This window comes from Lacibacter sp. (assembly GCF_057361365.1).
Genome location: NZ_JBMQSG010000013.1, coordinates 1 through 53,178 on the forward strand (window position 1 = coordinate 1; position 53,178 = coordinate 53,178).

Consider the following 53,178-nt stretch of genomic DNA (forward strand, 5'->3'; position numbering starts at 1 on the left):
AAAACATTCACTGATTATATTGATGATGTAAGTTCAAAGTATGTTGACCAGGCAACCTTATTAGCTGCAAGAGGACAAACAGCAGTTGATATGGCCTACCGTGGCAATGGTACTTATCCAGCCGGCGGTAGTTTACGTGGCAGCGAAAAAAATAAAGATGCTTACTATTTTGTTCAGCTAACTGTTACATGGCGTCCTTTTGTTGATTGGTATAAACGTACATCAGGTATTGCATCATTCAAAAAAGATAAAAAAGTCGGTTGCCCGGGAACAAGAGAGAGAGGCTATTGATCGCTGATGAAGTGATATGAAAGGTTGATATTGATGAATACATTAAAATAAAAATGCGAAGCTTACGCTTCGCATTTTTTTGTTCGGCTGACTACTGATTATTCTTTCCCTTCTTTTGGAAGTTGAATTAAAAATCCGCTGTTTCCACCAGCGACAGTTGTGGGAACCTGTCCGCTCCATTTTTGCACTTTAATATAGTCGATATACAAAGCTGTTAAAGAAAGCTGTTCTCTCTTGATCGCTTCTGCACGACCAGCAGCCTGGATAACCGCTTGTGCAGAGTCACCTCTCGCTTCTGCTATCTTACGCTCAGCTTCAGCAACGGCTACCTGTCTCCTGTTCTCAGCCACCTGCACTTCCTGGATGGCTCTTGTTTTTGCAACAATCGATTCAGAAATTTCAGCAGGCGGAACGATGTTCGTACGCAGCTGTGATACATTAAACCACTTTGCCACACGCTTGTTACATTCTTTTACAATATCTGCTTCAAACTCTTCACGATGATTAAAAATTGAATCCACGGTGTAACGGTTTGCAACGTCGTTCACCGAACCCACAATGGCATTCTTTAACCAACCCTGTTCCATTTCGTTTACACCTACACGCAGGTTCTGGAACATATCAGCTACGTTGCCAGCGTTAATGGAATAGTTGAACGATGGTTTTATGGTTGCACGGAAACCACCCTTCGTTACAATATCGTTTGCTTCGTAATCGATGTGTTGCTGGTGGATAGGGAATTCGTAGATACGTGATATCCACGAATTGTAAAATACCCAACCTGTAACGTACTCTGTGCGACCAACACCACGGTTATCGCCCACGTTACTTACTTTAATTCCAACATGGCCGGCATCTATACGTTCAACATCAATGGGATTGATGGCAACAACTATAAACGCAATAAAAACAACAGCCACTACACGAACAAGTGAAACAGGCCGGAAGCGCCCGTCTTCATTTACATAAGTGGATCTTTTGAGGATACCGAAAAACAACCCTGCAACTATTGCAGCGATGATAAACACAACTAAGGAGATCATATATTACTATTTGGTTTTAAGAAAACGGAAAAGAGAAAACAAATGGGCAATCAGCAGCACAAGCATTATCATGCAAAATGCTGTAAAGAGAAAAAAACTTACCCAACGTCCCGACAAATCAAAGTCGAGCACATAAAACAAAAGGAAAAGAGAAACTAAGATGTGTAAGAGTAAAACGAAAATCCGAAAAGGGATGTTGTTCATGTTGACTGTGTAGCACAGTTATTTTTTACAGAACAAAATTACAATGTTCTACGAATTTCAATGGAAAGGATGGCAAAAATATTTTAGCAACAATACTGCAAATCGTTTATGCCGCTCTGTTACGGAGCCTTTCAAACAAAGCCACGTTCATTAAAATCAATAGCATGCCATAGAAGATATCTTCCACCGGGATATTGTTCATTGGCCATGGAAGAAAAGAAAAAATGCGAATGCCGAGATTCTCAGCATCATTATAAAGCACTACCGGAATACCCGTAAGAAAACCGTTCACTACAAGAAATGGAATCACTACAATTAAATACGAGATAAAAAATGCGGATGCGTTAAACCCTTTGAACCATTTTTGACAAATAAAAAGCGTTGCAATAAATAATGCATTGAACAAAGATGTATAAAACGTGTAAGCTTTACCGTAAGTCATCATTGCAGAAATAAGAGACAGAATGGCCATCAACATCAACACAAACCTTCCCCATTTTTTTTGTTTTACGGATGGGAAATAACAAACAATACATTCGTAAATAAACACGCAGCAGTAAGGAACAATAAAAAAGAACAACACTTCTTCCAGGGGAAGCGAAGAAAGTTTGATACCGATGACATATTCATCATTAAAACTCCAGACAGCTGCCCTTGTTTTAAATTCATCCCATATTATAAAAAACAAAGCCGGCAAGAACATTGCCGGGAACAAGTATTTCCACTTTTTATAAAACGATACTTTTTTGTCGAAGCTTAATGCCAGTGGCCCCGCAATAGAACAAAGAAGAATTACCAGGTAAGTATAATGCGGATTCAACTGCGTTATTTAATATTTGGGTTCAGTCGTTTTTCTTTCCTCACCTTTTCCCAATATTTTTTATGCACGAAGAGCATACCAAAACTTTCACCTTCTTCTTTATCAAGATGTTTGTGATGCATTTTATGCGCCCAGCGGATAGCCCTCACATAGGTACTGTTCCATCGGCTAAAGATTTTAAAACGTTGGTGAATGATAATATCGTGTACAATAAAGTAAGCGGCACCATACATAGCAATGCCTGCTCCAATACTCACCACCCAATAAACCTGGTACATCAACCCAAGCATAATGCATAACCAACTCGGAATGGCGAAAATGAGAAAAAACGCATCATTCTTTTCAAAAAAACGGCCACGTGGCTGGTGATGATCTTCGTGGAGATACCACAAAAAACCATGCATCACAAATTTGTGTGTAAGCCATGTAATGCCTTCCATCGTAAAGAACACCGCAAATGCCAGCAATATGTATATAATCACACTCATAATAATGTACGTAAGACAAGGAAAAACATAAACTGAATCAATAACAAATTTACAGCGAATTGGTTTTGTTTAGAGAAAGATAAAATCCTGAACAGGAACATCAGCAATGCACTAATGACAAACCAGCATACGTAGTTAAATACAGGAATACTCCCATCGCCCAGCCATTGCCAATAGCCCAGCTTTACAGCGACCGGTTCCATTAGCCAATCAAAAAAAGTGGCAAGCAATGCTCCATCAATGATCACTGCAAAAAAACCAACATTCCTGCGGCGTGGTTGATTTTCATCTTTCAGCTTATTCCACATAAAGTTGAGGAAGTGTTGGATACTTATGCCACAGCAGTACATCATGATAAACCAATTAACACCAATTACAACCGGAACGTTGTTCCATTGAAAACCCATTGCCGACAGGTAACGATAATCTCCAAATAATAGTTGATAATTCACACCAAGATATTCAACCCCATAACCCACCACAAAACATATTGAAGCAAATAATAGAAAATGATTGTTCTTTTCTTTCTGTGTATAAACAAGCAATGATGCCGATAACAACAAATTCATTGGCGTGAGTGAAGCAAACAAAGCAGCATCGTAAAACAAAATACCAGCTAAACCAATGCAGTGAAATAACACGGCAATGCTTGTGGCGATCTGTTGTTTACTGTATTGTTGCAGCATTAATGATGGGTATGTTTTGCCTGATCCCTTTGAATTAGTTCAGTTGCAATTTTTGCACTTTTAAAACATAGCGGAATACCACCCCCTGGATGCACACTTCCCCCGCAGAAGTACAGGCCATCTATTTTTGATGTGAAGTTTGGGTGACGAAGAAAAGCCGACATCTTGCTATTGCTGCTTGTTCCATACAACGATCCCATAAAAGAACCTGTGCGTTCTTCAATACGAATGGGATCAAGATATTCTTCTGTTTCAATAGCGGATGCAATATCTGTTTGCAACAAACGACTCAATTTATCGATCACCTGTTGGCGCAGCTGAATGCGCATTTGTTCCCAATTCTGTCCAACATTCGATGGTGCATTTATCAGCAGGAACCAATTCTCTTTGCCATTTGGTGCCATGCCTTCTTCCATTTTCGAAGTGATACTCACATACACGGTTGGATCGTTATACAAACGTTTTTGTTGAAACAGCGATTGAAATTCTGCTGCATAATTTTTACTGAAGAAAATATTATGCAAATGCAGTTCAGGAAATTCCCTGCTCATGCCCCAATAAAAGATCATACCGCTGCAACTGCGTTCTTGTTTCAACACCTTATACGTATGTACCGGGTCTTTTAATAACTGATGATAAGTAAAATAAACATCCGAATTAGTCAGCACCACATCGGCAAAAATATTTTCATCATTCACTACCACGCCTTTAGCTGTTCCCTGGTGCTGTATGATGCGTTGCACGGGCGAATTGAAATGAAAATGCACCCCTTTCTTCTTTGCCAGTTTCACTAATGCATTGGTGATGCTGATCATTCCACCTTCAGGATAAAATGTTCCTTCGTTTAATTCAAGATGTGGAATTAAACTCATCATGCCGGGTGTTTGATAAGGATTACTTCCGTTGTAAGTAGCAAAGCGATCGAACAGCTGAATAGTTTCAGGTTTTTTAAAAACAGATTGATTGAAACTATGCAACGTGCCCGTTAAATGAGGCAATCGTACAGTTTGTAGTGCCTTCACTATCGATTTTTGAAACCAGGTTTTTCGTTTATGCAGTGAATGATTCAGAAATATGCTACCGATATTATTATAAAGCGTTTCGCTTTTTTGGAGATAATTTAAAACGGCTGTTTTTTCTTCACCCAATTGTGTTTGTAATTCGTCCGCTAATCGTTCTGCATCTGTCCATGCTTTTACATGCTTTCCATTTTCAAAATAATAGTTACAGGAAAGATCAACTTTTCGGTACTGAAAATAATCTTCAATAGGCTCGTTGGCAAAAGCAAACAGTTCTTCAATATTTTGCGGCTGTGTAAATAACGAAGGACCAGCATCAAATGAAAATCCATCTTTTTCAAAAAAGGAAAGTTTGCCACCGGCGTAAACATTTCGTTCAAACACCTGCACATCGTAACCTGATACGGCCAACCGAATAGCGCCTGCTAAACCAGCAACACCGCTACCAATAACCACTGCCTTACGCTGCCGCATGTGTTTTATTTTGTTGCAACCAATCTTCTAATAAGGGAAAAGCAATTTTAAACCATTCGGTGTAAGCACCAGCTTTATGTTCAATTTCGGTTTTAATATCGCTCATTGATTTGTAACACACTTCACTTACTTCATCCACATTCAGTTGCATGTCACCTTCATACTCGCCAACAAATACATGATCAAATTCATGTTCAGTTAAACCGTTATCGAAATCTGCTTTATAGGTAAAGTGAAATGCTTTGCTGATGGCAGTTGTAAAACCTAATTCTTCTTTAAGCCGACGAAGTGCCGCATCGTTTGTTTCTTCACCCGGCATAGGATGACTGCAGCAGGCATTTGTCCACAAAGAAGGACTGTGATATTTGGTTGAAGCCCTTTTCTGAAGCAACATCTCTCCTTGTTTATTAAACAGGAACACACTGAATGCACGATGCAGCAGAGCTTTTTCATGAGCCTCCATTTTTTCCATGCGGCCAATAGCTTCATCAGCCTCGTTAATGAGAATTACTTCCTGCATTCATCAAAAGTAAGTGATTAGAAAATTACATCATGTTAAGCTGGTTGCGAACGCCGGCTCTTAAAAGAATCATGATCTTGTGATGGTCGGGAATACGAACCCGTTGATGCATTATGGTGGCGGGTTGCAGGCGTTTAATTTTCCTGAATAATGAGAGGTAATATTTATACGCCACATACACACCGAAGCGTGCTTTGGCGGGCAACTGCATGATTCCCTGGTAAGCACTATTAAAATCGTTCTGAATATCTTCTTCAATTTCCCGTTTTTGCCGTTCGGTAAAATTTGAAAAATCAAGACCTGGAAAATAAGTACGATCAAGTTGGTTATAATCTGCTTTTACATCACGCAAAAAATTTACTTTCTGAAATGCGGCACCCAACGAACGTGCAGAGGGTTTTAATTTTTCAAACAACACTTTATCGCCTTCCAGGAACACATAAAGGCACATGAGCCCTACAACCTCAGCACTGCCATAGATATAATCATTATAAGATTGATGGCTGTACTGCGTTCTCTCTAGGTCCATTTCCATGCTATCAAAAAAAGCCTCGATCAATTTTAAGTCAATACCAAATTGATTAACTGTTAACTGGAAACTGTGTAGGATAGGATTAGTGCTGATGCCACGCTCAATAGCTTCAAATGTTTGCTTACGAAAATCTTTGATAAGTATTGCTTTATCGTATTGATGAAATGTATCCACGATCTCGTCAGCAAACCGCACCATACCATAAATATTGTAGATGGGTTGGCGCAGGTCCTGGTGCAACAAGCGTATAGCCGAGGAAAACGAAGTGCTGTAGCGCTCCGTTGTATTGCGGCTGCATAACTGAGATACATCGTGAAAAATATTCATCATAAGCTCAACTGTATTGCTTTTTCTTTACGTGTTGTTTATTTATCAGTTTCGCCACCACTTCTCCACTAATCAAACTCGGTGGCACTCCCGGACCCGGTACTGTTAACTGACCTGTGTAATAAAGGTTAGGTACTTTTTTACTTTGACAAGATGGTTTTAAAATAGCTGTCTGCATCAAAGTATTTGCAAGTCCGTAAGCATTCCCCCTGAACGCATTATAATCAGATACGAAATCACTGACCGAATACGATTTCATATAAACAATAGAATCCAGAATTGGTTCACCAACCCGTTGCTCAAATCGCTCGGCTATCTGTTTGAAATATTTTTCCCTGAGTTCCTCGGTATCGCCTGTTAAACCCGATGCTACAGGTATAAGAAAGAAAAGATTTTCGCAACCAGGAGGGGCTGCCGAAGGATCAGTAACGGTTGTCGCACTTACATAAAACAATGGATCTGATGGCCATTTCGGATCATCATAAATTTCTTTCCCATGATGATTAAAGCTGGTATCGAAAAACAAACTGTGATGCGTCAAATTCGGCAGTCGCTTATTGAGCCCCACATAATAAAGTAAACAGGAAGGGGCCATCACCCGGTTATTCCAGTATGCCTCTGAATATGATTGTTCCTGGTGATGCAATAACTTTGAATCGGTAAAATGGTAATCAGCCCCGCTCACAACAATATCAGCTTCAAAATAAGTCTCATTCGCTACTACACCCGCAGCTTTTTCATTTACAATACTGATGCTTTCAACATTATGATCAAATAAAAATTTCACCCCTTTTTCTTCCGCCAGTTGATGCATAGCCTTTACGATCTCATACATGCCACCCATTGGATACCATGTACCTAGTTTCACGTCTGCATAGTTCATGAGACTATAAAGTGCCGGAGTTTTTTCAGGTAATGCACCCAGAAACAACACAGGAAATTCCATCAGTTCTTGTAACCTGGGGTCAGAAAAATATTTCTGCACATGCGTTTTCATTGATGAAAAAACATCCAGTTTAAACACACCTTTCGCAAGATCTGCATCTGCAAATTCAGTGAGGGAAAGCCCCGGTTTAAACACCAGCTTCTGCATGCCTACTTCGTATTTATAAGCAGCTTCCTTCATAAACGCATCTAAACTTTTACCGGCACCCGGTTCAATGTTGTCGAAAAGCATTTTCAGCTCATCATAATTTGCGGGGATATCAACCAGTTCTTTCTCGTAGTAAATGCGGTAAGAGGGATCAAGTCTTTTCAGTTGGTAATAATCACTCACTTGTTTACCAAACTGGTTGAAGTAGCGTTCAAATACGTCGGGCATCCAATACCAACTAGGGCCCATATCAAAGGTAAAACCATTGGCTTTTAACTGCCTTGCCCTTCCGCCGGGTTGATCATGTTTTTCCAGAACAGTAACATCCCATCCCGTATGTGCAAGGAAAGTAGCCGCAGACATGCCGGCGAAGCCGCTGCCAATAACGATTGCTTGTTGAGCCAAGTTGTGTTGATTTAATTTCTGCTGATCTGTTCCTTCAACAATTTACGAGCAAAATGAATACGGCTTTTAATTGTGCCCAGCGGCTCATTAAGAACATGCGCAATCTCGTGGTATTTGAATCCTTCAAAATAAAGTACAAACGGATGCTTGAAAATTTCCGGCAATTGATGAATGGCCGACTGTATTTCTTTCATTTTTAACGATGCTTCAGCATCATTCGCAACCGTAGTCTGTTGGTAGTCGAGTAAAAAATCGTTGGGAGTTGAATCAAAAATGGTGTTTTGTTTTACCCTCCTGCGATAGTTATTAATAAAAATGTTACGCATTATGGTATACAACCATGCCTTTACATTAGTACCCACATTATACTTATCACGGTTCGACAATGCCCTGTACAAGGTTTCCTGCAATAAGTCTTTTGCTGTTTCATTATCCCTTGTAAGGGTGAAGGCAAACGGCTTCAGAAAGTCAGTATTGCTTAAGAGCATTTGGTTGAATTCCACTGTTGACATAACATTTTGTTTAATTCATGATACTGTAAAGTTAAACAAACAAGTATCAGTTTTCCAAATTTTTGTTTAACTATTTTATATTAATTATTAAACACTTTAGCTTCATGTAGTTACATAAAAAATCCCCCGCAAGCGGGGGATGTACCTATAAATTATGCGGTGAAACTTAAGAGAGATTGCCCAGGAATTCACTAACCTCCGTGAAAGATTTTAAAAAACGGAAATTGGAAGGCACGGGTTTTTTCTGAAAAGTTTGCGCCATTAAACCCGAGATGATGATCTGTTGATGCGGGAACCGTTGTTTCAGGTTATTAATAAATTTATCAAAATTAAATTCTTTAATTACTGTGGTAAGGTGGGTATAAATGTAATCGGGCTTTTTTAATTCAACCACGTAATCCAGATCTTTAACCGGAACACTGGCTCCAAGGTAGATCACTTTCACTCCACGGCTTTTCAGCATGTAGTGAAGGAATAATAAACCGATTTCGTGATGTTCATTTTCCGGCAGGAAAAGAAGCATTTTAGTTTTGAGAGAAAGGGGTGTTACTGCTTTGTCGATACCAACTATCAGTTTTTGCCGGATAATATTGGTGATAAGATGCTCTTGTGCCGGATTGATATGATCGGTGAGCCACAAAATTCCAATGCGTTCAAGAAAGGGGAAAAGAATATACGTGATCGTTTTTTCGATACCCTTCAGGTGGATGTGCTGATCAAGTACTTTTTCAAACCCATCGAGCTCCACATCAATCATAAACTGAATAAGGTCGTTGATAATGCGTTCCTGCTGTGCTTCAGGGCTGGTAAGAGTGAGTGTTTTTTCACGCAACTCATCATTACTCATCCGATCAATATGGGAAATCTTATAACCGTATTTATTAAGTAACGAAATATTCAACAGCATTTTTAATTCAAGGTTGCTGTAATAGCGAATATTAGTGGCAGTGCGTTGCGGCTTCAGGAATGAATAGCGCTGCTCCCAAATACGGATAGTGTGGGCTTTAATGCCACTCAGATTTTCAAGGTCTTTGATGGTAAACTTATTCATCTTGGTCTATCTCCTTGCAAACTACAAATCGAAATCAAAAAAGTTCGGGAGAGAACAATTTTGTTTTGAAAGAAAGAAAAAATCAGGCCTGTGGAAGAAGGGAATGATAAAGTGTGGAAAGTGCTAGCATTTCTGCCGACTTAGAAAAACGGGCTGCCTCTTTTTTGGCTGCAGCAGCATATGTTGAACGCAATTCAGGATTGCCCACCAGAGAAGACAATGCCGTTGCCAACTCACTTTTTGTGTTGGCGAGAAAACCTGTTTCATTATGCGTAATAAGTTCAGCAATGCCGCCAACATTTGTTGATAGTACTGTCTTACCTGCTGCCATTGCCTCCATGATCGATACGGGCGTTCCTTCATTTAAAGAAGTAAGCATAATGATATCCATCCCTGCATAAACAGCATCCATATCTTTTCTCCAGGAGGTAAAAATAAATGGAGCGTTATCATCATCCGATCCCGCATGGGTAAATTGCATTTTTTTCGATTTGATGAATACCTGCAGGGATGTTCTTTCGGGTCCGTCGCCCACAATAAAAAATTTGAGACGATGATGGCTGCTTTTTAATACTTGTTCTGCAACCTCAATAAACAGACGATGATTTTTTACAGGAACAAGCCGGCCAACAATACCAACAGCAATAACATCGCTTTCTAAATGAAACTGCTTGCGAAACTGCAATCGCTTCTTTTCATTTTCATCATAAAACTGAGTGGTATCAATTCCCAGCCTGATGAGTTGAATTTTGTTAGCTGACGCAACATGATATTGTCTGCTTAATTCCTCTTTCAGTTTATTACTTATAGCAACAATAGCTGAAGAAAAACCTGCAAGCCATTGTTCAATTCGAACGATAAGGCTTGAAACGAAACTTGAAAAATAAGAGTGAAAAACGTGACCATGAAACGTATGTACAATAACGGGCACCTTTAAACGATGAGCAGCTAGTCGGCCAAGCACCCCGGGTTTAGCTCCATGAGTATGTACAATTTGTGGTTGAAATTGCCTGATCGTTTTTTTGATTTCGTGATATGCACGCCAGTCAGTGCCCGGAATTACTGAACGCCTTAATGAATTAATTTTTTGAAACTGGAAACCTTTGTATTGATCGAGTAAATAATCTGCCGGTTGTTCATCAGCATCGGGCGCACCTGCTAGCAAAAGAATGTCAAACTGTTGACTAAGTAACGATGCTCCGCTGATAACATTAAATGCAGGACCACCAACAGCTAAACGGTTAAGAATAATTAATAATCGGGGCTTGTTCAAAAAGGTTAGAGGGTAGCGTTGAGAAGATAATTTGTTGACAATGCTTTTTGAACATCGATCATTAATTGCGGATGTTGCATGGCTTCAAGATGACGCTCATGGTGAAGATCAGTACCTATAAGATCAACCAGTTTCTGATCAACCAGGTAATGAGCGGCATCCTGCACCCCTCTTCCATAATATCCACTTAGTGATAGAAGGTTTACCTGCAGCAAACAACCCTGGTCTTTAAAACGGTGATACACTTCCTTGCGTGAATGATAATAATTATAACGTTCAGGATGTGCCAGCACAGGTTGGTAACCTTTAACGATCATATCAAACAGAATGTTCTTTAGATCAGTGGGTGCCTGCATGAATGATATTTCTACCAATACATAATTCTTATGGATGGTAAGAAGTGGTTCATCATTTCTTAATCGGTCGGCAAACAGATCATCAATAAAATACTCGGCCGCTGCGTGCACTTCCACATCAACCTGTTCTTCTTTCAACCTTGATTTTAAAACCTGTAAAGCTGCATTGATCGTTTCAGGAGTGTTTGGATAAAGATCCGGGTAAATATGTGGTGTGCAGATGAACTTACGATAGCCAAGTTCCATCATTTTTTTAATGTAGTTCACTGAAGTTATTGAATCAGGAGAGCCATCATCAATACCAGGCAGCAGGTGCGAATGCATATCAATACCCAACCCACTGTAGTCAATTGTTACAGAAAGATGTTCTTCCTTCTTCTTTTTAAATAATCCAAACATGCTTGTCTTATACCTTTTGCCTTTCGGCTTTCACCTTAAAAAGGCAGCGACTTTACTTCTTCATGAACTTTCTCAATTCCTTCTCTTAATGCAATACCTGCTTTCCACCCACGATTTTGCAGTTTCGAAACATCTAATAATTTACGTGGTGTACCATCAGGCTTGGAAGTATTGAATTGAAGTTCACCTTCATAACCCACAATATCTTTTATAAGTTCTGCTAATTCTTTAATGGATACATCTTCCCCTACGCCAATATTCATCCACTCAGTTCCGTCGTATTCCTGCATCAAAAAGAAACAGGCAGCTGCAAGATCGTCCACATGCAAAAACTCACGGCGGGGTGTACCCGAACCCCAGATTTCAACCGATGGTTGCTGTTCACGCTTAGCAACAATCATTTTGCGAAGCAATGCAGGCAATACATGCGAATTGTTGAGATCATAATTATCATTGGGGCCATACAAATTCGTAGGCATAGCAGAAATGAAATTACAACCATACTGACTTCGGTAAGCTTCACACAATTTTAAACCGGCAATTTTTGCAATGGCATAAGGTTCGTTTGTGTTTTCCAATACACCCGTAAGCAGGTAATCTTCCTTAATAGGTTGCTCAGCAAATTTGGGATAGATGCAGGATGAACCGAGGAACAACAACTTTGTTACACTGTGTTTGTAGGCAGAATGAATCACGTTGTTTTGGATCATCAGATTATCATACAAAAACTCAGCACGAAAAGTATTGTTGGCGACGATTCCCCCGACCCTTGCCGCCGCTAAAAACACATAGTCGGGCTTGTGTTCTTTAAAAAAAGTATCAACTGCTTCCTGGCAACGCAGATCAAGTTCGGAAGATGTGCGCAACACTAAATTTTCAAACCCTTCCTGTTGCAGTTTTCGCACAATGGCTGAACCTACCATACCCCGATGACCTGCAACATATATTTTATCTTTCTTCTGCATTACTCAAATTGATTTTTGATCTTATAACCGCTTTCGTGTAATAATTTTTCACGCTTGAAAATGTCCAGGTCTGAAGCTACCATTTCTTTCACTAATCCATTCAGATCGTATTTCGGTTTCCATCCCAATTTTGTATTTGCTTTTGTTGGATCACCAATCAGCAATTCTACTTCAGTTGGGCGGAAATATCTTGGATCAACAGCTACCACTTCTGTGCCGGCGCTCAATTGATACTCGGCGTTTGAACAACTTTTTACAATCCCTTTTTCATCAACTCCTTCTCCTTTAAATTCTATTTCAACGCCCAATTCTGCAAAAGCCATACGAACAAATTCACGAACCCGGGTGGTAACACCCGTTGCTATCACAAAGTCTTCCGGTTGGTCCTGCTGTAACATCAACCACATTGCTTCTACATAATCTTTTGCATGACCCCAGTCACGTTGTGAGTTAAGATTTCCCAACCACAATTTATCCTGCATACCCAATGCAATTTTTGCAACGGCACGTGTAATTTTTCTTGTTACAAAGGTTTCACCACGCAACGGAGATTCATGATTAAACAACACGCCATTGCAGGCATACATGTTATAAGCTTCACGATAATTCACCGTGATCCAGAAGCCGTACATTTTTGCCACTGCATAAGGTGAACGTGGATAGAAAGGTGTTTTCTCTGTTTGTGGAACTTCCTGCACCAAACCGTACAATTCAGACGTTGATGCCTGGTAAATTCTTGTCTTCTCTGTCAAGCCTAACAAACGCACCGCTTCTAAAATACGAAGTGTACCTACTGCATCGGTATTAGCCGTGTATTCAGGAATATCAAAGCTCACTTTTACATGACTCATGGCACCGAGGTTATAAATTTCATCCGGTTGCACTTCCTGTATAATACGGATGAGATTGGTGCTGTCGGTAAGATCACCATAATGCAACACGAAATGACGATTGTTGATATGCGGATCTTCATACAAATGATCAATACGATCGGTATTGAACAAAGATGTTCTACGCTTGATGCCATGCACTTCATACCCTTTCTTCAACAGCAGATCAGAAAGATAGGCGCCATCCTGACCTGTAATACCTGTAATTAATGCTTTTTTCATTATTGCTTTTCGTAATTTATGTTTATCGTAATGTCTTAGTTATTTACTTTTCTACAAACCCTCTGTTTCTTCTTTCTCTCTTTTAACTCTTAGCTTTCTTCGTTCGCAGAAACTCACTCACCTTAATAAAATACCTGGAATATAAACGTATATAGCTCGATGGTAACTTATGCTCAGAAAGTATCCGTTTTAATTCCTTATTTATTTTAATGGTGCTGCTGATACCGTTTGTACTCTTACCTCCCATATTCATCTTCACCAGCATCTCCGGAATATAAACCGTAAACAATTGGTGTTTTCTTAAAAACCTCAATAACAGATCAAAATCCGCTGCAATTTCCAAATCTGTACGGTAGAAACCATATTGTTCAAAGAAACGGCGGTAACAAAAAAAAGTTGGATGCGCCGGCATAAAACCAAACTTAAACAAATTGGTTTTAAAGATAGCCGACGAGTAATACCGGATGATCTTGTGAGGCTGCGCAGCATGAACAAATCCTACATCACCATAAACAGCATCGATAACCGGGTTACTCTGAAATTTTTCTACAATCTGCTGAATAATATTTTCACTGGCAAACTCATCATCAGCATGAAGAATACCAACAATATCACCGGTTGCAGCTTTAATTCCTTTGTTCAAAGCATCATACATGCCTTCATCCTTTTCACTAATAACCGTTGTTACCTTGTCCCGGTATTGATCAATAACCGCCATTGTCCCATCGGTTGAAGCACCATCTACAATCACATATTCAATATTCCTGTACGATTGATTGAGCACCGAACGGATAGCCCGTTCGATTGTAGAAGCACGATTGTAAACAACGGTGATGATGGAAACCTTCATTACTTATCGCTCTACAATTATATTTTCCATCACCAGCATATCCATTTGTGTACGGAGAAAACAATCCAATGCTTCTGCAGGAGAGTTAACGATGGGTTCGTTTTCGTTAAACGATGTGTTCAGCAAAATCGGCACGCCAGTTTTTGTACGAAACGCATCGATCAATGCATAATATCTTGGTGAAACAGTTTGATCAACAGATTGCAAACGACCAGTACCATCTACATGCGTAACGGCAGGGATCGCTGATTTCTTTTCTTCCCTTATCGGAAATACTTTTTCCATAAAAGGCACCACATCTGATACGGTGAAATACTCCTCCACATATTCTTTCAGGATGGAAGGAGCAAACGGACGAAAACTTTCCCTTCGTTTGATCTTTGCATTCAGCAGATCTTTTGCATCATGTCTTCTCGGGTCAGCAAGGATCGAACGACCTCCTAATGCTCTCGGCCCAAACTCACTTCTGCCGCTGAACCATCCAACAACACCGGCATTCACCAAACGATCCGCTACATAATTATACAATTCACTATCTGGTAATTTTTTGTATCCAATGTTTCTCGATTGGAGATATGCTTCAATCTCTTCATTATTGAAATGACTACCTGTATACGCCGACCATATCGCAGGCTGACGGGGTTGTTGCAAGGTTTGATTATACACATACAACGCTGCTCCCATGGATATTCCTGCATCATGTCCGGCACTGGGGATATATACATTTGTGAAGGGTGTATTACGTGTAATCTTGCCGTTGGCAACTGAATTCTGCGCTACACCACCTGCAATACAAACATTTTTCAATCCCGTTCTTTTCTGCAAAGAAGTGAGTATGTGAAAGATCAACTCTTCCGTAAAACGCTGTACTGATGCGGCCATATCCTTATGAAATTGCGTTAACTCTTCGCCTTTTCCCCTTGCCTTTCCAAGTTTTGTTTCAAACGCATCTGTAAACAAGGTAGCCACAACAGGAATGTGATCTTCACCATAAGTGATAATGCCTTTAGTTGGGTTACGGAAATACGAAAGGTTCAGTTTAAACAATCCGTCATCTGTAAACTGTATTAACTCTCTTAGTTGATCAACATACTTTGCATCACCATACGGTGCAAGACCCATCACTTTATATTCATCGCCATAATGAGGAAAGCCTAACCACTGTGTGAGGGCTGTGTAAAATATTCCAACTGAATGAGGGAAATCAACTGAATCAAGGATTTCAATTTTATTTCCACGACCAATACCGATCATAGTAGTGGTAAAATCACCTGAACCATCAATTGATAACAAAGCGGCTTCTTCAAATGCTGATGCAAAAAAAGCAGAAGCTAAATGACTACGGTGATGTTCAACATTGTGGATTTTCTTTCTCAATGCTGCTTTATCAATCGCTTCTATTTTCGCAAACTCATCTTCGAGCGTTGATACTTTTTTCGCATTGCTCAAACGGTTACGCACAGCCGACACACTGTTTCCAGGGTTTTGCAACAGGAACAACAGTTTCTTCCCCAGTTTCGCCCAAGGGTCACGACCAATAGCAATATGATCTACATCCTTTAAACTCACTGCAGCTTCTTTCAAACAAAATTCCACAGCCATAGAAGGGAAGCCTGCCCAGTGCTTTACACGTCGAAAACGCTCTTCTTCAATTGCTGCGATCATCTTACCATCCACAAAAATCGCCGCACTGCTGTCTGCATGATAGGCGTTAATTCCAAGAACAATCATTCGTATTATGAAAATTTAAGGCCGCAAAGATAACGTTCATGCTTATCGGCCAGCTAAGTAAATAAAGTTTGATATTGTTGTTTGACAAGGTTTATATCAACAAAATTTGCTCCAAAAGCAGCTGCTGCATGACTATACTCCGTTAGTTGATCTTCATTCATAGCTGCAAACTTTTCAATTGCAATGGATAGGTCGTTCTGTAGCTGAAGAATATCTGCTGTAAATCCGGCGTTGAAATTCTGCAGCTGTTTAAACGGGGTGGTATTGGTGGTGATCACAGGCTTACCTGCACTTAACGCTTCAAGTAAAGCATGCCCGAAATTTTCACTTTTGCTGGGCATAATAAATACCTGGAACTGTTCCATTGCTGTTGCTTTGTCCGCAGGTGAAAGTTCACCCTGATAGATCACTTTAACATTCGAAGAAAGCTTTGCGATCAACTCTTCGCATTCTTTCCAATAGGCTGCATCTTTTACCGGGCCATAAATACGCCATTCAATATGAGCAGAACTTTTTTGTAATACCTCTAAAACAGCCAGGTGATTTTTCATCGGACTAATGAGTGCCACCGTACCGAGGATTAATTCATTGACCTTTTTTTTAGGTGTAGAAACAACTGGCAACAGATCGGGAAAATTGCCGGCAACAAAAACCTTCATCTCCCTTCCAAACTGTTGCTTGATATAATGCAATTCCTGTTCATCAGTCGCATGCCAATAAACAGACTTATGCCAGCCCGCCAATTTAAAAAAACTTAAAAAGATTTTCTTCTTGAGTGATTTCTGTGAGAGTGCCCCAGGGTGAAGCATTCCTCTTGCAGATAAGATGAGCTTGCAGTTGGTATACTGTTTACAATAAGCAACCGCATATTGCAAAGGCCTTATATTAAAATGCAACGAGAACAATCCATTGATGAAGATTGCATCGGGTTTGATGGAATGGAAGAGGTCCTTCAATTGATAATGACTTCCTGCTGTGTAATCACGGTAATAAACTTTCGCCTTCCCTTCCCAATCGATCCATTTATTTGCAACAACACCTGGCAATGCTTTTTGCTCATTCATTTCATGCGGCTTACATACAACATATATCTCATAATCGTTATGCAATTGCCGCACAAGGTTCACCAATGATTGTACTGGCCCACCCGCTTTCCAGGCCGGGTAAAAATGATCGTAAAAAATGAGGATACGTTTATTCAAAAAAACAGTTGAAGTGTTGCTTTCAGCTTGGAATCATTCGGCTTTTACCGCTGGATTTTGACACTTACTTTTTGATTTTTCGGATATTATTATTTGGATTTGGGTCCTTCAAACTACTCTGTGCTCAAAGTTTTAATCGTAGAAGGCGGTCTCCTGCCCAATAACAAAACCAAATAAACAGAAGATTTTTTATTAGTGAGTTGACACACATTAAAATGTCTGTTTCCATCTGAATAGAATTAAGAAATAAAACGGGGAACCACAATATAATTGTAGGTCTCTTCCTGGCAATATTCAGGATCATTAGCACGGTTAATGAAAAGAACAAACCATAAAAAAACATAAATACAATCCCACCTTCCACACCATAATTTCCATATGCCTCACCCATGGGACTGATATTCATACTATAACCCAAGACAATAAACCCAGTAAATCGTTCCATATTATAGTGTCCTCCGGACGTCGGTTTATCCGGCCACATGATCCTTGGTACAAAAGAAGCTGCAAGAGATGTAGTAATAGTTTCTCCCTCGGCAAAAGGTGCACTGCGGGGAACATAATCCAGCACTTTTGCTACAATCATTCCCTGATTGAAACGCATAATCATGGGAAAAGCCGCTTCCCAGTCAAAAAAACGGCCCGGGTCACTAATACGGTCAACCACGAGCGAAAAAAAAGCTTCAGTTTTTGATTGGTTTTTATCGCCCCCCCAGGTAAGCTGCCTGAAATCGCCTTTCACAGTTTGTATTAATAGTACAAATACAATACCGATGAGGGTTATACCAAACTTTCTGCTTGCTTTAATGTTTTTCCCAATCATAACCAGCATTACCGCAAGAGCAAGAAGGAATATCAACTCTCCAAACATTCCCAGAGTCAATGCCTGGGCAAGTATTGCAACACCAGCCCCTATTAAATAAAATTTCCGGTTTGATTGATCAGAAAAATAAGTATAGATGGCGCCTACATATAACAGCTTGCTAAACAAATATGCTACATACTTCAATTCACCTGGTACAAATACTCCCATAATGCTCGCAACTACTCCGATAATAATCAGGAGCAGGCCTAAATTCCCCTTACCTTTTAAATATTCACGGGACTGATGCAATGCACGCTCATATTTTCGGGGCAATGAAGTTTGAAAAAACTCAGGGAGCTTCACACCGGCAATAAAAGATAGCACAGCAGGAAGCATAAAATCATAATACATCTCCGGTTTAACAGCCATGTCATATTTCAAGGCTTGTACAACAGCGTCGCTGTTATAAACATGATAAACGATAGCTGGCATAAGCAGGCATTGAAAAATGGCCAGCAAAATGGGAATGTCAAGCATATTATAAGACTTCCCGATTGAATCAATAAAGTTTAAAAGAAAATAGATAAACAAGCCAATGGATATCAATTCAGCTGTTAATAGCGAACCTGCCATTGAAATAGCTAACACCCCTAACAAAGCAATTACGCCAAAAATTAGTTTATTGTAGCTCATACTGCGTCTTCTATTACAGATCCTGTATTCTCGTAAGAATATGACTGAATTAACTGGCGACTATTGGCCCCCATCAGTTCAAGCTCTTGTTTTGATTTTAAAAAAAACCGTAAAACTTCATTCAGTTCTCCCGGATCTTCGGCACTAAAAACTTTCCCGTTATGCTTCACTAATTCGTTGAAACAACCGCATTTATTACTCACAATAACTGGCCGTGATGAAGCCATTGCTTCATTTACACTCAATCCCCATGTTTCACCCGGTCCTTTCGATGGCAACACAAATACATCACCTAAACGGTATACCACTGGCATTTTTTGTTGATTTTGAAAATCAAGAAAAAGAATACGTTTATCGTTTACTGCTTTTTGTTTTAATTCATCTTCGAGCAATCCATTTCCAACAATCAGCAATCGTATAAGATCGGATTCAATCGATGTAAAAGCTTCCACTAATCCAAACGGGTTTTTTTTTGGTTCTAGTTTACCGGCAAATAAAAAAACGATCTCATCCTCACGTATCCCAAGTTCACTTCGCCACAGTTTTGCCATTTCTTCAAATTTCCCATCACGATCATCAAAACGTTCATTGTCGATGGCATGTGGTGCATAATACAATTGCCGCTCTTTGATGCCATGCTTAAGGTAGTACGCTTTATTTGCCTCACCGGTATATAGTGCCACATCGATATGTTTATATACCCAGGTCAAAAATAAACGCCTTGCTAGTTTCTTTAGCGATAAACCGGGCTTTTCGTCAAGCAAAGTTGAGTCTCCTCTGAAAATAATTTTCCTCTTTCCTTTATAATGCCGCAGGATCTGCAAATGACTTTGGAAACTCCAGCCAAACACCAATAATGCATCCGGGTCGAAATGATCGATCCGTTTTACAAGATCTCTATTCTTTATGCCCCTGAAATGCCCTGCTCCGGGGTTCGGGGAAACATTTTCTACAAATTCTTTTTCATAGCCATCAAGCAAAGGAATGTCCCATTTAAATTCTTTTTTGAAATCCGGATCATACACAAAGCCACTCTCAGTTTGCCCCCAGGTATAAAATACCTTCAGATCAATCTTCCCCCGTTGCATTAATAATCGGAACAATGGCGCATTGTACTGTATGGGATGAGATGTAATGATCGCTAGTTTTTTCATTCTTATCTTCTGCTTCTTACCTTTTATTTTCCATCCAATACTGCTTCCTCAATAACCTGCGCCACTTTCGTTAATGAAAACTGCCGAATATGCACCAATGCTTTCTTACCCATTTCTTCGCAATCTGATTTATTATTGAACTTCTGCATTTGCTCTAGCAAATTATGAACGTCTCCTGACAGGAATACAAAACCGGTTTCTCCTTCTCTTATTAATTCAGGTGCACATCCACATGCATCACTTACAATGGCTGCTTTTCCGCAAGCCATGGCTTCATTTACACCAAGCCCCCATGTTTCGCTTTCACTTGGCAATACAAACACATCGCCCATTCGGTACAGGCATGGCATTTCACTTTGGTTGCGGAATGGTTGAAACAAGATTCGTTCATCGTCGTTAGCCAGTTCTCTGAGCAAATTTTCCTGGTCACCATTTCCCGCTAACAGTAACCGGTAGTGCTCCCCTTTTAATTGCTGAAATGAACGAATTAACAGGCCTAGCATTTTAACTGCATAAAACTTCCCTGCATACAAAAACACAATATCACTATGTTGAATTCCTAACGCCGCCCGTTCATTAAGTGCCTTCATTTCCCATTCCTCAGCGTTCAGGGTAAAACGATTGTTATCAACGGCATGTGCGGCATAAGTCAATTGATCATTACCCAAACCCGCATGCAAATAATAATCTCTATTTTTTTGGCCTACATAAAAAGCTTTATCCACCCTGCGGTAAACAAATCGTAAAAATCTTTTCTTAAACAACTCACCTAACCAGTTTCGCTTCGATTGTAAATGAGAATCGCCACGAAAAAACAATTGTGGGTTTCCACCAAAGCTCTGTAAAATGCGAAGATGACTATAAAGGCTCCAACGATACACCAAAATTGCATCATATTGTTCATCTTTTAGCTGCGATACCAACCCGGGATTTACAACACCCCAAAATCGGTTCGAGTCAGGGCGACGGGAAGTATTTTTAACAAATTCATACTCATAGCCCTCCAATAATGGAATATCCCAGCTACGTTTAAAACCAAACCTCTCATCATACACTGCATCTTTCGATTGTCCCCATGTGTAAAACACCTTCACCTTAATATGCTTTCGTTCACTCACCAGTCGGAACAACGGAGCATTGTACTGGATAGGATGGGTTGTTATAATGGCTAATTTTTTTATGGCGCCGTTCTTATGAGTAATGCAGGAAACAATACTGAAAATTTAATTCAATAAAGTCCTGCCCTTTGCTGACAACCGCTCTGAAAGCAGGTGCTTATTAAGTAGTAAATAATTTCTGGGGACGGATATTAAATTCTTCCCGTAAAGAGTTTGTGAGCTTTACTCCTCGCAGGATTCGCTTTGCAATAGCCTTGATATTAAATCCAAACTCTTTTTGATATACCTGCGACATATTGGAATGGTGTACCACATACACAAGCATGGCATTGGGAACAGGTACCAACTCGGCATCATAATATTTCTTCATACGCCCCCTTACCCAACCATGATCGGTAAAAAGATTATAGTCATCCCAGTCAAGTGAATGGAAATCCGGTATTTCAACCAAATCACGATGCAGCATATGTGTCGATCCGTTTAAACCGCACATATAACGTGGTACGCTGATCAGGAAACCAGCGCCCTCTTTATATAAATATCCCTTGTCAAGATACCAACCCCTGCAGTCGTCGCCATTGGCAGTGGAAAAAAGATAAGCCAGGAAGTGTTTTGAGAGAAGATCATCTGAATCTAAGGCCATTATATAATTACAACCAGCCTCTTTAGCAAGCTTGGACCCATAGCAAAGTTTTCTGGCTTTATCCCAACGACGCACTGCTTTCTGTGCTGATTTGAATTTAATAAACAAGTCCTCACCATTCCTTAAATCGCTCCACGACTGATACCCGAAAGGAAATTCAACATATGTCAGTCTTGGATCAGCTAATGGTAGTTCCGGCGCATCGGTATACAAAACATATATTTTCAGATTTGCATAGGTCTGTCGTAATACTGACTCAATTGTTCTGTTAAGCAAAACCTTATCTCCCTGCCAGTCAGCTGACTCAGCTTTAGGACGAAGCGGAATGATGAACGCAAACTGAATCATATACAATTTCGCTTTAACAAAAATGTTGGAAATGATTGCATGCAATCCTTTTCACAGGCATTATCAAACCAGTTTTTATTCATTTGGTTTTCCCGGAACACGCTGGTTGTTGATTAAAATCCGGCTACCCATTTTATTTTCGCCAGTAAACAATTGATTCAAAAGTCCCGTCAATTGTTGTGTCACCGCCCTTGCCGAATAATGCTCAAATACATCCCGCTTTACGTTCTCTTTTTTAAATGTCTCTTTGAAACGGGAAAATCTATTCCAGGTGTTCATCCATTCACCATAAATCTTTTTGACGTCGGCTTCGCCGTTAAACGTTAACACTATTCCGGAACAGGATTCTTCAAGCACCCGCACTGCAGTGCTGGCAGAATGCAACACAGCCAACACAGGTTTTCCACTTAACACCCCTTGATATGCTTTGCTGGGTGTATAGTGAGGCTCTGTACTTCCTAAAATAAAAACAGCATCCGCTGCATCTAGATGAACCAGTACATCTAAATAGGGTATCCGTTTGGGATACTCAAATACGACCGTATGCCAAAATCCGTATTTTTCTGCTAAAGGCTTAATAGTAAAACTAGTTGCATCATTGGGCGATTTACCGGTGCCTATAAAATGGAACTCTACATCCGCAAATGCATCCTTGTTTGAAGCAATGGCACGAAAAATTTCTTCCAAAGGTTGATAAGCCTTGGGCAACATGGCACCCGCATAAACCAATTGCAGTTTTTGGTTGCGTTGAAAAAGATAAGGCTGCAATTTCATATCGTTTAACCGCTCATGATCCTTCGCTTCTCCGCCATAAGGCATAGCACCAAACAAACAGCTTTTTTGTAAAGAAGGGTTACGTTCAATCACTGCCTTATAATACCCTTCGGCAACACCGGTAATAAGTGATGCATGTTTCACCGCTTTTGGTTCAAGCCATTCAGCAAGCTTTGTACTGAACCAATGGCGGGAAAATAATTTATCTGAACCCGGAAATTGATGGACCCATGGATCAATATAATCGATGCCGTATTTCACACCCGTTTTACGATGCAGGTAAGGCCCGATCAGCGAAACATAAAAGGAGGGTATAGGAATGTACACAAAATCGATTTCTTCCTTCTGTACTAATTCAAGTGCCCGTTTGCGTAGTTGATAAAAAGCACGGAGACCAATATCGCCAATCAACCTGGGTTTGGTAATCTTATAAGCTTTTACTTTTTCAATGCGTTGATGGGCAGGTATGAGTTTCTGCAGGTTCCAGTCAAGTTCCTCTTCGTAATAATCTTCATGAACGGCCAGGATGATCGGATTCCATCCATACGCTGGTAGGTGTTGTGCAAACAAACGGCTGCGATGTACAGCTGCAAGATTACTCGGAGGATAGTGGGGTGTTATGATGAGAATTTTTTTCATGACACGCCCATTAGTAGATTAACTTGTTCAACAATTACTTTCTGCTCTTGCTCCCAATTATATTTCTTTTGCCCTAACTCAAATGCTGCATTTCGGCAACTATTTAGATGCTCGGGCTGTTCATAAAACGCTTTTAATAGTGCCGCAATTTGTTTAATATCACCCTGTTCGTAAAGCCGCCCGATTTGCGAATGCTTCTGCCAGAAATCCGCATGTCCTTTGGTATTGGAAAACAGCACGCAGTTACCTGCCAGTAAATACATAAATAGTTTGTTTGATAAGGCTATTTCATTATTAATATCCCGGCCTGGTTCACAAGCCAGGCCAATATGATGTTGGGAAGCAATATGAACAATATCACGTTCATTAACAGGATCAAGAAATTGTAATTGACAAGGCAAAACTCCATATTGCGCCGCTAGTTTAACAAAAAAATCCTTCCGCCCACTTTTCCAACTTCCTAATAATGTCAATTGGATAGAAGGATTGCCCAGCAGTCCGATTGCCTCTATGATTGCTTCTAACCCTCTGTTAGCACCAACAAACTGTGAAAACCAAAATAGTTTCAGCGGGGGGGTGGTCAATTCGGTGCACTTATCTGCCGTATAGGAAACAGGGAAACAATTATTAACCGTATATATAGGAACCTTGGGATAAATTTTTTGATATTCTTCCTTGATTAACCGGGACGCAGCTGTGGCATAATCTAAACGCTGCACATAATCATCTTCAATTGCCTTAACCTTCTTCCAATGGATAGAATCGGGCATATCCTCCCCCCGATGGAAATCTTCAAAATCAAAAGCGGCTTTTACACCATGTTTGCGGGCGGCCAGCACTGCTGAAGGTAACGCCCCGATATTATGACCGATATATAAAGCGGCCTTGTGTTTTAGAGCAGCTGAAGTTAGCTCCTGGCTGTAAAAAGCAAAGGATCGAACAGCAGCGTCAAACGTATTACCTGCCAGTAGAAACAGCAAATGATATAATTTTCTGCGCAAACGGGCCCATTGGTATAACCCGTTTTGTTTTTGAGGATGGTGCCCTGCTTGTACCCAACTTATGTGTGGATAGCGTGCAAACAACTCCACATCAAATGGCTCCGCCCATGGCGATAACGGGCAATAGATTACAGTTACAACATACCCGGCTTTCCATAGCGCAACGGCTTCCTTCACCAGGCGTGGATTTGCGGATGGCTGGAGTGACGATACTAATACAATCTTCTTATCCAATGGCAGTTTGTAGTTTCCTTGATCATTCTAATAGCTAAATTGTCTTCTAGATTTCAATAGGATAAGAGAAGAACATTTATCAATAATAATTGAAGAAGCTGTTCAACTCGGTGAGTAAGGATAACTGTCTCCCGCCCCAATGATTGCACATGCTGGATAAAAAACAATTTCGGTGCATCGCTATAGCCTTCAAAAAAAATAATATGGATACACGAGTACGATTTTACGCAGTACCAAGAATATCTTTTATCGCCGTTGAAAGCTGTTCACTCTCAGTTTCCCAGTTGTATACTTCCCTTGCCAGTTGAAGAGATTTTTCTTTTTGTGTAACCACCAAGCTGTGCTCATTTATATATCTTTTTAAGATAATTGCCAATTGCTTATGGTCGCCACATGGGTAAATAGCGCCGATACCCGGGTTCGTATCAAAGAATAATTGTTGTGCAGGAGTTCCTGAAAAAATAACAGCATTACCACAAATCAAATAAGTAAACAATTTATTTGACAAAGCAATTTGATTATTTCGGTCTCGGCCGGGCTCAACAGCAAAACCAATATCAAATGCACGGGCAATCTCAAACACTTGATCCGGATGAACAGGATCAAGGAACTGCAGCCATACATTCAGGCCATCCGTGCGTCTTCCCAACACTTGCAAATACCGTTTCATCTCATCAGTGCAATACCCAAGTAATGTAAACCTGCAGGCATCTGCCGGCAACTGTTTCATTGCAAGTATCACATCTTCCAGTCCACGCTCCTTTCCGATTGTCTGTGAAAACCAGAATAATTCCAATGGATTTTTAACCTCGTTAATTGCCGTGGCTAAATGCTTTTTTGAGAAAACGTTATTAATAACAAGGGGGCTTATATGATACAATTCTTTATACGCCTTAGCCATCAATGGACTGGCAGCTGTTACATAAGCTGCACCAGGCACATATCGGTCCTCAATGAATTTTGTTCGTTCATAAATTGCTGTTGCAGGATCTGTTTGCCCCCGGTGAAAATCCTCAGCATCAAATGCATACAACCTTTTTTTAAGTTCGGCTGCTCTTCCGGCAACAGCAAGTCCGCCCAGGTTATGCCCAATATATAAGTCTGCTCTAACGGCAATAGCTGCCTGCAGCATAGCATCATAGGTTCGTATTTCTGCTCTTACAGCAAAAGGAAGAAACGAAGGAAACAATACAGAAAGTGACCTATAGCATTTATGCATTGCTCTTGAAAAGAAATACCACATCTTCCTGTTAACAGGATTACCTCCAATTTCAACCCATTGTACGGAAGGGTTACTCGCAATAATCAATCGATCCTGTTCAATAGCCCACATTACCCAGAAACTGTACAATACAGTAACACGATACCCTTCTGCTGCCAATGCAATAGCCTCCTTGGTAAGTCTTGGATTAGAAGATGGTTGGCCGGGAGTCAGTAATACAATATGCTTAGGCAGTGACATTCTTTTTGATCAATTCAATCCATTTGCCCAGTTCAAAATTTTCATCTGTATGCCCTTCAGGATAAACACCTGCATGAACAAGTTTCATGATGGCGGGTAAATTAGTAATATATTCTGGCGGCTTCGAATGTGGATGCATGGTCCAGCTTTTATAACTATTAAGGATCAGCCTGCGTCCGTTATTCCCACCGATTTTTCGATACATAATAATTTCAGGAGATCGGGGATAACCTCTGTTCAGGTATTTTACAGCAAGTGTTTCCACAAGAATACGTCCGGAAAGTAGTGGCAGGTATTTCTTCATACGTTCTTTATCAATCAGCAAACATCGGGTACTGAAAAAAGTATCAAGCCACCCGTCTTTTACTTTTTCAAATGGCACACCATGCCGGTAACTGGGGCTGTCATCTGCATGTGAAAATGGCGTGTTATATCGGGGGCAGGCAGCAACAGCCCGCTCATTTTCTTTCAACAGCTTAATTGCCTCTTCAGTCCAGCTGTAACCAGGCTCTTGAAATAATATCATATCACCATCATAATGCAGCACATATCTGGTTGAGGGCAATTCAAATCCCAGCCAGTAAGCCATATTTGCACAGCCGCCATAATCATGTGTATGGTAGTACCAGCCCCCAAGATATCGATCCCCCAGTTGCTGTATCATTGCATCACCTGGTCGCAAAACATACACATCGCAATGGTTGTAGTTGCTGGCAATGGTTTCAGCAATAACTTGTATTTGCTCCGTTTTCTGTGTAAACTGAGGCTCAGGAAACCGTGTATCCGGGTCTACCAGTTTGGTGCGGCCGGGTTTACAAATATCAACTACCAATAAAACACGAACCGCTTCCGGATGCTGTTCGATCAATGCAGGCACTGTTAAAGCGGCATAGGCAATGTCACCGGGTGAGAGATTGATCTGGAGTGTGAGTTCATGATTCTTCATAGTAGCAGATAGTATTATCCCAGCCTTCAATTTAGCTACGGGAGTGACCAATGGTTCTTACAACAAACTTTTTTGCTATTTCACGCAGAAATTTAAAATACCGCTATAATCTGTTGCTGGAATAGATGGTTAAATAATCGTTTGCAATTCTTGTATCACTGTATTTTTCAAATGCAGCATTCCGGCAGGCTTCTCTGCTTAAAGTTGGAATTAAGGCAACTTGCTCCGCCATCTTTTCTGCAGTCGTGCTGATAAAACCGGTAATACCTTCAAAGATTCCTTCCGGTACGCCTCCACCGGGAAAAGCAAGAATAGGAGTGCCACAGGCATAAGCTTCCGGTAAAACAATGGGGAATGGTTCATACCATTCCACCGGTAACAGCATGGCAGCCGCACCACCTAATAATGCATTTTTTTGCACATTATCTACTACACCAATATAGCTGATCAGCTTGTTATCAAAATGAGGTGTCAGTTCCTCTTCAAAATAACGCTGCTCTTCTTTAAGAGGGGATATATTCCCGGCGATGATTAATTTTCGTCCGGTCAGTTTCGCTACCTGTATAGCAGTATGTGCTCCTTTGCAACGTTCAAGCCTTCCTAAAAATACAAGGGGTGCATCTGCAGCTGCCACCGGAACAAAAGTAAACTGGTCAATAGGCGCACAGTTATAAACTGTTTTCCAGTCTCCACCACCCGCTATACCGGTTTTTACGATAGCATCCGATACAGCGGTATAGGTCATATTTCTGATACCGATCCGGTTCAGCCATTTAATATTGGCAGGAGTAATATATCGCATATAGGTCTGCACTTTCCTGATCTTACTCCAGGCAATGGGAAACATCCAGGCCAGTCGCCCAAAATTATGGATCACATCATGCTGCCCGATTTCTCTGTAAAGAATGCTGGTTACTTCTTTTAATAAGCCGTAATCAATGTTGATCGACTGCAGGTCAGCATTCGATCCATAAGTAACAAGTCGGCCCGGACTCTTTGAATTAGGTCCCGCAACTAAGGTCACTTCATGACCCATTTCCACGTACTTACAGGCAATATCATAGATCACCCGCTCAATACCACCGTAATGTTTGGGTGGAACAGGAATAAACGGGTCCATAAACAGTAAAATTTTCATGAAATAGTGGGGGTATTCTGAGTTAAAAAATGTTGATATAACGAAAGATGTTGTTTTATAAACCTTGTTTGCTTTTCTTCAAAATGCTTGTGCAGGTCCGGGAGCTTTATAAATCCCTTCGAAAGCATCTTTTCAAGTTCTGCAATTGCTGATGCAGAATGATTCCACTCATAACAGGAAACAAATTGTGGATATTCCTCAGCAAATTCCACTGGGCCGCCAACTCCCGGGGCAAGGACCTGTTTCTGATAATAAACTGCTTCCAATAAAACAATCGGTCCCGTCTCAATACAAAAAGAGGGAACAAACAAACAATCAATACCCGCAAAGAAATTAGCCTTGTTACCTGCGTGAACATTCGTATCCACTACGATGGTTGAAGGACTTTGTTTGACCAACTCTTCTAACTCGGCCATTGCTGTTGCGTTGCTGTTGGCGGGTATTCCCAATACAAAAGCAATATCCTTGCGGTGTAACAAACTGCGGATAAAAGCAAGCAGAAAGGCAGATCCTTTTTCAGGTGAAAGACGGCCCAGGTAACCCACACGATAGGAGGGTTGCGTTTTATCTGCGTCAACGGCAGCTCCGTAATCTGCCGTTGTTAGCGCTTGCCGTATCACGGCAAGCGATTGAGCAGGAAAACCATTTGCAATCAATTGTTGGCGTTGCCAGGCCGATACGCAAATGATCTGCACCTGCAGTTTCTTGAATGCCTGCAAGGTTTTAAGACGCTTATTTGCATAGCCGCTTACAAGATTTGAAAATCCTTGTTTTAATCCCGTTGAAAACATACAAACACTACACTGCACACCTATTCGTCCATCACAGGGGCTGCTGTTATTTTTTATAAGATCACCCTTGGCACAAAAATGACCCGGTACATGCGATGTGAAAATGATACGTGGAAATGTTTGATGACACATTTCAAAATGGCGGATATTAAAAAATGTACTGAGCGTGTGTACATGAATAATATCCGGTTGAAAATGCTCTAAAATAGGAAACATCTGCTGCCACGACCGGCTCACAATCTCCTGTTTTATTTCCTGTCGGTTGAAAACAATGGCTGGCAGCAATACTAGCTGGTAACTAGATTCTTCATACATAACAGAACGTTCTTCTTTTTCATCCTGCTGTTTCCCTCTGCTGATGAAGATCACCGATTGATGGTTTTTAACCAACCCTTTGAGTAACATATCTACATAATATTCCGTGCCGCCGGTAGTAGTAAATTGGTTGTATTCGGAAATAATGGCTATACGCATAATGTAAGCTCTATCAGCTTTTGCGGGAAAAGATTCGCTTTACTACATTAAGCAGTTCCAGCAATCGGTAAAAAAAAGGGATCCGGAATAGCCGGGGAATCCCAAGAAACAGGTTCCAGATCTCTTTATTCGCTGACGCAACAATCGGTTTTGTCGACGCCTTTACAATATGAAAATTGATCACAACAAGTTTTGCCAGCTCTGCCTTATTTGCAAGTGACGGGTTACCATACCTCATGAAGTAATTATAGTTTTCACATATAGATTGCCAGTAAGCCGCTTCATTCGATGATGATAATGAGGTACGTTTTTTAAAATCCCGGTGAAAGGAAGCAAAGTTTTCCGCTTTGCAATAACGGATCTGTATTCCCGGTATCAATGCCAGTTCCAGGTAAAGCCGTACATCTTCAATAAACCATTGCTCTTCATTAAATCGAATTTTTTCAAAAACCGTCCTTCTGATTATAGCAGCATGCACCGGGAAAAATTTTTTCAAAAAGAAAACAGGATCAGTAATTTTTCCCAACTCGGGATCTGCCGGGTATTGAAAATTGGCGAAATGTTTTTCCGCCGCTGAAACAATGTCTTCGTTATACACTCTTTTGAAATTAAAAAAAACAGCATCGGTTGAGGGTTCCGCCAGTTGATCCAAAAACGAGATCGCATAAGGATGAATAAAATCATCGGCATCGCAAAATATAACCCATTCTCCTTTGGCCTTCGAAACTCCAAAATTCCTTGCGGCTGAAGGACCGTTGTTTAACACACGATAACCCTGTACCCGGCTTGGCAGATTATAAACCTCATCAGATGAATCAACTATAATGATCTCAGTGTTACTCAGCAATGCACCATATTGATTCAGTAAATGAAGCAATTGCTTTAAATATCTGTGTTGGTTATGACAGGTTATAATTAATGAAACACCGATCATTAAAAATCTAATAGGCAATTAGATGTATAAGTCAGCAAAATTTTTATTGTTTCTTTTTTGCATGATTTGTCTCAACTTTCTTAACACTTCTGATATAGCGAGGATTTCAATAAGCAAAGATTTGAATTCAAACTTCAGTAAATGGCCAATAATAGTCCTGAATTCGAGCAGGACCCACCCACCAAGAGACGCCTTGCTGTTCTTTAAAAAAAATATATGATGCGATGACCGTTTAGTCGCAAGTGACTTTACCGTTTGAATGGATTCGTTGGTATTAGAATGACTATGATGAAATACAGCTGAGGGAATCAACATCACCTTTTTGCCTGCCTGCTTCATGCGTTCATATAGATCTGCATCCTCGTAATACATATGATATAGCTCATCAAAAAGAAAAGAGAATTGCTTCATATCTTTCAACTTCATCACAAAACATGCTCCGCATAATGTATCGATCTGGTAATATTCTTTTGTGGTTCCTGCAAACAGGTCAGTAATAAGATCCGGCATCGGTGTTAAATATACCTGCGTAAAAAAAGGCTCCACCCTGTTTGAATGATATTCGGTTAACAAAGGCATGGCTGCTGTAAAATCATTGTTTGCTTCTACTAATTCTATCAATTTCTTTAGCGAGCCTTTTGCAAGATAACCATCCTGATTTATTACCATTAGCAAATCAAAATCATCAGCTACACAAAGTTTGTACCCGATATTACAAGCTCTCCCGTAACCGATTGCTTCCCCGGCATCGATAATCCGCACATGTTTCTGATTGAAGGAATCACTAAGTTTTTCACCCGCCTTGCTATTATCAATAACAAATACCTGCACCTGATGTTGCAACGGCTCTGCAATAATCGAATTCAGCAATGCTGGCAGGTAATCGACTCCTCCATAAAAAGGAATTACAATTCCAACTTTAGACATGGCCAGTTTCAATTATGGAAAAAGTACGAAAATGTATCATGCATATTTCTTAGTTAACTTCCACCTATATCGGTTAATGAGTTTTTCAGCCTTCCGAACCCATAATGTCGAGAGAAGAATAATTACCGCATATAAGAGCCAATGCATAGCATTTGCTGAAACAGGAAAGGCCATGTAATCAATTAGTTTAGAAACAGAAAGAATAATAAAACTATGTAGAATATAAATAGGGTAAGACAAATCGCCAATAAAACGATCCCATTTTACCTTTAGAAATGAATAAAACATGCTGTTGATGCCAGCAAACAATAAAAGCGGCAACACCACATAACGCAACAAATCTTTGTTAACAGGTAGATAAGCATAACCAATAATACCTGCTAATAAAAAAATATAGAGCAGCAGCGCATACCACCGATTAAATGACAATAACTCTTTATAACGAAATGCTAGCATGCCAATTAAAAAAAGGTAAAATTGGGTAGGGAAGAAAAAATAGGTATGTACGCCAATAACCGGCCCTAAATAAATCCGTAGGCCGGCACTTGCTAAAAGAAATGCAACAAGATAGCGGCTTTTAAATTTTTGTAAAAAAGGAACCAATAAATAAAACCATATCTCCAATCCAATAGACCATGCCGGTCCGTTCAATCGCAAATTACCTCCCCAGGTATAACCCGATGAATCTATCCCTTCTAAAAAACTCCCACGAAAAAATTGAATTGTTCCATTAGGTCCGATATAAAACCATGATAATATATCCTGCCCTACCATAAACACATTGGAAAAAAAAGCAGCTATGCGCAACCATGGATTAAAATCGTTGTATACTCTTGCCCTTGCAACATTATAAGGTTTGTGCTCTAGCAAGGTAAAACCGGTTTCGAATAAGAGATAACAAACAGCAACAAGAAAAAACAGTGGCCAAAGCCTGATAAAACGACTCAGATAAAAATCTCTTTTTCTGTTATATGAGTTAGAAAGAATAAATTCCATATAAAAACCCGAAATGATAAAAAATAACTCTACACAGATATAACCTGGAATCATTTGTACCCCTAAAAAAGTGCCACCTGAATGAAAGATAACAACCGCAAATGCAAGAATAAACCTTATGACACCCATTATACAACAGTCCGTTTATTCATAAATATTATTATAGGTTTTGATTTAAAGAAAACCACGACTATTTAAAACTTTTGGCTATGATCGAATAAAGTAAAGCAGCACCTTTGGCAACATCATATCGGTGCACTGCTTCCTTTAATACCATTCCAGTCTGTTTGATGGCGTCTCTCTCATTATAATAAGTAATGATACGTGCGGCAGTCGCATTTATATCACTGTAATTGACAACATTGTGCTGTACCAAACCAGCAAACTGTGTAATATCTCCAATCCCCTCAAAACAAATCACCGGTTTACCTATAGCGCCAGCTTCCAGCACTACTAACGGAAACGGATCTTCCCTCGACGTAAGCAAAAACACATCAAAGCGCTGGAACCAATCTGTTATATTTGTTTGAGCTCCCACAAAACTTACGGCATCCTGCAATTCCAGTTTTTCGAGTTCATACTGTAATCCACTTGTTAATCCACTTTCTCCACCTACCCATACAAATTGAATAGCTGCTTCCGGGTAATCGGTTTTTATTTTCTTTGCTGCCTGCAAAAACAAATCAGGTCCTTTCCGCCAATCCTGCAATCCGCAACCCCCTACTATAAAAGGCAGGGAAGCTTTTCCGGTAATTGTTTGCGTTACATTTCCTGTTAAAGCACTTACATCAATAAACGGGTGTACTATTGAAATCTTCGAGTGATCGATACCCATCTTTTCCTCCAGGTACTTTCCGGTTTGTGACGATACGCAAACGATCCGATTAAACAAAGACAGGTTACTGGCTGTAAACTGCTCTTTATACCAGCTTCCGATGCTGAAAGGCTGTTCGTGTAACCATGCAACACAAGTAACATCCAACCTCTTCGGCAATAAAGGGATAATTTTAAATGAAGCTACCGTATTAAAAAAAAGAAGATCATAATCCGCCAGTGTTTTCAGCTGCTGTTGCAGCCATACATCACGCTTATATAATTTATGAAGTACCCTTCTTGCTGTTCCTGCAAAACCGGGAGCATAGAACGAAGGCAATACCTTACAGGAACACAGCGCTTCAAACTCCTCCACCATCTCCCCGTCTTCCAGGAACAACATATCAATCGTATAGTGCTGCTGTTCCTTCAACCACTTCACAAATTGGTACAGTACAATCGGTGCACCTGTACGTGTGGCATTGTGCGAAATAAAACAAATTCTCTTTCCGGTTATTGATAAAGCCATGAATCAGGTTAGGTCCGTTGAAAAAAAAGATACATCTCGCTTCCATTTTCCTTCAACCGGCTCCCCCTCCACTCATTCTGTGCACGCTGGTCAATGATTGTCTTAACCATTCTTGAAAAATAAAACATCAGCTTTTGGATGAAACCTAATGAAGCAGGATTACTGCGGTAACGGCCGATAAAAAAAGTATAAGGCCGCTGCAGGTAATACAGGCATATAAACAGGCAACGGTAAAAAAATAATTGTAACCTGCTAACGCCGGTTATCCCATGGCGGTAACTGGTAAGATGCTGAATAAATTGTTTTGACATACCGCTAATCCATTGGATGCCCCCATAAAACTGGTTGGCATAAAAACCAATTACAGGTTGAAACCCATATGGACGGAACAGTGCTGTAAGCTGTGCTGAAGTAAACCTTTGCAAATGCATTTCTTCTTCAAAAAAGAAGGTATTCTTCTTGTCTGTTTGTATCCCGTTCTTTGTCCAGGTGCAGATGCTATGTTCCAGGCTGCCGGCGTTGCCACAGGGTAAAATATGCAGCATCTTTGCAGTTGGGGTTGCCATATTTCCTATTATTGCTGCCGTCCCTTCCTGGTCATCCACATGCTCCAGCACATGATGCGAAAAAATAAAATCAAACTTTAAAGTTTCTAACTCAACCGAATTGCCGTTCATAAATCGGCAATCGGGAAAGCGCTTTGCGGCGTTTTCAACCGCAAGCGTACTCAGGTCGCTGCCAAATACCTCCCAATTAGGTAATGCCTTTTTCAGCACATCGGTAAACACACCATTGCCGCATCCAAAATCAAGTGCCCTTCCCTTCTCAGGAAGTGGTAACTCACGAATGAGTTGATACACCCGTTCTTTCTTTTCTGCAGGCCACTCATCCATATAACCATGTGCATACCAGTCGTTATAAAATTGTTCCAGGCTCATGTTCTTTTTTATCTATTGTAGTTACATCCAATCCTGCCGCACTCTTAACAATACTGTTAGCCGGAATGTCTTTATAAATTAAACAGTTGGCACCTACCACAACATTTTCACCAATCGTCACTCCTTTTAACACTGTTACATTACTTCCCAGCCAGCTGTTTTTCCCGATCACTACTTTCCCATAATCCAGTTCCTTACGATGAATGTCGACTGTTTCATTTTTTCTGACGACATGGTTGTGATCGTAAATTTTTACTCCTTCTCCAAACATTACATTTTCGCCTATTTCAATAGCATACATGCAATTCACCGAACAGTAATTATTCCAGAAAACATTTTTTTCAATCTTTAATACCCCGGCATCCCCAACACGGATATTACAGAAAGAACGGGTGTAAAATTGCTCGCCGATCCTTAATTGACAACTATCGGTTTCGAGATCAAGGGTAAATGAAGGTCCCGTAGAAACAGTGTCTGCAATCTGCACATGAGGATGGTTGCGAACCGCACTCAGCTTTGCATTTGCTTCGAGTATTGAACCCGCTCTGTAAAGCTTAAGAATTAATTTGCGGATCAGCCTTTTCATACCTTAGCTGTTTTGGATAAATAATTTAATTAACTGCTTTGATTTGATAAGATAGCTTTTTCTGTGAAACAGAAAATGAATCAGAAGCCCGGCCCTTTCATAAATGCCGGCAGCAGCTTTTTTCCTCGACAAATAAAATCGTATGATTTCTATTTGCTTGCCGGCAAGATAATTCCCCAGCAAAACAGGATTAAAAAACAGAACACTTTTGTTTTTTTCATTCAAATGCTGCAGCTGTAAAAGCAAACCGGTTAACGCTGATAATTGCTGAATATTGGATACAAGCCAGCTCTGTAAACGCTCTCTTTCAAGATCAATATGAAAATCTGGATCAATATGCTGTAAAAGTAAAACACGAATAGCAGATGCACTTTTCTTTTGCTTTTCACTTCTTACAAAAGAGGCTTGGTTACTATGCCTTCTGTATTTCAATAATGTCACCGGAAGATTTACAATTTCAGTGGTTTTATACAACCTGCACCATAAATCATAATCTTCTGATGGCTCAAAATTTCTGTTATAAACAGGAGAATGAGCAGCTAAAATGCTTCGGCGGATGAAAACAGTTGGATGTGCAACAGGATTGTATTCGAGGGAAGTAACTTTTATTTCCTCAAATTCAACCGGCACTGTAATGGTTTCATTAGTTCCGATAATGGTATACCACGATCCGCAAACTCCGGTTCCGCTATTATTTTCCATAAAATCATATTGCACCTGCAGCCTGTTTGTTTCAGCAATATCATCACCATCCATACGGGCTATATATTTCCCCTTCGCCAGTTCTATACCCCTGTTTAAACTATCAGTATACCCGGTATTAACTGGCTTCTGAATAAATTGAATCCGGTCATCAGCAAATGCTCCAATAATTTCTCTTGTATTGTCTGTTGAACAATCATCAATAATGATCAGTTCAAAATCTGAAAACGTTTGATGTAAAATACTTTCAACGGCATCTTTTACATACAACGCACAATTGTACACAGGCATGATTACTGAAACAGACGGTCTCAAATTCTCACCCATGCCGACGGACATATATTCGCTGTTTGTTCCTGTAATTCTTTATTGGCAAACCAATATTTTGGTGCTATCACTGTTTTTGCCGGGTTACGGTTGAGCCATGCTCCCCACCAGCTGAAACTGCTGTTGGCAACTATTTGATGTTTGCAATAACTCATCAAAAGCATATCCTTCCATGCATTGGTTCCCGTATTACCTTCAACAATACAATAATCTTCAACCATTGAAATAAGTTCCTGTTTTACCCATGCAGGATCATCAGAAAAAAAATAAAATTTTGCCTGAGCGTATTGCTCTTTTATTTTTTTAATGGCCTTTGTATAATAGTCTTTGCTGCAAACGCCATGATGCTGAAGAATAAGATTATTTAAATAATCCCCTCTTCTTACATGCACCGACACAGAAATGCAATGTTCAATCTCCTGTAAAATTCGTTTATTCGGATCATCCGCACCCAAATCCGGGAACTCAAATGATTCCCGTATAATTTTTTCATTTGAAAGAAAATAGTTCTGGCTTTGAAAAAACCCATCTAGAAGTACAGGTGCTTTTATACTAAAAAATAACGGATCAAAAGCCATTGATTGTTCTTTATAAATACGAATGGAATTCCCTGTTATCGCCCGCCTGAACCGTTGAAAGAAATTACGTTTATGTGTACTGGTTTCATGAACAATTGCTTCTTGTATGTGTGGAAACAGGTGTAACTCGTAGGGCCGGGCAACAAACACATCAACCTGTTCGGCATTTTCAATTAAATAAGACAAATCAATTTTCAAACCTACACCCAAATGTGCCGCTAATGCCTTCCCGGCAGCATACTGGAACATCTGGTTGCCTAAGCCACCTTTTACCAAACTAATAACCATTGGTATAAGCCTTCATTGTTTAACCCCAAAAACTTCTGCCAGTTTGTTTTGTAGACGCAGCCATACCGGCACAGCTGCATGATATTTGTAAAGCCGCCAAAGTTTTTTCCATGCGCCTTTATTATACGAAGTTTGATACGCATAATAATTATATATACCTGCTATTACAGAAAGAGGTAATTTTTTGTAATGATCTTTCAATACAATTTCCAGGTTATGATCGCAGGCAGCCTCTATCTGCCGGTATTTTAGGGGTTCTTCGACTTTAAACTGTATAAAATAATCTTTCACCCACTTCAAAAATTGCAAATGACCCGCTATTTTTTTCCCGGCTTCGGTTTTGGCATTACCGGAAATATTGGAACTGCTTAAACGCCAGTTTACTTTAGGACCGGGTATGGTATACAAACCTTTTGTACCTGCAAATAAAATAGAGCTGGCCCAATCAGCTCCCTGCGCATAATCTGTATAAACAAAACCACCCAATTCATCATATCGCTTCTTCGAAAAAATATGGTCTGGCATAGAATTCCCCCGCTTGTTCATCAATAATTCATTTGCTAAATCAAATGACGATTCTAGTTGCGGGCTTTCAGCTGTTTCAGCAATAACATCTCCTTCTTCATTAATGATTCGGGTATTAAACCGGTAAACGTCAAAATGAAGAGATTGACGATTGACTGTTTTATAAAACTCCTCAACACATCCCGAATCTGCGATATCATCATCTGAAAATAACCAAATCCAACTCTCATCTTCAATTAATTCAATACATCGATTCCATTGATGAACTATGTCTCTGCTTCCAATATTGTTTTCAAAACGGGTATAATTAATATTAAGTTTTGAAGAGAATTGATCTACAATCGCTTCTAAATCTTCAGGGCTGCAATCGTCGCCAATATAAACGGTAAAATCGCTGTTGGTTTGGTTGGCTAAAGATGAAAGTGCTTGGTCAAAATATTTTGCTTTAAAAGCTGGTATTATTACTGCAAGCCTCCTCATCATTTCCTCTTTGCTAAAATAATTTGGTACCCAATGTAAGTTTTGCCAAGTTTTTCTAAATCAAATTGCCCAGTGTATTCCACTATTTTCGAATAATTAGTAAGATTATTCCAATTAGAAAAGTCAGGCTTATTCTCTAATTTGTTATATTTTTTAAGAAATATGTTCTTATAAATATTATATAATATTGTTCGTTTTAACGCACTATTTTTTGTTTTCGTTTCAAATTCTTCTTTTAGAAATACGTTCTGATATAGCTGCAGATAAACTTTCTGAATTGAAAAAAACGAGTTTAGCAGTTTTTGAAATTCTACAAAACCCCATTCCTGAACATGGTATGGGTTTATTGGGCTTGCATCAAATGGGATGCTTGAAATTGGTGTAGATACTAAAAAAAGACCATCATCTTTTAATGAAGATTTGACATTGCGAAGAAATTGTTCATAGTTTTTTAAATGTTCAATTGTTTCATAACTAACAACTAAATCTAATGGTTCCTGATTAGAGAAATTTTCTGCATCCATTATTTTGTAAGTTATTTTATCATGCTTGTTTCGATGCTGAGCATATCTAATTGTATCCAAGCCTATATCACCACTTACAACTGCTTGCGCTTCGCCTTCAATAGCAAGCATTAAGCTGCCTCGCCCTGCTCCGCAGGCCAAGTCTAAAACATTTCTTCCCTTGGAATAATTACAAGCAAGCTGATATCTTTTAAGATGTGAATCTTCAGTAATACCATTGATGTAGCCGGGAATCCACCGCTCTGATTCATTCCGGAGAGTAATGTTTGCTAGAGCTTCTAACTCAAATTTCTGACAGAAAAGTTCTTCTTCTAATGGATTAATATTTCCCATATGTATGCTGTTGATTATTCTCGACTTTACTAATTAATTATCAAGTTGTTTATCAGCTATTTAATTCGTTTGAGATAGCCCATAGTATTGAATGTCGCATTGGGTCCAAAAAAATTTATCCATTTATAATCTACTTCGAACTTATCGTTTACTGTTAAAAATTGTTTTATCGCTTTTACTGGACCGCCATTAAATTGATCTGTCCAACCTAATGCGTCAATTATCCCGTCCTCGACAATCAAATAAGACCCAGGGGTAACTAAATGGCTAAAATGATTAATAGCGTCAAGCGTGTTTTGATAATCATGAGATGAGTCTTCTATAATTAAGATTTTATCGAATTCTTCTGCCAACTTCAAATTGTAATCTTTCCAGCCTCTATGAAAAAATTTTATTCTTGAATTATCCTTGGCTTGTGAATAAGCCCTATCATCAATGTCAATTGTATGAATTACTCCTTTTCCTATAGAGTCCATTATGTTAGCAAGATAGAGAGCAGTTCCACCATGATTAGTTCCAATTTCAATAATCAAGTCGGGTTTAACTTCATTTAATATCATTTGATATATAACGTAGTCAAATGGGCACTTTAAACAAGGTACGCCCTGATAGGTCATTTTGTGGTGGCCCCTTTCAATATCAGTCAAAGAATAAAATGTGTCCAACGGTTTCGATTTAAATAAACGGCTTAAAAGATTCATTTCCTACTATTTTAGATGTTGTGTTTCCCAATTTAATAATGGCCTTATTAGTCCTGGAAATTTTCCAGAATAGATACCTCTCGCAGATTCGGCGTTCATTTCGTCCACAATAAAAAAAGATAATAATCCCTCTTCGTGAAAATGAACAATAAATGGATTATAACTCATTACGGCTACGGAGACGCTGACTATACCCTCTGCTAAAAAATTGCCTGGTATCATTACTTTCGATTCGTAGTATCCTTTTTGAAATACCTTGCCCTCGTAAGCATTTTTAACATCATGTGATGTAAATAGATGCTCTCCACTATCGTTGTATACATTTATTCCGGGCGTAATTTTTACGTCGTCTTCCATTACTTCGTAAATTATTTTTACGAAGACAGGTCTTCTGATATCGGCAATTTCGCAATTCTGATTTTTGTCATCTACTATAGAGATCCTCGAAAGGCGAACAATATTATTTCCTGGACGCTGCTCATTCCATTCAATAGCAGAATTATTATCTCTTGTTTTATTTAAGTAACTACGAATTGCTGCATCCACTTCTCCATCAAAATATATTTGCCCATTTTTAAGAACAAGGCACCTGTCACATAACCTTGAAACAGCGTCCATCTGGTGACTCACAAACAAAACCGTCCTTCCTTCTTTCTCACTTACATCCTTCATTTTGCCCAGGCACTTTTTTTGAAAATCTGCATCGCCAACGGCCAGCACTTCATCAACGATGAGTATTTCAGGCTCAAGATGTGCAGCAACAGCAAAGGCGAGCCGCACATACATACCGCTGCTGTATCGCTTCACCGGTGTATCAATATAACGTTCCACGCCGGCAAAATCCACAATTTCATCAAACTTACGCTTGATCTCATGCTTCGTCATCCCCAGTATAGCACCGTTGAGAAAAATATTTTCACGGCCGCTCAGTTCAGGATGAAAACCTGTTCCCACTTCAAGCAAACTCGCTACCCGTCCTTTTATTTTAATAATGCCGGTAGTGGGGGCCGTGGTACGGCTTAATATTTTAAGGAGTGTACTCTTCCCGGCACCGTTTCGGCCAATGATCCCCAGCACCTCGCCCTGCTTCACATCAAAATTGATATCCCTCAATGCCCACACATAATCGCTGTTGCCTGCCGTTGTACGGTCGTTGGTTTCGCCAATACGCAAATAAGGGTCTTCCTTTCCACGCACCTTATGCCACCAACGGTTTACGTCATGGCTAAGCGTGCCCGTGCTTACCTCACCAAGGCGATACTGCTTCGATACCTGCTCAACTTTTATAACTGTATTACTCATGTTTCAGCTTCCGTTCTTAATAAATCAGAAAATCATATATCCTAAATCAAAAATCATAATTCTACACAGTGTCCATAAACGTTCTCTCTACCTTACTGAAATAGATGGCACCGATAACCATTACAACCAGCATAAACAGCAAGCTGTACCCCAGCGACAAAAAATTAAAACCCGGGCTCTTAAACAACGCATAGCGAAAACCTTCCACAAGGGGGCTGAGCGGGTTTAATTCAATGATAGCCGCAAAAGATTTACCCTTTAAAAACGACAAAGGATACGCCACAGGTGTGGCATACATCAGCAATTGCACGGCAAATGCAATTAACACAGTAAAGTCCCTGTACTTGGTGGTAAGTGATGAAATAATAATGCCTGCACCTAACCCGATACCTGCCATAATAATAACCAAGAGAGGAATCAATAACCAGTTTACACCAAATTGTATAGGCACATCACGAAACACGGCAAACCAGAACATTGCCAAAAACAAAAGTCCGAACTGTATACCAAGTTTTACAATATTGCTGATAACAATGGATAGAGGTAACACCAGGCGTGGAAAATAAACCTTTCCGAAAATATGCGCATTGGCCACAAAGGTGTTCGATGTAGCGGTTAAACAGGTTGAAAAATAGTTCCAGATAGTAATGCCACTCATATAAAACAAAACGGGCTCAATACCATCGGTGGGGATATTAGCAATTTTTCCAAATACAAGTAAAAACATGATGGTGGTAAGCACGGGTTGCACCACATGCCACAGTGGCCCAAGAATAGTTTGCTTGTACTGCGCCACAAAATCCCTTCGCACAAACAATACCATGAGGTCTCTGTAGCGCCATACTTCTTTTAAGTTAAGATCAAATAAAGACGTTTGAGGTTTGATCTCCATGTCCCATTGTTCTCTTGTATCGTTATAATGATTCATAATTTTTTGTCTTTCACTTTTCCACTAACTACTTTCGGCTATACACCACCGGCTATTTACTACCGGCTATCCGCCACCGTCTTTATTCAACCTCTTCGCTATTCACAAAGCTCAAAAAGAAAGTTGGCCGTACCTTGTTTCAGAAATCCTGCATCCGCCATCACAGATCAGAAATCTTTTTCGCCGGGTTACCAGCATAAGTTCCCTTCCTCTTAATATCTTTTGTTACTACAGCTCCTGCACCAATCACCGTTCCATCGCAAATACTTACCGGAAGAATGGTGGCATTGCTACCAATACTCACATTGTTGCCTATAATGGTTTTCTTCCACTTCTTTTTATCTCCTGCTGCAGGTTTACCATCACTGAATGTATCGTTAATAAACATGACACCATGACCAATAAAACAATCATTACCGATCGTCACCAGCTCACAGATAAAACTATGACTTTGAATGCGGCAATTCTTTCCAATCACCACCCCTTTTTGTATCTCAGTAAAAGGACCCACAAAACAATCATCACCAAGCTCGCATTCGTACAGGTTGCCTGGTTGCATGATCACAACATTCTTCCCCGTTTTAACTTTCCGGAGACTGATTTTTTTTAATGTATACTTCGCCAAATCTTTATTTATGTCAGACTTACTGAACATTTAAAATATTCGCATATAAACAATCTGTTACCCATAGAATGATGAATAAAAATTCCTCAGTAATTCACCACACCTGTCCCGCCCTCAAGCGGGAGTAGCACAATTGCTTAATCAGGGCTGACGACGGAACATGGGGGGTAATATGTTCCGTCTTGACTTTTTGGTTCTTTTGTGTCAACCTGTCCCGCCTTAGCGGGAGACAAAAGAACGAATAAGTTGTGTTCACACAACATTCCTTGTTGTAAGGGTCGCTTTGTAAAACTGCTCAATCATCCTCACACTGCAAATCCCTTCCTCACCCGATACGTACTTTTTTTGCTTCCCTGCAACAACCGCAACAAACTCGTCATATACTCTTGCATGATTGTTCATGGAACCTTGGTAACCTTTATACTCATTAGCAGCGTTGCTGCTCTTAAGTTTTGCCAGGTCAATGAACGCTGGCTCCTGGTATTCGATCGTATTGAGGTAGGCACCACCAATCTTGATCGTTGCCTTTTCTGCAAGTATGGTTACCGATCCTTCATAATTTTTGTTAGTGCTGTTTACGCTGTAATGAAACGTGCCCGGCACTCCTTGCTTCGTCATAAAGGAGAACACGCCTGTATCTTCTACTTCAATAATACTTTCGTGTGCAAGATTTGTTGTGAACCCTTTCACTGTTTTTACTTCGCCAAAGAACCAATACAGCAAATCCACAAAATGGCTGAACTGTGTAAACAACACACCACCATCAAGTTTCTTTGTTCCTCTCCAGTCCGATTGCTGGTAATAAGCTGCGGGCCTGTTCCAGAAACCATTTACCTGTATGCTATAGATCTTCCCGAGTTTTTTTTGATCCAGTAATTTTTTCACTGCAACCACGGGAGGATTCAACCGGTTTTGCTTAACAATGAGCAAATGCTTTTGAGCTTTGCTTGCAGTCGCAATCATTTTTGTTGCATCGGCACTTGAAATTGCCATTGGCTTTTCACACAACACATGCAACCCCGCTTTCAGTCCTGCAATACTGTGTGCCGCATGTAACCCGTTGGGCGTACAAACAACCAAAGCATCAGCGGTTTCACCACGAAGCATATCTTTCAAAGAAGTATAACCGTAACAATTGTATTGTTTCGAAAACTGTTTCACTTTTTTTTCCTCAATATCACACACTGCAACCAATTCACCTCTTTCTGCAGCAAGCCTTGCGTGCCGATCACCAATTGTTCCGCATCCAGCCAATAAAAAACGAATTGCTTTCATCAATTTCAACTTGCCAGAGAAAGAGGCAATAATAATATAAACATCATGAGCAAGGGATGTAGATGCCTATTCAAATGTAATTCACCACAGTAGTACAGATGCCAAATCAAGGCTTACGCCGAAAGATGGGGGTAATATCTTTCGGCTGTCTTTTCCTGCCCGATCTGACTCGGTCAGGCGGGGGTTACTTTTGGACAACCTGTCCCGCCTCAGCGGGAGCAAAAAGTGACAAAAAAATACCGCTTGCGCAGCAAGTCTCTCATAATCTTTCAAACACGGTTTGTAACCTATTCTTAAACTTCTCAAAAGAAAAATACTTCAACATGTTTTGTTGTACTTCTCTTGAATCATGTTTCGTACTTAACGTTTTTACCAGCGCCTCAGCCAACTCTTCTCCATTATCTGGATCAACCAATGTCCCCAATTCCCCAAACTGCAATGCTTCCGTACTCCCATCCTTATTACCTGCTATCACAGGTAATCCACAAGCCATCGCCTCAGTGTACACAATACCAAAACCTTCCCCTTTACTTGGCATTACAAATACATCAGCCAGTAAATAATGATCCGTTAGTTCATCATCTGCTACAAAACCCGGCATCATCACTTTGTCGGCAACACCCAGTGAACTGATCAAAGCATTCATCCGTTGCAGTTCTGTTGCATCGGCTTTGCCCGCAAGAATATATTTGAATGGAATATTTTTTTTCACGAGTGCTGGCAGGATGCTCACAAGTGTGTCATAACCTTTATAACCTTCATTACTGTTCAACCTTGTTAAGGTGAATATTACTTTTTCGTTTGCTGCGATACCATAACGTTTTTGCAGGTAAGCTGGCTTTGTAAACTCAGTTGGAAACTTGAAAAAAGGATCAATGGTATTGGGAAACACGGTGATTTTTTCTGCAGGTAAACCCTGTTTCGATATCAGCTGATTTTTTGTAAAATTGCTCACAGCTAAAAGTTGATCGGCGTTTTGTAATGCTTTTTTCTTTAATCCGCCAACGGGTTCAAACACTTCAATACCATGACAAACAATCACCAGCCTTTTCTTCGGAGCAATACGTTTTAATAAAACAGCAATAGGCGCTAAATTCAAATGCCCCAGGATAACAACATCCTGTTTCAATGATTCTTTCACGGCCCATAACACAAACAACAATTTGTTACCCTTGAATGCATGATAAGTTTGTTGCGTTGTATAATTTTTGTCAAATGACTCATCATACATTCCACCAAACACGGTGCTTAGTTGAAGTGAAGTGGAAAGATCACCCAATGCCTTTATAAAAGCCCGGTTAAATTTTTCAATACCACCCATATGGGAGAAAGCAGTTAACACAAAAAAACCAATCTTTTTTTTTCGCATTTTAATATTCTCGCTCAATCGTAAAGCCTCTTGGAATGGATCCCCTCCTGGGAGGTAACCGGGCGAAGCAAAGGTTAGGAACTTCGTTCGGGGGTGGGTCCTGTTATTGCTTGTTTTGAAACCTGCTCATCAGCAACGCACACCAATACCTGCCCCACGATAATTTTTTCTCCCTGAATTTTTTATACAAGTGTTCTTCATCATTATTCGAAGGTTTGATGAATTCATTCTCCTTTAACCATCCTTCAAAGGGAAAGGTGAACCCCTGCTTCTTTCGTTTCCAGATAGCTTCAGGCAATTCATGCTCAAATGCCTTTACCAATACATATTTCGGAGGCACTTTTTTAAACTTGATCGATTCATTGATGGCCCCCGCCATGATCATTACTTCCTTATCAAGAAACGGAACACGTATTTCAAGTCCGTGCCACATGCTCATAAAATCCGAATCCTTCAGCAACTGGTTCTGCATGTAGAAATTTGTTTCAAGCCAGCTGATCCTGTTACCATCCGTTAAGCTGCTTACAGGATAATATTCACTTAACTCCAGCAAGTCATCTTCAATTGCCTTTTCCGTGCCTCCCAATAAAGAAGCCACCGACCGGGGTGTAAAAATTCCACGGTAACTTAAATATTCCGCCGCAGTACTTTGCATACCTGCATAACTGAGTTTGCGCACCCGGTGATCCGGGAAACCCTGCAAACTTCTGAGCAACTGTTCAGGCATCTTCTGCACATACTTCATTTTTTTCTGCTGTTGAAAAGAGGGATAGCCGCCAAATAATTCGTCGGCGCCTAATCCGCTTAAAACAGCTTTCAACCCGTATGCTTTTGCATACATCGAAATAAAATAAGTATTAATACCGTCCAGGGTAGGTTGATCCATAGCCTGAATGGCATCTTCCAGCTGCTGATTAAAAATATCTTTTGTAACTAAAAATGATTGGTGTTTGGCACCTGTCTTATTAATAATTAGTTGCTGAAACTTCTCCTCCGAGAAATCTTTTTCGTTGAAAACAATCGACAGCGTATGAAGATTTTCTTTTCTGGTATGACTGGCAATTAAAGTAAGCAGACTTGAATCGATACCACCACTCAGGAACAAACCGATGGGTGCATCCGAAATAAGATGACGGTCAACTGCCTGCTCCAGTGTTTCCCGCATGAGCTGCAGTGCTTCCTCCTCGCTTTTCAATTTGCCTGTAAACCCCCATTTAAAGAAACGATGAACTTTCTTTTTTAAAGAGGGGAGTTCAATCACCAATGCCGTTCCTTTGGTAAGCGGAACCACGTTTTTAAGCGTGGTAATTGGCTCAGGAAGGTGACCGAAAGTTAGAAAGGCAGAGCGCCATTTTTCATTTTCTTCAAATACCTTTTCTGTTGTGGCAAATGCCCTGATTTCGGAGGCAAAATAAAGACAATGCTGATCGAGATAATAATACAAAGGCTTAATACCTGCATGATCCCGGGCCAGTACCAGTTGTTGCTTTTTTTCATCAAGTAAGGCCAGCGCAAACATGCCGTTAAAATATTCAAAGGCATCAACACCCCATTGCCTGTAAGCTTTCAATATAACTTCCGTGTCACTTTCCGTTTTGAATTGATGACCATAATGCTGAAGTGTCGATCGTAATTCCAGGTAATTATAGATCTCACCATTGAAAATAATCGTCAGTTCGGCATCGATCATGGGTTGATGACCCGCTTCAGTTAAATCGATCAGCGACAAACGACGATGACCAAACGCTAAGGGTAAAGATGAATGCGCAAACAACCCTGCATCATCAGGCCCGCCTCGGTGCATGGCATCACGCATGTTTATCACCTGCTCCTGCAGGTTTCTCAATGATGGGTCAAATATTCCGGCAATGCGGCACATTGGGTAATAAAATCATTGTTTTAAATACTTCCACGCTAAAATCTGAGGCATTAAAAAGTCAGGCTTAAACTGAATAAACGCTGCTTCAGCAGCAAGCCTATGTTGTAAAAAAGCCTCAACTCACAACCACTTTTTAATTATTCTACCAGCCGCACAGAAGTTGTTCAATATTTGTTCAACAGCTATTCACCACACGTGTCCCGCCCTCAAGCGGGAGTAGTACTCAGCTAAATCAGGGCTGCCGCCGAAAGATGGGGGTAATATCTTTCGGCTGTCTTTTCCTGCCCGATCTGACATCGTCAGGCGGGGGTTACTCCTGAGCCTGTCGAAGGATGGACAACCTGTCCCGCCTCAGCGGGAGCAAAAGTGACAAAAAATACTGCTTGCACTGCAAGCACAAACAATCCTTAATAATGATCTGCTACGTTCTCTCGAATGTTTCAAACGGGAATTATCAAATCATCCTGTCACTTTGCGCCACTAGCAAGCCACTTTAGGGAGGAGTTTACTTAATCCCTATAAACTGTAACACTTTATTATACCATTTATTCTTCGCAGGATCATTGTCATAATAACCATAGCCATAACCATAACCATAACCATAGCCATAACCATAACCACCATACCCATAATAACTGTTATAGCCTTCCACCTTAATATCATTCACGAGGATACTCACATTGGGAAATTTCTTTTGCTGGTAAAGATCTTCCAGCATCTGTAATTGCTTCTTAAAGGTGTAGCGTTGGCGGATGACAAATAAAGTAGCATCAGCAAACTGCGACAGCGTCATAGCATCACTCACCAGTCCAACTGGGGCAGTATCAATAACAACTGCATCAAAATTATCCCTGCAGAATTCAAACAGTTCTTTCACCTTTGGCTCAAGCAACATTTCTGATGGGTTGGGTGGCGTTGGTCCGCAGGCGATCACAAATAAATTATCAATCTCAGGAACTTTAATAGGCAATTCTTCCAGGCCGATTTTGCCGATTACAAAATGGGTAATACCGAATGCACGTTGTAACCCAAGGCCGCTAACCACTTTGGGCTTACGTAAATCAAATTCCAATAACACCGTGCGTTTGCCTGTTAATGCAATCGAGGCGGCAAGGTTGGTGGCAGCAAAAGATTTACCCTCGCCGCTGAAAGAGGAGGTAACTAGTATCACCGGGGTGCGGTCCTTTTTCAGAACAGGTTGAAGATTTGATCTTATGATCCGGAATTGCTCTGCAAGGATGGTCCGGCTGTTTTTAACGACTACCAGTGTTTGCCCTTTATCATTATGACCCAGCTCACCGATAACGGGCATTTTCGTCACCTTACTGATATCTCCCTTTGTTGTAACCCGGTCATTCATCAAATCTCTGATCAAAATAATAATAACAGGAATTAAAAGACCAAAGAATACAGCCAGCATATACGCACTACGCTTCTTAGGGAAGATAGGCATCCAGCCGCCTTCAGCTTCTGAAAAGATCTTTGAATTGGAAACAGTCGATGCGAGCTGTATACCCGTTTCCTCTCTTTTTTGCAGAAGAAACGTATATAGCTCATTTTTGATCAATTGTTGGCGTTTGATCTCACGAATCTGGCTTTCTTTTTCCGGCAGGGAAAACATTTCTGTGCGTACCGTTCTTGCCCTCCGTTCTAATTCGTTTCTCGACAACACATATGCCTGTCTTATATTCTTCAAGTTCTCGATCATGGAAGTGCGTGTCTTTTCGATATTCTGTTCAATTTCTTTGATCACAAGACTCCCTTCTCGGCTTACTCTTAGCTCATTTTCCCGCTGTAAGATCAGCTGATTATATTCACTCACCAAAGAAGTTAACGTTGGGTCAACAATACCTAAAGTGGTGGGTGTAAGATTGTAGGCATTTTTTTTATCCTTGATATAATTATCCAGCAGATCAAGTACCATAATCTGCATTTCTTGGGTGCGCAGTTCCGATTCAGAATCGTTGATATTATCTAAGTACATCTGCGATTGATTCTCCAGGTCGAGAAATTGGTTGCGCTTTTTGAAATTCTGAAGGTCGGTTTCAACTATGCCAAGGTCAGTCTCCAGATCTCCAAGTCTTTCAGAAATAAACCTAAGTGAATTTTCAGAAATACGGCTTTTGTCCTCAACATTGTAACGGCCATATTCTTTCATTACCTGGTTCAGAATGTCGATACCTTTATCCACATTTTCGGTGGTCAAACTAAGATTCAAAACGCTGGAGCTCCGGCTTTTTTGAGCGATACCCAGCCTTCCGGAAATGGCTCCTGCCACCGATTTCGATGAGCTCCAATAATAAGTATATTTTCGTCCCACCGCATCCTCGATTCCTGGATTAGGAACCACCCTGAATGTTGAGCCCCCAACTTCAATATTACTATAAAATGGTCTTGGCTTCGTTTCCTTGTTCATCATGAAACTATTATGCCCGGTCAATTGAATATTAAAGGAATAACCTCTATTACTGTCGCTGATATTTATAGGGTCAACAATAAAAGGTGTCTGTTTGTAAATTTCACTGCTACGCACTTTTCCGTGCTCCACATAACTGCTGTTAAGATGTAATGAGTCAACAACACGCTTCAGGAACTCTTTTGATTTCATCAGGTCGATTTCATCTTCCGTATTAATCTTGTCGGTCGGATTAAAAATGCTGCTGAACTTATCAGTGCCCTTAATGTTGGTGGCATTCTCGACCTTCACGATCATACTGCTCCCAACAGTAAACAAAGGAGTCGACCAGCGCAAATAGGCCCATGCAACAATTAATGCTACACCTAAGGAGAAGAAAAATAAAGGCAGGTTCGAAATATATTTGAACAGGATCTCTTTAAAAGTTAAGAGCTTGCTGTCGGTGTCTGCTTGTGGCAGGTGATCAAATTCGTTGGCCATTTAATTATTATTAACGGAAAATAGTAGTGAGAACAACAATAACATTAATAAGACTCAAACCAAATGATACATATTGAAGAGTTCGTTGGGTAGTTTGGTCAGATGTCTTCAGCTGTCTGTCCGAAGGCGCCACATAAACTATATCATTTTGTTTCAGGTAATAATTAGGCGATTGAAAAAAATCACCCTTGGTCAAATCAATCGTATGCATTGTACGCTTGCCATTTTGTTCTCGGATGATCAAAATGTTTTTCAGATTGCCCCCGGGCGCCACACCACCAGCTAAGGCCAGGGCATCAAGAAATGTCAATCGCTCAGAAGTAGAACTCACCTCTCCCGGCGCACCAACCAGTCCGTGAAACGTAACCCTGAAATTTTGGTAACGAATATTCACGATTGGGTCTTCTTTCAAATATTCACTCGCACGCTTAACGATTTCTTTTTCCAGTTCAAGTTTGGTCATCCCGTCAGCACGGATAATGCCAAGCAGTGGTAATTTGATTTCTCCACTAACGATGTCAACCAAATAGCTGTTTGATGCCCCCCCTGTACCGGCAGAAGCCGAATTTCCAGCTGTGCTGGCACCTACTGTTCCTGATGAATAATTCTGACTGAACATTTGGTTAAGAGCCGAACTTCTCGATGAAATATTCACTTGTAAAAGATCTCCTTTCTGTATAATAGGCTCCACTAATTGGTATTGATTGAGCTTGGCTGTATCCAGTCCTTCGTTGAAATAAACGGCTTCCTTTCTAAGCTTTGCGGGCGACACACAGGAAGAAAGAAACAGCAGGCAAACTGCTGTTGAAAATAAAAGTAAACGTATCATGTAATGTATTTGCACAGTTTAATCAGCCATGGTTCAAACGACTCATCCACTGATTTATTGAACAATAGTGAAATTTGAAATTGCTTTTACTGAACTGCAGGCACCAATAACTTCAGAACTTAAAGACTTAGAACCTTAGAACTAAAACTTTTTCTCAACCACCGGTTCAAGATTGCTCTTCTCAAACTGTGCCGTCAATTCATATCCCAGGCTCTCAAGTAAAACATACGCCCGGTTATTCAATACTTTGATCACAATACCCTCCGTATCCATCATCAACCCGGTTTTTACTCTAACTTTTTGGCCACTTTCCAATTGCACAGGCCTTGCCTCTACATCCGTATACTCATTCAGGAATTTCCGGATCACATCTATTTCCTGTTCTTTGATGATAGCCGGCTTGCCGTTCCAGTAAAGAAAATTCACCACCCCGTCAGTTAACCGCACCCTTGTTTTTTCTTCCTCTGAAATCTGGACAAACACATACGATTTAAATAAAGGTTCTTCAATCACTTTGTATCGGTCGCTCCATTTGCGGCGCACCTTGTTCATCGGGCAGTAAAAACTCAGCCCCTTCCGTTCCAGCTGCTCGCAGATCTTCTTCTCCCAGCGGGGTTTTGTATAAACAGCATACCAGTTTTTCATCCCTGTCATATCAAACACATTTTTCAATCTCCAACTCTTCTCCAACTTCAGAACTGAAGAACTTCAGAACTATAGAACGTAGATCTGACATTTTTCTTCCCTTTGCCTGAACCAGGGAGAATCGTAGCCTATCCTCTTTCCGCCTTACTCACTTCCCGGCAACCAACTCAGAATCTTAGAACTTCAAAACTGGTGACTACCGGCTCCCGGCCAACAACTCCGGCACTTCCCAACCAAAAACCACGAACTTCAAACCATAAACCAACCCAATTTACTACAAAGCTTCGCCACCTCAGTCACACCAAACTAAAAAAAGACTGAGTTTCCCGGTAAAACGTAAAAATGTATAACGATAAAAGGGCAAACAAGCCAAACAGGCTCATTTACCCTCCATCAATTATTTAAATGCTGCCAGTTGGCAGACTTTTGTTGGTTGTCGATTTCACTATACAATTCACAGGTGCTACGGCACCGTTTCCATAGTTGCAAATATATGTCCTTTAGACAGTTACAGCCACTTTCCACATCCCCTTTCTAAAATAAAACACTCCCTTGGCCGATTCGTACGCAAGTTAAAGGATGGAGGGCAATCCGGAAAAAATAAAATTTATACATTTCACACTTTTCATCCGACCGGGGTTTCATTTCGTCCGATAGGACGTCTCACAACGTGGCCCCCGGTATTCGGAAGCAATGAGCACCTGGGATCTCCCCTCATCAATAAAACTCCTGCACAAAACAATCAAAACAGCCAACAGCAGGAAAAAATGGAAAGGCATACCTGCCAATGCACTTTATTTTACCACCCTTGTAACCGATCTGGTAACTGTTGTGTTCGCCCTGTTAGAAGAAATTCATTACAAGGAAGAAGTAATAATAACAGCAGAAAAAAATACGCAGCTTTGGTCATTAATAACATATGAAAACTACTGCCGCTGGCACACCGGCAAAACACCTTGGGACTTTTTTCCCCGCCACCTTTCAAAGAAAGAATTTCTGAATCCTTATCTCACATTAGAAAAATTCACAAAACTTCATACGCTATCCGAATGGAAATACATGATCAACGATATACTTATCCACGCCCTTACCACCGAAAGCATTTCAGAATTCTCCGACGATGAATGCATGCTCCATACCTGGATTTATCTCAGCAAACTCCTCGAAGCAACCCACCTCATTGAAGTACACCAATCCACCCCTCAACCCAAACCCCGCCCCAAATGGAAATCTCTTCCTGTTACGGCTTAATAACCCTCACCGACTATTTACCATTGACAATCAACATTAACCATTAACAATTAACCATTAACAACTAACCATTAACAATTAACAACTAACCATTAACCATTATCACGACATCACATAGGATGATCGTGTAAATTGTACCGTTATTCACTACAGTAGCACAAAACCATAATCAGTTAACAATCCGATTTCGGGCTGTCATGCGAAATCGGGGGCCTTTTTCCTGCCCGATCTGACGTCGGTCAGGCGGGGGTTACTTTTTGGCCAAACAAAAAGTAACAAAAAAACATCGCTTGGCAGCAAGCTACCTGTCCCGTCCTAAAATAACTATACACAAAGAAGTATAGTATGTCAGTTAAAAACAACACTTCAGCAAGAGTTCAGTTTTCAAAGAAAGTCATCCGTCAGGCTGTTCAAGAAGTAGAAGA

48 protein-coding genes and 1 pseudogene are annotated in these 53,178 nt (G+C 40.3%); 2 read left to right on the forward strand and 47 right to left on the reverse strand.

What is annotated here, in order from left to right:
• Positions 1 to 291, forward strand: a pseudogene (locus tag ACO1QW_RS13495) (hypothetical protein); the annotation flags it as partial.
• A gap of 98 nt (positions 292 to 389) precedes the next feature.
• Here the strand turns inward: ACO1QW_RS13495 and ACO1QW_RS13500 are convergent.
• The 47 genes from ACO1QW_RS13500 to nusG all read right to left on the reverse strand — a co-directional run bounded on the left by ACO1QW_RS13500 (position 390) and on the right by nusG (position 51,511).
• On the reverse strand, positions 390 to 1,334 hold the full coding sequence (locus ACO1QW_RS13500; protein WP_486259341.1) for an SPFH domain-containing protein: 945 nt from the start codon (positions 1,332 to 1,334) through the stop codon (positions 390 to 392).
• A gap of 310 nt (positions 1,335 to 1,644) precedes the next feature.
• Complete coding sequence (locus ACO1QW_RS13505) at positions 1,645 to 2,358, reverse strand: lycopene cyclase domain-containing protein (protein WP_486259342.1); 714 nt, start codon at positions 2,356 to 2,358, stop codon at positions 1,645 to 1,647.
• Positions 2,359 to 2,363: 5 nt separating this feature from the next.
• A complete protein-coding gene (locus ACO1QW_RS13510; protein WP_486259344.1) occupies positions 2,364 to 2,846 on the reverse strand; it encodes a sterol desaturase family protein in 483 nt (160 codons plus the stop codon).
• On the reverse strand, positions 2,843 to 3,532 hold the full coding sequence (locus ACO1QW_RS13515) for a carotenoid biosynthesis protein (protein WP_486259346.1): 690 nt from the start codon (positions 3,530 to 3,532) through the stop codon (positions 2,843 to 2,845). Before ACO1QW_RS13515 ends, ACO1QW_RS13510 begins: the two co-directional genes overlap by 4 nt.
• Positions 3,532 to 5,025, reverse strand: coding sequence for a 1-hydroxycarotenoid 3,4-desaturase CrtD (gene crtD / locus ACO1QW_RS13520; RefSeq protein WP_486259348.1), 1,494 nt, complete (start codon positions 5,023 to 5,025; stop codon positions 3,532 to 3,534). The genes ACO1QW_RS13515 and crtD overlap by 1 nt, the downstream gene beginning before the upstream one ends.
• On the reverse strand, positions 5,012 to 5,545 hold the full coding sequence (gene idi, locus ACO1QW_RS13525) for an isopentenyl-diphosphate Delta-isomerase (RefSeq protein WP_486259350.1): 534 nt from the start codon (positions 5,543 to 5,545) through the stop codon (positions 5,012 to 5,014). Before idi ends, crtD begins: the two co-directional genes overlap by 14 nt.
• A gap of 25 nt (positions 5,546 to 5,570) precedes the next feature.
• Positions 5,571 to 6,407, reverse strand: a complete 837-nt coding sequence (locus ACO1QW_RS13530) for a phytoene/squalene synthase family protein (protein ID WP_486259352.1) — start codon at positions 6,405 to 6,407, stop codon at positions 5,571 to 5,573.
• Positions 6,408 to 6,411: 4 nt separating this feature from the next.
• Entirely contained in the window at positions 6,412 to 7,902 is a 1,491-nt protein-coding gene (locus ACO1QW_RS13535) for a phytoene desaturase family protein (protein ID WP_486259354.1), read from the reverse strand.
• An 11-nt stretch (positions 7,903 to 7,913) separates the two neighbouring features.
• Positions 7,914 to 8,414 carry an RNA polymerase sigma factor gene (locus ACO1QW_RS13540; RefSeq protein WP_486259355.1) on the reverse strand — a complete coding sequence of 167 codons (501 nt, stop codon included), beginning with the start codon at positions 8,412 to 8,414 and terminating at the stop codon, positions 7,914 to 7,916.
• 166 nt (positions 8,415 to 8,580) lie between these two features.
• On the reverse strand, positions 8,581 to 9,465 hold the full coding sequence (locus tag ACO1QW_RS13545) for a MerR family transcriptional regulator (protein ID WP_486259357.1): 885 nt from the start codon (positions 9,463 to 9,465) through the stop codon (positions 8,581 to 8,583).
• Between the two features lie 82 nt (positions 9,466 to 9,547).
• Entirely contained in the window at positions 9,548 to 10,738 is a 1,191-nt protein-coding gene (locus ACO1QW_RS13550; protein WP_486259358.1) for a glycosyltransferase, read from the reverse strand.
• A 5-nt stretch (positions 10,739 to 10,743) separates the two neighbouring features.
• Positions 10,744 to 11,493 (reverse strand): tyrosine-protein phosphatase, encoded by a 750-nt coding sequence (locus ACO1QW_RS13555; protein ID WP_486259360.1) that lies wholly within the window; start codon positions 11,491 to 11,493, stop codon positions 10,744 to 10,746.
• Between the two features lie 35 nt (positions 11,494 to 11,528).
• Entirely contained in the window at positions 11,529 to 12,458 is a 930-nt protein-coding gene (locus ACO1QW_RS13560; protein ID WP_486259362.1) for a GDP-L-fucose synthase family protein, read from the reverse strand.
• Positions 12,458 to 13,570, reverse strand: a complete 1,113-nt coding sequence (gmd, locus tag ACO1QW_RS13565) for a GDP-mannose 4,6-dehydratase (protein ID WP_486259364.1) — start codon at positions 13,568 to 13,570, stop codon at positions 12,458 to 12,460. Before gmd ends, ACO1QW_RS13560 begins: the two co-directional genes overlap by 1 nt.
• 82 nt (positions 13,571 to 13,652) lie before the next feature.
• Entirely contained in the window at positions 13,653 to 14,420 is a 768-nt protein-coding gene (locus ACO1QW_RS13570) for a glycosyltransferase family 2 protein (RefSeq protein WP_486259365.1), read from the reverse strand.
• 3 nt (positions 14,421 to 14,423) lie between these two features.
• Positions 14,424 to 16,151: a carbamoyltransferase family protein gene (locus ACO1QW_RS13575; protein ID WP_486259367.1), complete on the reverse strand. Its 1,728-nt coding sequence runs from the start codon at positions 16,149 to 16,151 to the stop codon at positions 14,424 to 14,426.
• A gap of 53 nt (positions 16,152 to 16,204) precedes the next feature.
• Positions 16,205 to 17,353: a glycosyltransferase family 4 protein gene (locus tag ACO1QW_RS13580; protein WP_486259369.1), complete on the reverse strand. Its 1,149-nt coding sequence runs from the start codon at positions 17,351 to 17,353 to the stop codon at positions 16,205 to 16,207.
• 124 nt (positions 17,354 to 17,477) lie between these two features.
• Positions 17,478 to 18,851 (reverse strand): hypothetical protein, encoded by a 1,374-nt coding sequence (locus ACO1QW_RS13585; protein ID WP_486259371.1) that lies wholly within the window; start codon positions 18,849 to 18,851, stop codon positions 17,478 to 17,480.
• Positions 18,848 to 20,005 (reverse strand): glycosyltransferase family 4 protein, encoded by a 1,158-nt coding sequence (locus ACO1QW_RS13590; protein WP_486259373.1) that lies wholly within the window; start codon positions 20,003 to 20,005, stop codon positions 18,848 to 18,850. Before ACO1QW_RS13590 ends, ACO1QW_RS13585 begins: the two co-directional genes overlap by 4 nt.
• Positions 20,006 to 20,028: 23 nt before the next feature.
• Positions 20,029 to 21,099 carry a glycosyltransferase family 4 protein gene (locus tag ACO1QW_RS13595; RefSeq protein ID WP_486259374.1) on the reverse strand — a complete coding sequence of 357 codons (1,071 nt, stop codon included), beginning with the start codon at positions 21,097 to 21,099 and terminating at the stop codon, positions 20,029 to 20,031.
• Positions 21,100 to 21,283: 184 nt separating this feature from the next.
• On the reverse strand, positions 21,284 to 22,114 hold the full coding sequence (locus ACO1QW_RS13600; protein ID WP_486259376.1) for a hypothetical protein: 831 nt from the start codon (positions 22,112 to 22,114) through the stop codon (positions 21,284 to 21,286).
• A 75-nt stretch (positions 22,115 to 22,189) separates the two neighbouring features.
• Entirely contained in the window at positions 22,190 to 23,527 is a 1,338-nt protein-coding gene (locus tag ACO1QW_RS13605) for a glycosyltransferase family protein (protein ID WP_486259378.1), read from the reverse strand.
• Positions 23,524 to 24,762 carry a glycosyltransferase family protein gene (locus ACO1QW_RS13610; protein ID WP_486259380.1) on the reverse strand — a complete coding sequence of 413 codons (1,239 nt, stop codon included), beginning with the start codon at positions 24,760 to 24,762 and terminating at the stop codon, positions 23,524 to 23,526. Before ACO1QW_RS13610 ends, ACO1QW_RS13605 begins: the two co-directional genes overlap by 4 nt.
• A gap of 223 nt (positions 24,763 to 24,985) precedes the next feature.
• The gene (locus ACO1QW_RS13615; RefSeq protein ID WP_486259381.1) at positions 24,986 to 26,224 is read right to left on the reverse strand and encodes a glycosyltransferase family protein; all 1,239 of its coding nucleotides are present in this window, start codon (positions 26,222 to 26,224) and stop codon (positions 24,986 to 24,988) included.
• The gene (locus ACO1QW_RS13620; protein ID WP_486259383.1) at positions 26,211 to 27,170 is read right to left on the reverse strand and encodes a hypothetical protein; all 960 of its coding nucleotides are present in this window, start codon (positions 27,168 to 27,170) and stop codon (positions 26,211 to 26,213) included. The genes ACO1QW_RS13615 and ACO1QW_RS13620 overlap by 14 nt, the downstream gene beginning before the upstream one ends.
• 103 nt (positions 27,171 to 27,273) lie before the next feature.
• Positions 27,274 to 28,290, reverse strand: coding sequence for a glycosyltransferase (locus tag ACO1QW_RS13625; RefSeq protein WP_486259384.1), 1,017 nt, complete (start codon positions 28,288 to 28,290; stop codon positions 27,274 to 27,276).
• A gap of 14 nt (positions 28,291 to 28,304) precedes the next feature.
• The gene (locus ACO1QW_RS13630) at positions 28,305 to 29,573 is read right to left on the reverse strand and encodes a glycosyltransferase (protein ID WP_486259386.1); all 1,269 of its coding nucleotides are present in this window, start codon (positions 29,571 to 29,573) and stop codon (positions 28,305 to 28,307) included.
• A gap of 13 nt (positions 29,574 to 29,586) precedes the next feature.
• Positions 29,587 to 30,507, reverse strand: coding sequence for a glycosyltransferase family 2 protein (locus ACO1QW_RS13635; protein WP_486259424.1), 921 nt, complete (start codon positions 30,505 to 30,507; stop codon positions 29,587 to 29,589).
• 18 nt (positions 30,508 to 30,525) lie between these two features.
• On the reverse strand, positions 30,526 to 31,434 hold the full coding sequence (locus tag ACO1QW_RS13640; RefSeq protein WP_486259388.1) for a glycosyltransferase: 909 nt from the start codon (positions 31,432 to 31,434) through the stop codon (positions 30,526 to 30,528).
• Between the two features lie 36 nt (positions 31,435 to 31,470).
• Positions 31,471 to 32,559, reverse strand: a complete 1,089-nt coding sequence (locus tag ACO1QW_RS13645) for an acyltransferase family protein (RefSeq protein ID WP_486259390.1) — start codon at positions 32,557 to 32,559, stop codon at positions 31,471 to 31,473.
• 61 nt (positions 32,560 to 32,620) lie between these two features.
• The gene (locus ACO1QW_RS13650; RefSeq protein WP_486259392.1) at positions 32,621 to 33,772 is read right to left on the reverse strand and encodes a glycosyltransferase family 4 protein; all 1,152 of its coding nucleotides are present in this window, start codon (positions 33,770 to 33,772) and stop codon (positions 32,621 to 32,623) included.
• 8 nt (positions 33,773 to 33,780) lie between these two features.
• Positions 33,781 to 34,710, reverse strand: coding sequence for a class I SAM-dependent methyltransferase (locus ACO1QW_RS13655; RefSeq protein WP_486259394.1), 930 nt, complete (start codon positions 34,708 to 34,710; stop codon positions 33,781 to 33,783).
• Positions 34,688 to 35,296 carry an acyltransferase gene (locus ACO1QW_RS13660; protein ID WP_486259396.1) on the reverse strand — a complete coding sequence of 203 codons (609 nt, stop codon included), beginning with the start codon at positions 35,294 to 35,296 and terminating at the stop codon, positions 34,688 to 34,690. The genes ACO1QW_RS13655 and ACO1QW_RS13660 overlap by 23 nt, the downstream gene beginning before the upstream one ends.
• A 3-nt stretch (positions 35,297 to 35,299) precedes the next feature.
• Positions 35,300 to 36,337, reverse strand: a complete 1,038-nt coding sequence (locus ACO1QW_RS13665) for a glycosyltransferase family 2 protein (protein ID WP_486259398.1) — start codon at positions 36,335 to 36,337, stop codon at positions 35,300 to 35,302.
• Positions 36,310 to 37,191, reverse strand: a complete 882-nt coding sequence (locus tag ACO1QW_RS13670; protein ID WP_486259399.1) for an alpha-1,2-fucosyltransferase — start codon at positions 37,189 to 37,191, stop codon at positions 36,310 to 36,312. The genes ACO1QW_RS13665 and ACO1QW_RS13670 overlap by 28 nt, the downstream gene beginning before the upstream one ends.
• Positions 37,192 to 37,203: 12 nt before the next feature.
• Entirely contained in the window at positions 37,204 to 38,199 is a 996-nt protein-coding gene (locus ACO1QW_RS13675; RefSeq protein ID WP_486259401.1) for a glycosyltransferase family 2 protein, read from the reverse strand.
• Complete coding sequence (locus ACO1QW_RS13680; RefSeq protein WP_486259403.1) at positions 38,196 to 39,053, reverse strand: class I SAM-dependent methyltransferase; 858 nt, start codon at positions 39,051 to 39,053, stop codon at positions 38,196 to 38,198. Before ACO1QW_RS13680 ends, ACO1QW_RS13675 begins: the two co-directional genes overlap by 4 nt.
• A 56-nt stretch (positions 39,054 to 39,109) precedes the next feature.
• Positions 39,110 to 39,754, reverse strand: coding sequence for a CmcI family methyltransferase (locus tag ACO1QW_RS13685; RefSeq protein ID WP_486259405.1), 645 nt, complete (start codon positions 39,752 to 39,754; stop codon positions 39,110 to 39,112).
• 6 nt (positions 39,755 to 39,760) lie between these two features.
• Entirely contained in the window at positions 39,761 to 41,056 is a 1,296-nt protein-coding gene (locus ACO1QW_RS13690; RefSeq protein WP_486259407.1) for an ABC transporter ATP-binding protein, read from the reverse strand.
• Positions 41,057 to 41,117: 61 nt separating this feature from the next.
• The gene (locus tag ACO1QW_RS13695) at positions 41,118 to 41,984 is read right to left on the reverse strand and encodes an ABC transporter permease (RefSeq protein WP_486259409.1); all 867 of its coding nucleotides are present in this window, start codon (positions 41,982 to 41,984) and stop codon (positions 41,118 to 41,120) included.
• A gap of 160 nt (positions 41,985 to 42,144) precedes the next feature.
• On the reverse strand, positions 42,145 to 42,609 hold the full coding sequence (locus ACO1QW_RS13700) for an acyltransferase (protein ID WP_486259410.1): 465 nt from the start codon (positions 42,607 to 42,609) through the stop codon (positions 42,145 to 42,147).
• A gap of 252 nt (positions 42,610 to 42,861) precedes the next feature.
• Positions 42,862 to 43,884: a Gfo/Idh/MocA family protein gene (locus ACO1QW_RS13705; RefSeq protein WP_486259412.1), complete on the reverse strand. Its 1,023-nt coding sequence runs from the start codon at positions 43,882 to 43,884 to the stop codon at positions 42,862 to 42,864.
• Positions 43,885 to 44,143: 259 nt separating this feature from the next.
• Entirely contained in the window at positions 44,144 to 45,253 is a 1,110-nt protein-coding gene (locus ACO1QW_RS13710) for a glycosyltransferase family 4 protein (RefSeq protein WP_486259414.1), read from the reverse strand.
• A gap of 103 nt (positions 45,254 to 45,356) precedes the next feature.
• A complete protein-coding gene (gene asnB / locus ACO1QW_RS13715) occupies positions 45,357 to 47,132 on the reverse strand; it encodes an asparagine synthase (glutamine-hydrolyzing) (protein ID WP_486259415.1) in 1,776 nt (591 codons plus the stop codon).
• A 505-nt stretch (positions 47,133 to 47,637) separates the two neighbouring features.
• A complete protein-coding gene (locus ACO1QW_RS13720; protein WP_486259417.1) occupies positions 47,638 to 50,028 on the reverse strand; it encodes a GumC family protein in 2,391 nt (796 codons plus the stop codon).
• 10 nt (positions 50,029 to 50,038) lie between these two features.
• Positions 50,039 to 50,857, reverse strand: a complete 819-nt coding sequence (locus tag ACO1QW_RS13725) for a polysaccharide biosynthesis/export family protein (protein WP_486259419.1) — start codon at positions 50,855 to 50,857, stop codon at positions 50,039 to 50,041.
• Between the two features lie 141 nt (positions 50,858 to 50,998).
• Entirely contained in the window at positions 50,999 to 51,511 is a 513-nt protein-coding gene (gene nusG, locus ACO1QW_RS13730) for a transcription termination/antitermination protein NusG (RefSeq protein WP_486259421.1), read from the reverse strand.
• A gap of 684 nt (positions 51,512 to 52,195) precedes the next feature.
• Between nusG and ACO1QW_RS13735 the strand changes: the two genes are divergently transcribed.
• Positions 52,196 to 52,753: a hypothetical protein gene (locus ACO1QW_RS13735; protein WP_486259423.1), complete on the forward strand. Its 558-nt coding sequence runs from the start codon at positions 52,196 to 52,198 to the stop codon at positions 52,751 to 52,753.
• The last annotated feature ends 425 nt before the right edge of the window (positions 52,754 to 53,178 follow it).

Bases quoted from the DNA above. Each gene is read 5' to 3' on its own strand.
- ACO1QW_RS13500 (WP_486259341.1), bottom strand. From the start codon at position 1,334: ATGATCTCCTTAGTTGTGTTTATCATCGCTGCAATAGTTGCAGGGTTG.
- ACO1QW_RS13510 (WP_486259344.1), bottom strand. From the start codon at position 2,846: ATGAGTGTGATTATATACATATTGCTGGCATTTGCGGTGTTCTTTACG.
- ACO1QW_RS13515 (WP_486259346.1), bottom strand. From the start codon at position 3,532: ATGCTGCAACAATACAGTAAACAACAGATCGCCACAAGCATTGCCGTG.
- crtD (WP_486259348.1), bottom strand. From the start codon at position 5,025: ATGCGGCAGCGTAAGGCAGTGGTTATTGGTAGCGGTGTTGCTGGTTTA.
- idi (WP_486259350.1), bottom strand. From the start codon at position 5,545: ATGCAGGAAGTAATTCTCATTAACGAGGCTGATGAAGCTATTGGCCGC.
- ACO1QW_RS13530 (WP_486259352.1), bottom strand. From the start codon at position 6,407: ATGATGAATATTTTTCACGATGTATCTCAGTTATGCAGCCGCAATACA.
- ACO1QW_RS13540 (WP_486259355.1), bottom strand. From the start codon at position 8,414: ATGTCAACAGTGGAATTCAACCAAATGCTCTTAAGCAATACTGACTTT.
- ACO1QW_RS13545 (WP_486259357.1), bottom strand. From the start codon at position 9,465: ATGAATAAGTTTACCATCAAAGACCTTGAAAATCTGAGTGGCATTAAA.
- ACO1QW_RS13555 (WP_486259360.1), bottom strand. From the start codon at position 11,493: ATGTTTGGATTATTTAAAAAGAAGAAGGAAGAACATCTTTCTGTAACA.
- ACO1QW_RS13560 (WP_486259362.1), bottom strand. From the start codon at position 12,458: ATGCAGAAGAAAGATAAAATATATGTTGCAGGTCATCGGGGTATGGTA.
- gmd (WP_486259364.1), bottom strand. From the start codon at position 13,570: ATGAAAAAAGCATTAATTACAGGTATTACAGGTCAGGATGGCGCCTAT.
- ACO1QW_RS13570 (WP_486259365.1), bottom strand. From the start codon at position 14,420: ATGAAGGTTTCCATCATCACCGTTGTTTACAATCGTGCTTCTACAATC.
- ACO1QW_RS13575 (WP_486259367.1), bottom strand. From the start codon at position 16,151: ATGATTGTTCTTGGAATTAACGCCTATCATGCAGACAGCAGTGCGGCG.
- ACO1QW_RS13585 (WP_486259371.1), bottom strand. From the start codon at position 18,851: ATGAGCTACAATAAACTAATTTTTGGCGTAATTGCTTTGTTAGGGGTG.
- ACO1QW_RS13590 (WP_486259373.1), bottom strand. From the start codon at position 20,005: ATGAAAAAACTAGCGATCATTACATCTCATCCCATACAGTACAATGCG.
- ACO1QW_RS13600 (WP_486259376.1), bottom strand. From the start codon at position 22,114: ATGATTCAGTTTGCGTTCATCATTCCGCTTCGTCCTAAAGCTGAGTCA.
- ACO1QW_RS13605 (WP_486259378.1), bottom strand. From the start codon at position 23,527: ATGAAAAAAATTCTCATCATAACACCCCACTATCCTCCGAGTAATCTT.
- ACO1QW_RS13615 (WP_486259381.1), bottom strand. From the start codon at position 26,224: ATGTCACTGCCTAAGCATATTGTATTACTGACTCCCGGCCAACCATCT.
- ACO1QW_RS13620 (WP_486259383.1), bottom strand. From the start codon at position 27,170: ATGAAGAATCATGAACTCACACTCCAGATCAATCTCTCACCCGGTGAC.
- ACO1QW_RS13625 (WP_486259384.1), bottom strand. From the start codon at position 28,290: ATGGACCCGTTTATTCCTGTTCCACCCAAACATTACGGTGGTATTGAG.
- ACO1QW_RS13630 (WP_486259386.1), bottom strand. From the start codon at position 29,573: ATGCGTATAGCCATTATTTCCGAATACAACCAATTTACTACTACCGGC.
- ACO1QW_RS13635 (WP_486259424.1), bottom strand. From the start codon at position 30,507: ATGATCGGTGTTTCATTAATTATAACCTGTCATAACCAACACAGATAT.
- ACO1QW_RS13640 (WP_486259388.1), bottom strand. From the start codon at position 31,434: ATGTCTAAAGTTGGAATTGTAATTCCTTTTTATGGAGGAGTCGATTAC.
- ACO1QW_RS13645 (WP_486259390.1), bottom strand. From the start codon at position 32,559: ATGGGTGTCATAAGGTTTATTCTTGCATTTGCGGTTGTTATCTTTCAT.
- ACO1QW_RS13650 (WP_486259392.1), bottom strand. From the start codon at position 33,772: ATGGCTTTATCAATAACCGGAAAGAGAATTTGTTTTATTTCGCACAAT.
- ACO1QW_RS13655 (WP_486259394.1), bottom strand. From the start codon at position 34,710: ATGAGCCTGGAACAATTTTATAACGACTGGTATGCACATGGTTATATG.
- ACO1QW_RS13660 (WP_486259396.1), bottom strand. From the start codon at position 35,296: ATGAAAAGGCTGATCCGCAAATTAATTCTTAAGCTTTACAGAGCGGGT.
- ACO1QW_RS13665 (WP_486259398.1), bottom strand. From the start codon at position 36,337: ATGTCCGTCGGCATGGGTGAGAATTTGAGACCGTCTGTTTCAGTAATC.
- ACO1QW_RS13670 (WP_486259399.1), bottom strand. From the start codon at position 37,191: ATGGTTATTAGTTTGGTAAAAGGTGGCTTAGGCAACCAGATGTTCCAG.
- ACO1QW_RS13675 (WP_486259401.1), bottom strand. From the start codon at position 38,199: ATGATGAGGAGGCTTGCAGTAATAATACCAGCTTTTAAAGCAAAATAT.
- ACO1QW_RS13680 (WP_486259403.1), bottom strand. From the start codon at position 39,053: ATGGGAAATATTAATCCATTAGAAGAAGAACTTTTCTGTCAGAAATTT.
- ACO1QW_RS13685 (WP_486259405.1), bottom strand. From the start codon at position 39,754: ATGAATCTTTTAAGCCGTTTATTTAAATCGAAACCGTTGGACACATTT.
- ACO1QW_RS13690 (WP_486259407.1), bottom strand. From the start codon at position 41,056: ATGAGTAATACAGTTATAAAAGTTGAGCAGGTATCGAAGCAGTATCGC.
- ACO1QW_RS13695 (WP_486259409.1), bottom strand. From the start codon at position 41,984: ATGAATCATTATAACGATACAAGAGAACAATGGGACATGGAGATCAAA.
- ACO1QW_RS13705 (WP_486259412.1), bottom strand. From the start codon at position 43,884: ATGAAAGCAATTCGTTTTTTATTGGCTGGATGCGGAACAATTGGTGAT.
- ACO1QW_RS13710 (WP_486259414.1), bottom strand. From the start codon at position 45,253: ATGCGAAAAAAAAAGATTGGTTTTTTTGTGTTAACTGCTTTCTCCCAT.
- asnB (WP_486259415.1), bottom strand. From the start codon at position 47,132: ATGTGCCGCATTGCCGGAATATTTGACCCATCATTGAGAAACCTGCAG.
- ACO1QW_RS13720 (WP_486259417.1), bottom strand. From the start codon at position 50,028: ATGGCCAACGAATTTGATCACCTGCCACAAGCAGACACCGACAGCAAG.
- ACO1QW_RS13725 (WP_486259419.1), bottom strand. From the start codon at position 50,857: ATGATACGTTTACTTTTATTTTCAACAGCAGTTTGCCTGCTGTTTCTT.
- nusG (WP_486259421.1), bottom strand. From the start codon at position 51,511: ATGACAGGGATGAAAAACTGGTATGCTGTTTATACAAAACCCCGCTGG.
- ACO1QW_RS13735 (WP_486259423.1), top strand. From the start codon at position 52,196: ATGAGCACCTGGGATCTCCCCTCATCAATAAAACTCCTGCACAAAACA.